Genomic DNA, 56,214 nt, shown 5'->3' with positions numbered 1-56,214 from the left:
CCGCCCTGTTCAACTGGGCCTTCGCCCGGCACAACCAGGGCACCATGGTCTTCCGTATCGAGGACACCGACGCGGCCCGCGACTCCGAGGAGTCGTACAACCAGCTGCTCGACTCGCTGCGCTGGCTCGGTCTGGACTGGGACGAGGGCCCCGAGGTCGGCGGTCCGCACCCGCCGTACCGGCAGTCCCAGCGGATGGACATCTACAAGGACGTGGCCGAGAAGCTGCTCGCCGGCGGCTACGCGTACCACTGCTACTGCACCGCCACCGAGCTGGACGAGCGCCGCGAGGCCGCCCGCGCCGCCGGCCGCCCCTCCGGCTACGACGGCCACTGCCGCGACCTGACCGCCGAGCAGATCGCCCAGTACAAGGCCGAGGGCCGCGAGGCCATCGTCCGCTTCCGGATGCCGGACGAGACGATCACCTTCACCGACCTCGTCCGCGGCGAGCTCACCTTCACCCCGGAGAACGTCCCGGACTACGGCATCGTGCGCGCCAACGGCGCCCCGCTGTACACCCTGGTCAACCCGGTCGACGACGCCCTGATGGAGATCACCCACGTCCTGCGCGGCGAGGACCTGCTCTCCTCCACCCCGCGCCAGATCGCGCTGTACAAGGCGCTGATGGAGCTGGGCGTCGCCAAGGAGATCCCGGCCTTCGGTCACCTCCCGTACGTCATGGGCGAGGGCAACAAGAAGCTCTCCAAGCGCGACCCGCAGTCCGCCCTCAACCTCTACCGGGAGCGCGGCTTCCTCCCCGAGGGCCTGCTCAACTACCTGTCGCTGCTCGGCTGGTCCTTCTCCGCCGACCGCGACCTCTTCACCCTCGCCGAGATGGTGGAGAAGTTCGACATCGCGGACGTCAACGCCAACCCGGCCCGCTTCGACCTCAAGAAGGCCGAGTCCATCAACGCGGACCACATCCGCATGCTGGACGTGAAGGACTTCGCCGCGGCCTGCGAGCCCTGGCTGCGGGCCCCGCACGCCCCCTGGGCGCCGGAGGACTTCGATCAGGCCGCCTGGGAGGCCATCGCGCCGTACGCCCAGACCCGGCTCACCGTCCTGTCGGAGATCACGGCCAACGTCGACTTCCTGTTCCTCGCGGAGCCGGTCTTCGACCAGGCCTCGTGGGACAAGGCGATGAAGGGCGAGCCCGCCGCGCTCCTCACCACCGCGCGCGAGAAGCTCGCGGCGGCCGACTGGAACGACGCCGAGGCGCTGAAGAACGCCGTCCTGGCCGCCGGCGAGGCCCACGGCCTCAAGCTCGGCAAGGCCCAGGCCCCGGTCCGTGTCGCCGTCACCGGCCGCACGGTCGGTCTGCCGCTCTTCGAGTCGCTGCAGATCCTGGGCCAGGACAAGGCCCTGGCGCGCATCGACGCGGCCCTGGCCAAGCTCGCCGCGTAAGCGGCCCCGCTTTCCGCCCTCGGGGGCGGCACCCGGAACACCCCGGGTGCCGCCCCCGAGGCGTTGCCGTCCCGGCCCCCCCGCGATGACTGTTCCCCGGCCTGATCGCCGCCCCCGGGGTACCGTCGATGCCATGGCCATCCGCGCGGTGCTCTGGGACATCGACGACACGCTCTTCGACTACGCGCGCGCCGACCGCGCCGGGATGCGCGCGCATCTCACGGCCGAGGGGCTGGCCGGCGGGTACGCGTCCGTGGAGCAGGCGCTCGGGCGCTGGAAGGAACTCACGGTGCTGCACTGGCGGCGCTTCGAGGCCGGCGGGGTGGACTTCCTGGAGCAGCGCCGCGAGCGGGTGCGGGACTTCCTGGAGGAGCCCGGGATGACCCGGGAGGCGGCCGACGGCTGGTTCGAGCGGTACGTGGCCCACTACGAGGCCGCGTGGGAGCTGTTCCCGGACGCCGTCCCCGCCCTCGACGTGCTGGCCGGCGACTACCGGCACGGGGTCCTGTCGAACTCCAGCATCCTCAACCAGGACCACAAGCTGCGCGCCCTGGGCGTACGGGACCGGTTCGAGGCCGTCCTCTGCGCGGCCGAGCTGGGCGTGGCCAAGCCGGCCGCCGAGGCCTTCCACGCGGCCTGCACGGCCCTGGGGCTCGCGCCGGGGGAGGTGGCGTACGTCGGTGACCAGCCCGACATCGACGCCCGCGGCGCGACCGAGGCGGGGCTGCTCGGCATCTGGCTGGATCGCGCCGGCGGCGGCGGGCGGCCCGAGCTGCACCGGATCACCGGCCTCGGCCAGCTCCCCGGGGTGCTGCGGGGGGATACCCGTTTTGGAGCACCGGGAACCATCGGGTAATGTTCTTCTTGTCGCCGAGGGGGACAGGGCCGAAAGGCCGAAAGCCCCTGAAGCGGAAGCCGAGCAAGGCCCCTTCTCGAAGGGATCAAGTTCCGGTGGCCTATGGTGTAATTGGCAGCACGACTGATTCTGGTTCAGTTAGTCTTGGTTCGAGTCCAGGTAGGCCAGCTCGCAGAGCTCATCTGCAACCGTGGATGGCATCCACAAAGCCCCCGTTGTGTAGCGGCCTAGCACGCCGCCCTCTCAAGGCGGTAGCGCCGGTTCGAATCCGGTCGGGGGTACAGATCCTTCCCGCAGGGTCACTTGGGTAGCTCCCGGTGATACTGATGCAGGATCGCTAGGGCCCCCGTTGTGTAGCGGCCTAGCACGCCGCCCTCTCAAGGCGGTAGCGCCGGTTCGAATCCGGTCGGGGGTACCAACTGGTCTTCTCCACCAGTGGCCTATGGTGTAATTGGCAGCACGACTGATTCTGGTTCAGTTAGTCTTGGTTCGAGTCCAGGTAGGCCAGCGCAGTAAACATCATGCGACTCTGTCACGTGATCATAGTTCTTGCCCCCGTTGTGTAGCGGCCTAGCACGCCGCCCTCTCAAGGCGGTAGCGCCGGTTCGAATCCGGTCGGGGGTACGAGCAAGGAAGCCCTTCCCTTCGGGGGAGGGCTTCCTTCGTTGTGTTCTGCCGACTGCCGACTGCCGACTGTTGTGCGGGACCGCGCGAACAACTCCGGCCCACCGCTGCGGCGTTGGAGCGGTGGGCCGGATACGTACGAGGTCGGAGGGACGGGGGAGAGGGTCCGCGTCAGCCGTTGCGGCGCAGGGCCTCGGTGAGGCGCGCGGCGGCGTCGATGACCGCCTGGGCGTGCATCCGGCCCGGGTGGCGGGTCAGGCGCTCGATCGGGCCCGACACCGACACGGCGGCCACCACGCGGTTCGAGGGGCCGCGTACGGGCGCGGAGACGGACGCGACGCCCGGCTCGCGCTCGCCGATCGACTGGGCCCAGCCGCGGCGCCGGACGCCCGACAGGGCCGTCGCCGTGAAGCGCGCCCCCTGCAGACCCCGGTGCAGCCGCTCCGGCTCCTCCCAGGCCATCAGGATCTGCGCCGACGAACCGGCCTTCATCGTCAGCGTGGAGCCGACCGGGACGGTGTCCCGAAGACCGGACAGCCGCTCGGCGGCCGCCACACAGATCCGCATGTCGCCCTGGCGCCGGTAGAGCTGAGCGCTCTCGCCGGTCACGTCGCGCAGATGCGTCAGCACCGGTCCGGCGGTCGCGAGCAGCCGGTCCTCGCCGGCCGCCGCGGCCAGCTCCGCGAGCCGCGGGCCGAGGATGAACCGGCCCTGCATGTCGCGGGCGACCATCCGGTGGTGTTCCAGTGCCACGGCCAGTCGGTGTGCCGTGGGTCGTGCGAGTCCCGTCGCCGCGACCAGACCTGCGAGGGTGGCCGGACCGGACTCCAGGGCGCTCAGGACAAGGGCTGCCTTGTCGAGAACGCCTACGCCGCTAGAGTTGTCCATGAAACGATACTCTCGTCTCACTCTGTGAAACGCAAGTTCAATTTTCCCCGAGACCCGTCACTCTGGTGAAGCGGTCGCACGACGGACCGCGCAACGGGTCTCTAGTGCTGCCGGCGTGACCGCCGGCCGGAGGGAAAGCGATGGGTAGGACACTCGCGGAGAAGGTCTGGGACGACCATGTCGTCCGGCGCGCCGAAGGCGAGCCCGATCTCCTCTTCATCGATCTTCACCTGCTGCACGAGGTGACCAGCCCCCAGGCGTTCGACGGGCTGCGGCTCGGCGGCCGACAGGTGCGCAGGCTCGACCTGACCCTGGCCACCGAGGACCACAACACCCCCACCCTCGACATCGACAAGCCGATCGCCGACCCGGTCTCCCGCGCCCAGTTGGAGACCCTGCGCAAGAACTGCGCCGAGTTCGGCGTCCGGCTGCACCCGCTCGGCGACATCGAGCAGGGCGTCGTCCACGTGGTGGGACCGCAGCTGGGGCTGACCCAGCCGGGCACCACGGTGGTCTGCGGCGACTCGCACACCTCCACCCACGGCGCCTTCGGCGCGCTGGCGTTCGGCATCGGCACCAGCCAGGTCGAGCACGTCCTCGCCACCCAGACGCTGCCGCTGGCCCGGCCCCGGACCATGGCCATCACGGTCGACGGCGAACTGCCGGCGGACGTCACCGCCAAGGACCTGATCCTGGCGGTCATCGCGAAGATCGGCACCGGCGGCGGCCAGGGGTACGTCCTGGAATACCGCGGCTCCGCCATCGAGAAACTCTCGATGGAGTCCCGGATGACCATCTGCAACATGTCCATCGAGGCCGGCGCCCGCGCGGGCATGATCGCCCCCGACGAGACCACCTTCGCCTACCTCAAGGGCCGCGCCCACGCTCCCGAGGGCGAGGACTGGGACGCCGCCGTCGCGTACTGGAAGACCCTGCGCACCGACGAGGACGCGGTCTTCGACGCCGAGGTCGTCATCGACGCCGCCGAGCTGGCACCGTTCGTCACCTGGGGCACCAACCCCGGCCAGGGCGCCCCGCTTTCGGCGCACGTCCCCGACCCGGCTTCGTACGAAGACGCATCGGAGCGCCTCGCCGCCGAAAAGGCCCTGGAATACATGGGGTTGACCGCCGGGCAGCCGCTGCGCGCCATCGAGGTCGACACCGTCTTCGTAGGCTCCTGCACCAACGGCCGCATCGAGGACCTGCGCAACGCCGCCGAGCTCCTCAAGGGCCGCAAGGTCGCCGACGGCGTCCGCATGCTGGTGGTCCCCGGCTCCGTCCGGGTCGCCCTGCAGGCCGTCGAGGAGGGCCTGGACCGGGTCTTCAAGGAGGCCGGCGCCGAATGGCGGCACGCGGGCTGCTCGATGTGCCTGGGCATGAACCCCGACCAACTGGCCCCCGGCGAGCGCTCCGCGTCCACCTCCAACCGCAACTTCGAGGGCCGGCAGGGCAAGGGCGGCCGCACCCACCTGGTCTCCCCCCAGGTCGCCGCCGCCACCGCCGTCCTCGGTCACCTGGCCTCCCCGGCCGACCTGTCCGACGTCGTCACTCCCGCGGGGGTCTGAGGAGTCATGGAAGCTTTCACCACGCACACCGGCCGCGCCGTCCCGCTGCGCCGCGGCAACGTCGACACCGACCAGATCATCCCCGCGCACTGGCTCAAGAAGGTCACCCGCGACGGCTTCGAGGACGGCCTCTTCGAGGCCTGGCGCAAGGACCCGGAGTTCGTCCTGAACCGCCCCGAGCGGGAGGGTGCCACCGTCCTGGTGGCCGGACCCGACTTCGGCACCGGCTCCTCCCGTGAGCACGCCGTCTGGGCGCTGCAGAACTACGGCTTCAAGACCGTGATCTCCGCCCGGTTCGCCGACATCTTCCGCGGCAACTCGCTGAAGAACGGCCTGCTCACCGTGGTCCTGCCGCAGTCCGTCGTGGACGCCCTGTGGGAGCTGACCGAGGCCGACCCGGCCGCCGAGATCACCGTCGACCTGCAGGCCCGCAAGGTCCTCGCCGCCGGGATCGACGCCGACTTCGAGCTCGACGAGAACGCCCGCTGGCGGCTCCTGAACGGCCTCGACGACATCAGCCTCACCCTTCAGAACGAAGCGGACATCGCCGCCTACGAGGCCTCCAGGCCGGCCTTCAAGCCCCGTACAATTACGGTCTGAGCAGCGCGTTTCCGGTACTGCGCCCTCCACCACCCGGTGGGGGGCGCAGTCGCTTGTTGAGCCCCAGTCGGGCGACAACTCGCCCCAGATGGCACAATCGGTGCATGGAACGCGACAGCCAACTCGAGCTCTACGAGGCCGTCGCCGCCCGATTGAAGGAAGCGCACACAAGAGTGCGCGCACTGCAAGTCCCGGAGGGCGTAAGGATGGCGCTGTCCCGGAAGCTGCTGGTCGTCACGGCCGCGGCGAAGCACGATCTCGCGGACGCGGCAACGCGTCTGGACCGGTTGATGAAGGACCTCGACGAGGGCCGATTCCCTGAAGGCGACTGACACCCGGAACTCCGCAACGGAACTTCCGCGTTGCGGCACTAGGGTGATTAGACCGTTTCGTGTTTGATTTGCGGTATATACATGCCTAACGTGCGAAAAAGCTTGAACACTTTCGTTCGGGCAGAGTCTCCGAAGGGGAAGACGTGAACAAGGCGCAGCTCGTAGAAGCGATTGCCGACAAGTTGGGCGGTCGCCAGCAGGCCGCCGAAGCCGTCGACCACGTGCTCGACGCCATCGTGCGCGCCGTGGTCTCCGGCGACCGCGTGTCGGTCACCGGGTTCGGGTCGTTCGAGAAGGTCGACCGTCCCGCCCGCTACGCCCGCAACCCGCAGACGGGTGAGCGCGTCCGGGTCAAGAAGACCTCCGTGCCCCGCTTCCGCGCGGGTCAGGGCTTCAAGGACCTGGTCAGCGGCTCGAAGAAGCTCCCCAAGGGCGGCGAGGTCTCCGTCAAGAAGGCCCCCAAGGGCAGCCTGACCGGTGGCGCCTCCGCCACCGTGAAGAAGGCCGCCGCGAAGAAGGCCAGCGCCAAGAAGGCCGCCGCGAAGAAGACCACGGCCGCCAAGAAGACGACCGCGGTCAAGAAGACCACGGCCGCCAAGAAGACCACGGCGGTCAAGAAGACCACCGCCGCGGCGAAGAAGGCCACCACGGCCGCCAAGAAGGCGACCCCGGCCAAGAAGGCCACCACGGCCGCGAAGAAGGCCACCGCCGCCAAGAAGACGGCCCCGGCCAAGAAGGCCACCGCGAAGAAGGCGCCCGCCAAGAAGACGACGGCGCGCAAGACCACCGCGAAGAAGGCCGCCGCGAAGAAGTAAGCCGCGACGGCGAGAGCGCTCACACGCCGGGCCGGGCTCCCTGACCAGGAGCCCGGCCCGCGGTGCGTCCCAGGCCCCCCGGGAGCCCGGGATCAGAACGTCTGCAGCGTCACCAGCGTGATCCGCGCCGACGGGCCCTCGCCCGCCGTCTCGATCCGCACCCGCTGCCCGGGCCGCAGCAGCCGCAGGCCGCCCGCCTCGAACGCCTCCGCCCCGAACTCCACCGGGGTGCCGTCGTCGAGCAGCACACTGCCGCTGCGGGTCTCGGGATCGTACGTGTACGCGGTCGCCTGCATGCCCGGCAGCCTATCCGGCCGCCCGCACCCACCGGGCCGCCGTGCGCGGGCCCACCCCCAGTGCCAGGGCCGCCGCCAGGTCCCGGCCGGTGTCCACGTCCCGGCGTACGGAATCCACCCCCGCCAGCCGGATTTCCACCGCCCCCGACGACAAATGGCGCCGCCGCGAAGCGCCCCCGAAAGCCGGTTCCAATTCCGTACCCGGACTCGCCGAGAGGAAAGTCGTGCCGATTTCGGCGGCGTCCGCGAGAAATGCCCGCGGGAATTGCCCCGCGACCGCCAGGACCCTGGCCAGCTCGGCGGGCCGCAGCGCCGGGAGATCCGCGTTCAGGGCCGCCACCCGCGCCCCCGGCCGCCCGGCCCGTACCGTACGGGCGCCGTGCGCCAGCGCGTCGTTGAGCCCGCCGCCCGGCGGATCGGGCACGATCCGCGCGCCCAGCGCCGCGAGCGACACGGCCGCGTCGGGATCGTCCGTGACGACCACCACATCCCGTACCCGGCCACAGGCCAGCGCCGCCGCCACCGTGTCCTCGGCGAAGGCCAGCGCCAACCGCCCCCGCAGCGGGCCCCCCACGGCCGCCGCCAGCCGGCTCTTGGCCCGTGCCAGCGGCTTCAGCGGGACGACCAGGGACCAGGAACGTTCCTCCGCACCGCCGAAGTGACCACCCGACCGGTCGTCCGCGTAGGTCTTCATCCCACCCATTCTGTATTCTTCCCGCTCGCGAAACGCCAAGGCCCCGGGGCGTACGGTGTCCTAGGCCAGCAGCGGGGAGGCCCCTGACCCCCGCGCGTCCGTCCGGAGAAAGGTGTCCGAGTGTCCCGCCGCAGAATCGGCTTCTGGTACCGCCTGGCGGCGGTCATCGCCAAACCCCCGCTGGTGGTGTTCTTCAAGCGGGACTGGCGGGGTATGGAACACATCCCGGCCGACGGCGGCTTCATCACCGCGGTGAACCACAACTCGTACCTGGATCCGCTGTCCTACGCGCACTACCAGTACAACACCGGCCGGGTGCCCCGTTTCCTGGCCAAGGCCGGCCTCTTCAAGGGCTCGTTCGTCGGCGCGATCCTGCGCGGCACCGGCCAGATCCCGGTCTACCGCGAGACCACCGACGCCCTGGACGCGTTCCGTTCCGCCGTCGACGCCATCGAACGCGGCGAGTGCGTCGCGTTCTACCCCGAGGGCACCCTGACCCGCGACCCCGAGATGTGGCCGATGGCCGGCAAGACCGGCGCCGCCCGGGTCGCGCTGCTCACCAAGGCGCCCGTCATCCCGGTCGCCCAGTGGGGCGCCAACCTCGCGATGCCGCCGTACGCCAAGGAGAACAAGCTCCGGCTGTGGCCCCGCAAGACCCTGATCGTGCAGGCCGGTCCGCCGGTCGACCTGTCCCGCTTCCACGACCTCGAACCGACGCCCGAGGTGCTCCGCCAGGTCACCGAGGAGATCATGGCGGCCATCACCCGGATCCTCGAGGAGGTCCGCGGCGAGAAGGCCCCCGCCGAGGTGTACGACCACCGCAAGGCGCGGCAGGAACAGCGCCGCAAGGCCGCAGAGGAAGGCAAGAAGTGACCAAGGCAGCCGTCTTCGGCAACGGATCCTGGGGTACCGCCTTCGCGATGGTGCTCGCCGACGCGGGCTGCGAGGTGAGCCTCTGGGGCCGCCGTCCCGCCCTCGCCGAGACCATCAACACCACCGGGACCAACCCCGACTACCTGCCCGGGATCGAACTCCCCAAGGGCATCACGGCCACCGCCGACCCGGCCGAGGCCGCCCGCGACGCCGACTTCACCGTCCTCGTCGTGCCCTCCCAGACGCTGCGCGAGAACCTCGCCGCCTGGACCCCGCTGCTCGCCCCCGGCACCGTCCTCGTCTCCCTGATGAAGGGCATCGAACTCGGCACCGCCAAGCGGATGAGCGAGGTCATCCGCGAGGTCGCCGGCGTCCCGGAGGAGCGCGTCGCCGTCCTCACCGGCCCCAACCTGGCCCTGGAGGTCGCCGCCCGGCAGCCCGCCGCCGCCGTCGCCGCCTGCGCCGACGAGGACGTCGCCCGGCGCCTCCAGGCCGCCTGCATGACCCCGTACTTCCGCCCGTACACCAACACCGACGTCGTCGGCTGCGAACTCGGCGGCGCCGTCAAGAACGTCATCGGGCTCGCCGTCGGCATCGCCGACGGCATGGGCCTCGGCGACAACTCCAAGGCCACGCTCATCACCCGCGGCCTCGCCGAGACCACCCGCCTCGGCCTCGCCATGGGCGCCGACCCGCTGACCTTCTCCGGACTCGCGGGCCTCGGCGACCTGGTGGCCACCTGCTCCTCGCCGCTCTCCCGGAACCACACCTTCGGCACCAACCTCGGCCGCGGGATGACCCTCCAGGAGACCATCGCGGCCACCAAGCAGACCGCGGAGGGCGTCAAGTCCTGCGAATCCGTGCTCGATCTGGGCCGCCGGCACGGCGTCGACATGCCCATCACCGAGACGGTCGTGTCGATCGTGCACGAGGGCAAGCCGCCGGTCGTGGCGCTTCAGGAACTGATGTCGCGCAGCGCCAAGCCGGAACGCCGCTGACACGAAGCCGCGGAGCCGTTCCGGTGCCGCCGAATCGAATCGGCGGCACCGGAACGGCTCCGGCGTGCCACGTCCCACCAGGTCCGGCCCACTGCGCCGTACGAGCGCGACGGCCAGCGGGGCGCTCAGGAGTTCGGACACCGCAAGGTACGCTCGACGCGATATGAGCGAGAACACCCAGAGCCCCCGCAAGCCGCGCGTCGCCGTCGTCTTCGGCGGACGCAGCTCCGAGCACGCCATCTCCGTCCTCACCGCCGGCGCCGTCCTGCGCGCCATCGACCGGGACGTCTACGACGTGCTGCCCATCGGCATCACGCAGGAGGGGCGCTGGGCGCTGACCGCCGACGCTCCCGAGCGGATGGCCATCGACGGCCGCACCCTGCCGGACGTCGACGCCCTCGCCGAGTCCGGGACCGGCGGCGTGGTCCTGCCCGTCGACCCGGCCAGCCGCGAGGTCGTCCTGCACGAGCCCGGCAGCCTGCCGCAGGTCCTCGGCGAGGTCGACGTCGTCTTCCCCGTGCTGCACGGCCCGTACGGCGAGGACGGCACCCTCCAGGGCCTCCTGGAGCTCTCCGGCATCCCCTACGTCGGCGCGGGCGTCCTCGCCTCCGCCGTCGGCCAGGACAAGGAGTACATGAAGCGCGTCTTCACCTCCTTCGGCCTGCGCGTCGGCCCGTACGTCACGGTCCGCCCGCGCGAGTGGGACCAGAACCCGAACGCCGCCCGCAAGAAGATCGTGGAGTTCGCCGCCGACCACGGCTGGCCGCTTTTCGTGAAGCCGGCCCGCGGCGGTTCGTCCGTCGGCATCACCAAGGTCGACGACCTCTCCGGCCTCGACGAGGCCGTCGAGGAGGCCCGCCGGCACGACCCGAAGATCATCGTCGAGGCGCTGGTGCGCGGCCGCGAGATCGAGTGCGGCGTCCTGGAGTTCGAGGACGGCCCGCGCGCGAGCCTGCCCGCCGAGATCCCGCCGGTCACCGACCACGACTTCTACGACTTCGAGGCCAAGTACATCGACTCGGCCTCCGGCATCGTGCCCGCGCCGATCGGCGACAAGGCCATCGCCGAGGTCCAGCGGCTCGCCGTCGAGGCCTACGAGGCCGTGTCCTGCGAGGGCCTGGTGCGCGCCGACTTCTTCCTCACGGAGGAAGGCGACTTCGTCATCAACGAGATCAACACCATGCCCGGCTTCACGCCCATCTCCATGTACCCGCGCATGTGGCAGGAGAGCGGCGTCAGCTACCCGGAGCTCGTCAGCCGCCTCGTCCAGGCCGCGCTGAACCGTTCCACCGGCCTGCGCTAGAACGCCGGAAGCGTTCCGACGGCTCGCGGCCGTCCGGTCTGTCTCACAGACTGGACGGCACGGCCTTCTTCACCGGGGCGGCGAGATCCACGAGCGGACCCACGTCGTGCGCGTACCGCTCGTCCAGCGACACCTCCACGTACGCCTTGCGGTACGTGGTGGTGAACCGGGGACCGTCCCCCTCGCGCGGCTCGTACATCCAGTTCACGCCGTCCGCCTCGACGGCCCGCGCCTGCGGATCGCTCATCTTTTCGGGCCGGACGACCCCGCAGCGCAGTACGATCGCCCCGTCCCCCCACGCGGCGGTCAGCTCGGACTCGGGTTCGGTCCCGGTCCGGCCCAGCCCCGCCACGGTGTCGGGCAGCTCCTTCGCCAGGGCGCGGCAGACGGCCGCCTCGGCCGGCGGCGGAGCGGGAACCGCGACCGAACCCGAGTCCGACGCGGAACAGCCCGCGACCGTGAGCAGCAGGACGGCGCCCGCCACGGAAGCGGCGGCGCGGACGGGCAGGCCGAAAGGCCGGTGAGAAGACATCACCGGCCAAGGGTAGACGGGGGCTAGATATGCACGACCGGGCAGGTGAGGGTGCGCGTGATGCCTTCCACTTGCTGGACCTTGGCGACCACCATGCGGCCCAGCTCGTCGACGGTGTCGGCCTGTGCGCGGACGATCACGTCGTACGGTCCGGTCACGTCCTCTGCCTGGATCACCCCCGACATCTTGCCGATGACCTCGGCGACGGACTGGGCCTTGCCCACTTCGGTCTGAATAAGGATGTACGCCTGTACCACGGAACCTCCACGGCGGCCTTGAGGATCTTGTGGGAGAAAGAGACGCCACGGTACCGCGTCGTCGCGGAACGAGGGGAGACCTCCGGGTCCGGAGGCGCCCCGGGTGTGGCGTACACACATGACAAGTTGACGGTCTACTTGAAGGTATCCAACACGGTGACGGCCCGCGACCCGCACGGCGAGAAGCGGCACGGCGCGGCGGCGGCCGGCACGACGACACGAGGTGAATCGCGGTGAAGGGCACAGTCGGAGAGCTGGGCGAGTTCGGGCTCATCAGGGAACTCACCTCCCGGCTCACCACCACCCCCGCGGTGCGGATCGGACCCGGCGACGACGCCGCCGTGGTCTCCGCCCCCGACCGGAGAGTGGTCGCCAGCACGGACATCCTGCTCGAAGGACGCCACTTCCGCCGCGACTGGTCGACGGCGTACGACGTGGGCCGCAAGGCCGCGGCGCAGAACCTCGCCGACATCGCCGCCATGGGCGCGGTGCCCACCGCGCTGCTGCTCGGCCTGGTCGTCCCCGCCGAACTCCCCGTCACCTGGCCCGCCGAACTCATGGACGGACTGCGCGACGAATGTCAGGTCGCGGGCGCCGCCGTGGTCGGCGGCGACGTGGTCCGCGGCGACACGATCACCGTCTCCATCACCGCCCTCGGCGACCTGCGCAACCACGAACCCGTCACCCGTGACGGCGCCCGGGCCGGCGACGTCGTCGCCTACACCGGCTGGCTCGGCTGGTCCGCCGCCGGATACGCGGTCCTCTCCCGCGGTTTCCGCTCCCCGCGCGCCTTCGTCGAGGCCCACCGCCGCCCCGAACCCCCGTACCACGCGGGCCCCGCGGCCGCCGGACTCGGCGCCACCGCCATGTGCGACGTCAGCGACGGGCTGATCGCCGACCTCGGGCACATCGCCGAGGCCAGCAAGGTCCGCATCGACCTGCGCTCCGGCCTCATCGACATCCCCAGCCAGATGCACGACATCGGCCAGGCCGTCGGCGTCGACCCGCTCCAGTGGGTGCTCACCGGGGGAGAGGACCACGCGATCGTGGCGACCTTCCCGCCCGAGGTGAAGCTGCCCGCCCGCTGGAAGGTCATCGGCTCGGTCCTCGGCCCCTCCCCGCTGCCGCACGTCACCGTGGACGGCGCGCCCTGGCACAGCACGGGCGGCTGGGACCACTTCGGCGGTACGGAGTGACCTCCGGCCCCGCCGCGACATCCGGTCCCGCCGCCCCGGCCCCGCCGCGGGTGCTCACCGTCGCCGGATCCGACTCCGGCGGCGGCGCCGGCATCCAGGCCGACCTCAAGACCATGCTCGCCCTCGGCGTCCACGGCATGAGCGTCGTGACCGCCGTCACCGCGCAGAACTCCACCGGCGTCCACGGCGCCTGGGAACTGCCCGAGGCGGCGGTGCGGGCCCAGTACCGGGCCGTCGTCGACGACATCGGCGTCCAGGCGGTCAAGACCGGGATGCTGGCGAGCGCGACGCTGGTCGAGACCGTCGCCGAACTGCTGGCCACGACCGCCGCCCCGGCGGTCGTCGACCCGGTCGGCGTCTCCAAACACGGCGACGCGCTGCTCGCCGCGACCGCCCTGGACGCCGTCCGTACCCGCCTGTTGCCCGCCGCCACCGTCGTCACCCCCAACCTGGACGAGGTGGCGCAGCTCACGGGCCTGACCGTCGAGAACGAGGACGGGATGCGGCGGGCGGCCGGCGCGATCCTCGCGTACGGACCCCGCTGGGCCCTGGTCAAGGGCGGCCATCTCGCCGCCCACGGCGGCCGGGCCGCCGATTTGCTCACCGACGGCACCGAGGAACACTGGCTGCGCGCCCCGCGGTACGGAAACCGGCACACTCACGGCACCGGCTGCACGCTCGCCTCGGCCCTGGCCTGCGGCCTCGCCCAAGGGCTCACGGTGCCGGACGCGGCGCGGGCGGCGAAGGCGTATGTGACGGGGGCCATCGCCGCCGGATTCGCGCTGGGCGCGGGCATCGGCCCGGTCGACCACGGCTGGCGTACGCGCGCGTAAGGCGGGGAACACGCTCCGCGACCGTGTCCGGGCAAGGCAAAAGGCCGGTTCACCAAGGTGAACCGGCCTCTCAAGGCAACCGCAGGGGCTGCGCTACGACACGAACGTCGCGGTTAGCGCGAGACCTTGCCGGCCTTGATGCACGAGGTGCAGACGTTGAGCCGCTTCGGCGTCCGACCGACCACGGCACGCACACGCTGGATGTTCGGGTTCCAGCGACGAGACGTACGGCGGTGCGAGTGCGAAATGTTGTTGCCGAAGCCCGGCCCCTTGCCGCAGACGTCGCAGTTGGCAGCCACGGGTCACTCCAAAGACTTCAGATTTACAGTGAAACCGGCGCACCGGAATCGGATCAGTGATCTGAAGTGGTTTGCCGGGGAATGGCCCGGACGATGCCGGGCAACCGAAGCAGCATACAACGACTGCTTCCGTGGAACGAAACTACCATGTCCGGCGCAGCCCCCGCCCCCGGCCCCGCGTGAGCGCCGGACTACCCTGCGGTGAACCCCCACCGCAGAGCACAGGAGGACCACGCGTTGCCCGGAGTCCCGCAGACCCTCGACGCCGAAGCGGTCCGATCCTGGTGTGCGGGGGCGCTGGCGGCGCTCGGCCGGGAACGCGCGGACATCGACGCCATCAACGTCTACCCCGTCGCGGACGGGGACACCGGCACCAACCTGTACCTGACGGTCGAGTGCGCCGCCCGCGCCGTGGACGCCGTCCCCGCCGGAGCCGGTGTGGCCGAGGTCATACGCGCCATGGCGCACGGCGCGCTGATCGGCGCCCGCGGCAACTCCGGCACCATCCTCGCCCAGCTACTGCGCGGCATGGCCGCCGTCCTCGCCGACGGGACCGGCGACGGCGACCACCTGGCCCGCGCCCTGGCCGACGCCGCCGACGCCGCCCACGCGGCCGTCGCCCACCCCGTCGAGGGCACCGTCCTCACCGTCGCCCGCGCCGCCGCCGACGCCTGCGACGGGGGAGGACACCTCACGGAGGTGGCCACACGCGCGTACGCCGGGGCACGGACGGCCCTGGACGCCACCCCCGGACAACTGGCCGCACTGCGCCGCGCCGGGGTCGTGGACGCCGGCGGACGCGGTCTGGTGACGGTCCTCGGCGCGCTCGTCGAGACCCTCACCGGCCAGGCCCCCAGCCGCCCCGCCGCCCCCGCCCACCCGCCCGTCCTGCCCGCCGACGGCTGCGTGGCGGGCGACGGCCCCGCGTACGAGGTCGTCTACCTGCTGGACGCCGACGACCGCGCCGTGGACCGGCTCCGGGCCCGGCTCGACGAGCTGGGGGAGTCCCTGGTCGTCGTCGGCGGCGACGGGCTGTGGAACGTGCACGTCCACGTCGACGACGCCGGCGCGGCCGTCGAAGCCGGTGTGGAGGCGGGACGCCCGCACCGCATCCGCGTCACCCACTTCGACACCCAGGCCGCCCCGGCCGAGCCCGCCCCGCCCGCCGGCCGCGCCGTCGTCGCCGTCGTCCCCGGCGAGGGCCTCGCCGGACTGTGCGCCGAGGCCGGCGCGACGACCCTGCTCGCCCGCCCCGGCGAGCCGCCCACCGGCGACGAACTGGCCGAGGCCATCCGCCGGACGCACGCCCACGAGGTCGTCCTGCTGCCCAACGACACCGAACTGCGCGCCGCCGCCGCGGCCGCCGCCGGCGCGGCCCGCGCGGAAGGCATCCGGGTCGCCCTCATCCCCACCCGCGCCGCCGTCCAGGGCATCGCCGCCCTCGCCGTCCACGAACCGGACCGCGACTTCGACGAGGACGTCGTCGCCATGACCGCCGCCGCCGGCGCCACCCGCTACGCCGAACTCGCCGTCGCCGAACGGCAGTCCTTCACCTCCGCCGGCGTCTGCCAGGCCGGCGACGTCCTCGGCCTCATCGAGGGCGACGTCGCCGTCATCGGCCACGACCTCACCGACACCGCCCGCACCGTCCTCGACCGCATGCTCTCGGCCGGCGGCGAACTCGTCACCCTGGTCGTCGCCGCCGACACCCCCGAGACCCTCACCCCCACCCTCGAACAGCACGTCCGCGCCGCCTACTTGGCCGTCGACACCGTCGTCTACCCGGCGGGCGAGGGCGCGCCGCCGCTGCTCATCGGAGTGGAATAGCCGCCCCCGGACCCATGGCGGTCCATGACGACTGTCAGCCGCGTGGTGTGCAATGGAGTACGTGCCCGCCCTCGACGAACCCCTGAAGAAGCTGCTCGGCGCCGCCACCGCCAAGGTGATGGCCGAGCACATGGATCTGCACACGGTCGGCGACCTGCTGCACCACTACCCACGGCGGTACGCGGAGCGCGGCGAGCTGACCACGCTCGCCGACCTGCCGCTCGACGAACACGTCACCGTCGTCGCCCAGGTCGCCGACGCGCGCGTGCACACCTTCAACCGGGGCGGGCGCGGCACCGGCCAGCGCCTGGAAGTCACCGTCACCGACGGCAGCGGCCGGATGCAGCTCGTGTTCTTCGGCCGCACCGTCCACTTCCACCAGAAGGAACTCCTGCCCGGCCGGCGCGCCATGTTCGCCGGCAAGGTCGGCGTCTTCAACCGCCGCCTCCAGCTCGCCCACCCCGAGTACAAGCTCCTCGACGCCGACAGCGGCACCGACGCCGTACGGGCCTTCGCGAGCGAACTGCTGCCGCTCTACCCGGCCTGCAAGCAGCTGGAGTCCTGGACCATCGAGCAGTCCGTCGCCATCGCCCTCGACTCCATGGCGGCCACCGAGTGGGCCGGGCTCACCGACCCGCTGCCGCCCGCCCTGCGCGAGGGCCGCGGGCTCACCGACCTGCCCGACGCCCTCGTCAAGATCCACCGCCCGCGCACCAAGGCCGACATCGCCGATGCCCGCGACCGGCTCAAGTGGGACGAGGCGTTCGTCCTCCAGGTCGCCCTCGCCCGCCGCCGGCACGCCGACACCCAGCTCCCGGCCGTCGCCCGCCGCCCCGCCCCCGACGGCCTGCTCACCGCCTTCGACGCGAAACTGCCGTTCACCCTCACCGAGGGCCAGCGCAAGGTGTCGGCCGAGATCTTCGACGACCTCGCCACCGAACACCCCATGCACCGCCTCCTCCAGGGCGAGGTCGGCTCCGGAAAGACCCTCGTCGCGCTGCGCGCCATGCTCGCCGTCGTGGACGCCGGGGGACAGGCCGCGATGCTCGCCCCCACCGAGGTCCTCGCCCAGCAGCACCACCGCTCGATCACCGAGATGATGGGCGAACTCGCCCAAGGAGGCATGCTCGGCGGCGCCGAACACGCCACCAAGGTCGTGCTCCTCACCGGCTCCATGGGCGCCGCCGCCCGCCGCCACGCCCTGCTCGACCTGGTCACCGGCGAGGCCGGCCTCGTCATCGGCACCCACGCCCTGATCGAGGACAAGGTGCAGTTCCACGACCTCGGCCTGGTCGTCGTCGACGAACAGCACCGCTTCGGCGTCGAACAGCGCGACGCGCTCCGGGGCAAGGGCAAGCAGCCCCCGCACCTGCTCGTCATGACCGCCACCCCCATCCCGCGGACCGTCGCCATGACCGTCTTCGGCGACCTGGAGACCTCCGTCCTCGACCAGCTGCCCGCCGGCCGCTCGCCCATCGCCAGCCATGTCGTCCCCGCGGCCGACAAGCCGCACTTCCTCGATCGCGCCTGGGAACGAGTCCGCGAGGAGGTCCAGGCCGGACACCAGGCGTACGTGGTGTGCCCCCGGATCGGCGACGAGGAGGACCAGAAGGGCGAGAAGGCCGGCAAGGGAGGCGGCGCCAAGAAGAAGGCGAGCCCCGAGGACGAGGCCGAGAAGCGCCCGCCGCTCGCCGTCCTCGAGGTCGCCGACCGGCTGCGCGCCGGCCCGCTCGCCGGACTCCGCGTCGAGGTCCTGCACGGCCGGATGCACCCCGACGACAAGGACGCCGTCATGCGCCGCTTCGCCGCCGGCGACGTCGACGTCCTGGTCGCCACCACCGTCATCGAGGTCGGCGTCAACGTCCCCAACGCCACCGCCATGGTGATCATGGACGCGGACCGCTTCGGCGTCTCCCAGCTCCACCAGCTCCGCGGCCGCGTCGGCCGAGGCTCGGCCCCCGGCCTGTGCCTGCTCGTCACCGAGATGCCCGAGGCGAGCCCCGCCCGGCAGCGCCTCGGCGCCGTCGCCTCCACCCTCGACGGCTTCGAGCTCTCCCGTATCGACCTCGAACAGCGCCGCGAGGGCGACGTCCTCGGCCAGGCCCAGTCCGGCGCCCGCTCCTCGCTGCGGATGCTCGCCGTCATCGACGACGAGGAGGTCATCACCGCCGCCCGCGAGGAGGCCACCGCCCTCGTCCTCGCCGACCCCGCGCTCACCGGACACCCCGAGCTGCGCACCGCGCTCGACGCGCTCGTCGACAAGGACCGGGAGGAGTACCTGGAGAAGGGCTGACCGGTGTACGCGCGCCTCTCAGCCGTCGCGGGAAGTCATAACCTATGGCGAACGCAATAGGTTATGAATCATGAAGAACGAGGACCCCAGATGACCCGCGTGATCGCCGGCACCGCCGGCGGACGACGGCTCGCCGTGCCGCCCGGCACCGGCACCCGGCCCACCTCCGACCGCGCGCGTGAGGGCCTGTTCTCCACCTGGGAGTCGTTCCACGGCGTCGACGGCGCCCGCGTCGCCGACCTGTACGCGGGCTCCGGCGCCGTCGGCCTGGAGGCGCTGTCCCGCGGCGCCTCCCACGCGCTGCTCGTCGAGGCGGACCCGCGGGCCGCCCGGACCGTACGGGACAACATCCGCTCCCTCGGCCTGCCCGGCGCCGAACTGCGCACCGGCAAGGCCGAGCAGATCGTCGCCGGACCGGCCCCGGCCGAGCCGTACGACCTGGTCTTCCTCGACCCGCCGTACGCCGTCACGGACGACGCGCTGCGCGAGATCCTGCTCACACTCCGCTCGGGGGGCTGGATCGCCGAGGACGCGCTCGTCACCGTGGAGCGCAGCACCCGGGGCGGGGAATTCGGCTGGCCGGACGGTTTCGAGCCTCTGCGGGCCCGTCGTTACGGCGAGGGAACGTTTTGGTACGGTCGCGCCGCCTCCCCGTGCGAAGCCGCACGATGACCGGATTGAAGAGCGAGGAATCCACGTTGCGCCGCGCCGTATGTCCCGGGTCGTTCGACCCCATCACCAACGGACACCTCGACATCATCGCCCGCGCCTCCAAGCTGTACGACGTGGTGCACGTCGCGGTGATGATCAACCAGTCGAAGAAGGGCCTGTTCACGGTCGACGAGCGGATCGAGCTGATCCGCGAGGTCACCGCCGACCTCGGCAACGTCGTGGTGGAGTCCTTCCACGGCCTGCTCGTGGACTTCTGCAAGCAGCGCGACATTCCCGCCATCGTCAAGGGGCTGCGGGCCGTCAGCGACTTCGACTACGAGCTGCAGATGGCCCAGATGAACAACGGGCTCTCCGGCGTCGAGACGCTGTTCGTGCCCACCAACCCCACCTACAGCTTCCTGTCGTCCTCTCTGGTCAAGGAAGTCGCGGCATGGGGCGGCGACGTCTCCCACCTGGTGCCCCCGCAGGTGCTCGGCCGGCTCGGCGAACGACTGCGCGAACGCTGACCCGAGGCCACCGCGGCTGACGCCCCGGCACCCGGTGCCGGGCACGGTCCGACTGGGCTTACAGTCGGACCGTCCGTCTCCAATCAGCTGTAGAGAGTGGCGAGCCCCGGTGGACGTGCAGAAGAAGCTCGACGACATCGTCGCGACGGTCCGAAACGCCCGCTCCATGCCGATGTCGGCATCGTGCGTGGTCAACCGGGCCGACCTGCTGGCGCTGCTCGAAGAGGTCCGCGAGGCCCTGCCCGGCTCCCTCGCCCAGGCGCAGGAGCTGATCGGCGGGCGCGAGCGGATGGTCGAGGACGCCCGTCGTGAGGCCGAGCGGATCATCGAGGCCGCCCACGCCGAGCGCGGCTCGATCGTCTCCGACTCCCAGGTCGCCCGGCAGTCCCAGGACGAGGCCGACCGCATCCTCGGCGACGCCCGCCGGGAGGCCGAGGAGGTCCGCGCGGAGGCCGACGACTACGTCGACTCCAAGCTGGCCAACTTCGAGGTCGTCCTCAACAAGACCATCGCCGCCGTCGACCGCGGCCGCGAGAAGCTCCTCGGCCGCGGCCCCGGGCTCGACGCGGACGGCTACCCCGACACGGACGCCCCCGAGTACAGCTCCGACCCGCAGACCCTGATCCAGCGCGCCGACGGCTACGTGGACACCAAGCTGGGCGCCTTCGAGGCCGTGCTCTCCACGACCCTGGAGGCCGTCGGCCGGGGCCGCCAGAAGCTCCTGGGCCGGATCGCCAGCGACGACCTCGGCGAGCACATGGCCGCCCAGGACGCGGCCGGCAACCCGCTGCACACCAGCGACGCCGACTACCTGGCCGGCCTCGCGGAGCTGGCGACCCCCGAGCCCGTGCAGATCCCGGCGCGGCAGACCGCCCCGCAGCCGGCCGCGCCGGCCCCGGCCGACCCGTACGGGTACCCGCAGCAGCCCGCCCAGGACCCGTACGGCTATCCGCAGCAGCCCACGCAGGACCCGTACGGGTACCAGCCGCAGCAGGGCGACCCGTACGCGTACCAGCAGACGGCCGATCCGTACGGCTACCAGCAACAGGCCGCCGGCCCGCAGACCGGCCAGGTCCACGGCGGGCAGGTCCCGGGCCAGGGGCAGCCGGGGACAGGCTCGCTCGACGAGACCAGCTTCTTCGACACGAGCATGATCGACCTGGAGCAGCTGCGCCGCTACGAGCAGGGCCACGACCAGGGACGCTGACCCGGGGCGGGTCCGGTCCGGGCCCGGAGCCGACCCGCTCCGGGTCCGGACAGGCTTCGGGACCACACCCGGATTGGGCTCTGAGCGAAGCGTCCAGTATTCTGGCTGTTCGGTCGCGCGTATTCCGCGATCCGTGCTGCCCACGTCTGGCAGTCCCCTCACGTCGTCGTGAACGATCCGAAAGCAGGAAGAGCCCTGAGCACGCGCCTCGACCACCGCAATCCCCTCGTGTTCGATACGCACGAGCTGGGACGGCGTCCTGGTGCCCTGCAGCGGCTTTCCCGCACGGTCGACGCCCCCAGGGACCTGGGGATCGAGGGAGTCATCGGAGTGCCCGAGGGTACGCCGGTGGAGATCGAGCTCCGTCTCGAGTCGGTCATGGACGGGGTGCTTGTCACAGGCACCGCCCGTGCGACCGCCGAGGGGGAGTGCGTAAGGTGTCTGGAGCCCGTCGAGTTCGACCTCGACGCGGACTTCCAGGAAATGTTCTCGTACCCCGACTCCGACGACCGGGGCCGCTCCAAGGCGGCCGCGGACGACGAAGACGAGGAAGGCGAGGACATGACCCCCCTCGAGGACGGCTTGTTCGACCTCGAGCCGGTGCTGCGTGATGCGGTGGTGCTCGCACTGCCGATGCAGCCGGTGTGCCGGGAGGACTGTGCGGGTCTGTGCTCCGACTGTGGAGCCAACCTGAACGAGAACCCGGACCACCACCATGACGTCGCCGACATCCGTTGGGCGGCGCTGCAGGGACTCGCCGGTTCGCTGGGAACCGATGAGAAGGACAACATGAGCGACGCCGCATCCGGTGTCGACGAGAAGCAGGAGAAGTAGCCGTGGCTGTTCCGAAGCGGAAGATGTCGCGCAGCAACACGCGCCACCGCCGGTCGCAGTGGAAGGCTGCGGTCACCCCCCTGGTTTCGTGCGAGCGTTGCCAGGAGCCGAAGCAGCAGCACATCGCGTGCCCGAGCTGCGGCACCTACAACAAGCGCCAGGTCCTCTCGGTCTGAGAGGCTGGTGAGAGGCACGATGTCTGACCACGTCAACTCAGCCTCGTCCCACACGCTTCTGGAAGGGCGGCTCGGGTATCAGCTCGAGTCCGCCCTTCTGGTGCGTGCGCTCACCCACCGTTCGTACGCCTACGAGAACGGCGGTCTGCCCACCAACGAGCGACTGGAGTTCCTCGGGGACTCCGTGCTCGGCCTGGTGGTCACGGACACGCTGTACCGCGGCCATCCCGATCTCCCGGAAGGCCAGCTGGCCAAACTCCGGGCCGCGGTGGTCAACTCGCGGGCGCTGGCGGAGGTGAGCCGCGGCCTCGACCTTGGCTCCTTCATCCGGCTCGGCCGGGGTGAAGAGGGCACGGGCGGCCGGGACAAGGCCTCCATTCTGGCCGACACCCTTGAAGCGGTGATCGGCGCGGTCTATCTCGACCAGGGTCTCGACGCGGCGTCCGAGCTGGTGCACCGGCTCTTCGACCCGCTGATCGAGAAGTCCTCGAACCTCGGTGCCGGCCTGGACTGGAAGACCAGTCTCCAGGAGCTGACCGCGTCCGAGGGGCTGGGGGTTCCGGAGTACCTCGTCAGTGAAGAGGGTCCGGACCACGAGAAGATCTTCACGGCTGCCGCCCGCGTCGGTGGTGTCTCGTACGGCACCGGCACCGGCCGCAGCAAGAAGGAAGCGGAGCAGCAGGCGGCGGAGTCCGCCTGGCGCGCGATTCGCGCGGCCGCGGACGAGCGTGAGGCGGCGGCCAAGGCCGTGGCCGAGGGCACCGCGACGAGCACGAACACGGGCGATGCGGGAGAGGCCGCCGACACCTCTTCCCCGAAGGGCCGGGCCTCGGCCTGATCTTTCGTTTCCTTCCTTCCTCGCACGAGGCGATGCCCCCGCTTCCGGCTCCGGCCGGGACGGGGGCATCGTGCTGCCGTCGGCGGCCGGGGCCGTGGTTCGTGCGCCGGGCCGGGCTGTCGGAGAGCGGCGGTAGGCTGCCAGGAGTACGTGAGACGCGTGACGCGGGCGACGCGAGTGGCCCGTGTGACGCACGCGAGGCGAGTTCCGAGGAGTCCCGTTGCCCGAGTTGCCCGAGGTCGAGGTCGTCCGGCGCGGTCTTGAGCGCTGGGTCGCCGGGCGCACGGTCGCCGAGGTCGAGGTCCTGCACCCGCGGGCCGTACGGCGTCATGTGGCGGGCGGGGCCGACTTCGCGGCGCGGCTCGCGGGACAGCGCTTCGGGGTGGCGCGGCGGCGCGGCAAGTATCTGTGGCTGCCGCTCGCCGAGGGCGACGCGTCGGTGCTCGGACACCTGGGCATGAGCGGTCAGCTCCTGGTCCAGCCCGAGGACACGGCGGACGAGAAGCACCTGCGGATACGCGTACGGTTCGACGACGCGGCCGGCACCGAGCTGCGCTTCGTCGATCAGCGCACCTTCGGCGGCCTGTCGCTGCACGACACCGCCCCGGACAGCACGGACGGCCTGCCCGACGTCATCGCGCACATCGCCCGCGATCCGCTCGACCCGGAGTTCGACGACGAGGCCTTCCAGCGCGCGCTGCGGCTGCGCCGTACGACGGTCAAGCGGGCGCTGCTCGACCAGTCGCTGATCAGCGGAGTCGGCAACATCTACGCCGACGAGGCGCTGTGGCGCAGCAGGCTGCACTACGACCGGCCGACCGCGACCATGACCCGGCCGCGCTCGGCGGAGCTGCTCGGGCACGTCCGGGACGTGATGAACGCGGCGCTCGCGGCCGGCGGCACCAGTTTCGACGCGCTGTACGTCAACGTGAACGGGGAGTCCGGCTACTTCGACCGCTCGCTCGACGCCTACGGGCGGGAGGGCGAGCCGTGCCACCGCTGCGGTACGCCGATGCGCCGCCGCCCGTGGATGAACCGGTCCAGCTACTTCTGCCCGCGCTGCCAGCGCCCGCCGCGCGCCGGCGCGTGACCGGGGCGCCCGCGGTGTCGTGGGCGGCAGGGGCCTTCGAGACCTTCGGGGCTCAGGCCTGGGCGTCGGTTTCGGCGCGCCGGGTGTCGTAGGCGTCCCGGGCTTCGAGTACCTCGGGCATCCGGCCCTCGACCAGCTCGATCAGACCGATCAGCCGCCCGGCGACCTCCCGGCCCAGCGGCGTCAGCCGGTAGTCGACCCGCGGCGGATTGGTGAGCTGCGCCTCGCGGTGGACGAGTCCGTCCCGCTCCAGGGCGTGCAGCGTCTGCGACAGCATCTTCTCGCTCACCCCGTCGACCCGCCGCCGCAGCTCGTTGAAGCGGAACGTGCCGTCGTACAGCGCGCCCAGGGTGAGGCTGCCCCAGCGGCCCGTCACGTGCTCCAGCGTGCCGCGCGACGGGCACGCGCGCGCGAACACGTCGAAGGCGAGGTCGTCGGCGTCGGTCATGTCCCCACCGTACTCCAGCACAGCGCTTCCGGCCCCGAAAGCGCTAACCAAAAGTTTGTGCTTTCTGAAAGTTAGTGTTCTACTCCTTGGTGTTCGTCCCCCACGCCTTCTTCCAGGGAGTACCCGTGCCCACGTCTGTCGTCGTCTCCATCGCCTACCACTCCGGCTACGGCCACACCGCCGTCCTGGCCGAGGCCGTCCGGGCCGGCGCCGCGGACACCGGCGCCACCGTCCACCTGATCAAGGTCGACGAGATCACCGACGCCGAGTGGGAGCTGCTCGACGCCTCCGACGCGATCGTCTTCGGCTCCCCGACCTACATGGGCACCGCCTCCGGCGCCTTCCACCAGTTCGCCGAGGCCACCTCGAAGCGCTGGGCCACCGACGCCTGGCTGGACAAGCTCGCCGCCGGCTTCACCAACTCCGGCTCGAAGAGCGGCGACAAGCCGCACACCCTGCAGTTCTTCCAGACCCTGGCCGGCCAGCACGGCATGACCTGGGTCAACCTGGGCCTCAAGCCCGGCTGGAACGCCACCGACGCCTCCGAGAACGACCTCAACCGCCTCGGCATCTTCGCGGGCGCCGGCGCCCAGACCCCCGTCGACGCCGGACCGGAGGCCGTCCACAAGTCGGACCTCGCCACCGCCGAGCACCTCGGCCGCCGCGTCGCGACCATCGCCCGCTCCTTCGCCCTCGGCAAGGCCGCGGCCACGGCCGCCTGACCGAAGCCGTCGGCAGACGTACGCGCGCGTACGCGAAGGGCTCCGTCACCGGGCAGGTGACGGAGCCCTTCACACGTTCTCGCGTCGGTCACGCGCGGGACTCCCGGCTCAGAGGCCGAAGTCCTGCGTCCACCACGGGCCGCCGGAGCCGAAGTGCACGCCGACGCCGAGCGAGGTGTACGTGCAGTTCAGGATGTTCGCGCGGTGGCCGTCGCTGGCCATCCACGACGCCATCACCGCGGCGGCGTCCACCTGGCCGCGGGCGATGTTCTCCGCACCCAGGCCCTTGACGCCGGCCTTCGCGGCGCGCGCCCAGGGGGTGGCGCCGTCGGGGTCGGTGTGGTCGAAGAAGTTGCGGGCCGCCATGTCGGCGCTGAGCGCGCCGGCCAGCGAGGCGAGGTCCGTGTTCGAGCGGACGGCGGAGCAGCCCACCTTGGCGCGCTCGACGTTCACCAGACGGACCACCTCGGCCTCGGCGGCCGCCTCGCGCACGCTGAGCGGGCGCGTGCTCGCGGTCGGCGCCGGGGCCACCGGCTTCGGGGCGGGCTGGGACGGCTGGGACGGCTGGGACGTCTTGGTCGGCTTGGGCGCCGGCTTGGGCGCGGGCTTCAGTGCCGGGGCCACCGGCTTCGGGGCCGCGGGCGTCCGGGCCGGCGCGGCGGCCGGAGCCTTGGGCGCGCTGGTCTTCGGCGCGGCGGTCTTCGGCGCTACGGGCTTGGGCGTGGGCGTCGGCTTCGGCGCGGCCGTCGTGGGGGAGGGCTTCGCGGGCGCGGGCTTCGCCGGCGCGGCCGGGGCCTTCGGCGCCGGGGGAGCCGCGGGGGTGGCCGTCCCGCTCGTGACGGGCCCGTCGGTGCGCTGCCCGGCCGGGCTCTCCGTGTTCGCCGAGGCGCCGCCCTGCGTCGTCAGCCGCGGCGCCTGCTCGGCCCGGGCCTGACGCCCGTCCGCGCTCGTCTCGCCGAAGGTGAACACGTCGCCGCCGGGCAGGAGCCCCGTGGCGACGGCGATCGCACCGGCCGCGACCGCCACGGAGACACCGAGCAGCCCGGTCTTCACGGGTGCGCCGCGTCGTATGCCGCGATGGCGTCCCATCTGCTCAGCCTCCCTGACTGGACGGTGATCTCGCTGGACGGTGAGCTCGGCCGGCGCTCCGCCGGCTCCGCGCCGGTCCTCGCCGATCTTTGCTTCTGTGGATCCGGTCAAGACGGACACGGCCGAACGGGTGAGCCCCGTTCCGTCGGTACCGTACGTCATGACATGAGGGGGCTGACGTGCTCGTTCCGTGATCCGACCGCTAGCGTGCAGCCATGGATGACGAGGTACGGATGACCGCCTGGGTGCGCGGCCGGGTACAGGGAGTGGGCTTCCGCTGGTTCACCAGGGCAAACGCGCTGGAGATCGGTGGGCTCGTCGGCTTCGCCCTGAACCTCGACGACGGCCGGGTCCAGGTCGTGGCCGAGGGCCCGCGTGAGAATTGCCACCGCCTGCTCGACTGGCTGCGGTCCGACGACACGCCCGGCCGGGTCGACGGCGTGACTGAGATCTGGGACACGCCGCGCGGCATCTACGACACCTTCGCGGTCCGCTGAAGGCCGCTCCCGATCATGCTCCCGGACCCCGCCCGAGACCCCGGAACGGCCTCGGGCGGACCACCGACAGCCGGTGACGGAGAGTGAAAACTTCCTGGTGACTGCCGAGGCGGGGTTGCCGCACCCCACCACGCGGGTAAGGATGATCCGGTACGCCCCTCGGGCACCGAGACGCGAGGCACCGCCGCTTCCGACGCGGCCGCGAGCCCCCCGGTGGCCCCTTGGCCCCGGGCGTGATCGTGTTGACCGTCAAACTTTTTGGTGAGACTCTGGAAGCCCCGCGCACCTTAGCTGTTCGACCGTGAGAACCGGCACGACAAGAGCACGGCCGAGCACCGCGGGTGCGAATCCCTCACGACCCACACCGCTTCGGTCGGTCACTCAGTGTGGAGGACCATCCATCATGGCAAAGGCGCTTCTCGGTTACGTCGGCGGCTCCGACCCGCGACTCCTCGCCGAGATGCGACGGCTTCAGCAGCGTGTCCAGGACCTCGAGTCCGAGCTGGTTCGGATCCAGTCCGAGAACGACACGCTGACCGCTGCCGCCGCCCAGCACCAGGGAGACTCGCTGCTGGACAGCATCGAACTCGACGTCACCAAGGCGGAGCCCGCGCTCACCTGAGGTGTTCCCGCCCCATCGGGCCGGATGAGGAACCCCTCCCCGCCGGCTCACGGTACGACTGGACTCGCGTACAGCCGGACACGTACCGGACCTGCAAGGGGCGCTTCGGCGTCCCTTCTCTCTTGTGTCCCTCTCGCGCCACCCCCGCGCGTCCTCCCCGTACCCGCTGTGCGCACACCCCCACCCCTGGGCGGATCATCACGGTCCTTGGGGGAGGGTGTGCCCTGTGCGTTCCCGGGTGAAACCCGAGACCCCCGGTAGAGTCCGCAGGCGTGCACCTCAAGGCCTTGACGCTCCGCGGATTCAAGTCGTTCGCCTCCGCCACCACGCTGCGGTTCGAACCCGGGATCACCTGCGTCGTCGGCCCCAACGGCTCCGGCAAGTCCAACGTCGTGGACGCCCTGTCCTGGGTCATGGGCGAACAGGGTGCCAAGTCACTGCGTGGCGGCAAGATGGAAGACGTCATCTTCGCCGGCACCACCGGCCGCCCCCCGCTCGGCCGCGCCGAGGTCTCCCTGACCATCGACAACTCCGACGGCGCGCTGCCCATCGACTACGCCGAGGTCACGATCACCCGGATCATGTTCCGCGGCGGCAGCAGCGAGTACCAGATCAACGGCGACACCTGCCGGCTCCTCGACATCCAGGACCTCCTCTCCGACTCCGGCATCGGCCGCGAGATGCACGTCATCGTCGGCCAGGGACAGCTCGACTCCGTCCTGCACGCCGACCCCATGGGCCGCCGCGCCTTCATCGAGGAAGCCGCCGGCGTTCTCAAACACCGCAAGCGCAAGGAGAAGGCGCTGCGGAAACTCGACGCGATGCGCGCCAACCTCGCCCGCGTCCAGGACCTCGCCGACGAACTCCGCCGCCAGCTCAAACCCCTCGGCCGGCAGGCCGCCGTCGCCCGCCGCGCCGCCGTCATCCAGGCCGATCTGCGCGACGCCCGGCTGCGCCTGCTCGCCGACGACCTCGTACGCCTCCGGCAGGCACTCCAGGCCGAGATCGCGGACGAGGCCGCCCTGCTCGCCCGCAAGGAGAGCACCGAGACCGCGCTGAAAGCGGCCCTCGCCCGCGAGGCCGAACTGGAGGACGCCACCCGCCGTCTCACGCCCCGGCTCCAGCGCGCCCAGCAGACCTGGTACGAGCTGTCGCAGCTCGCCGAACGCGTCCGAGGCACCGTCTCCCTCGCCGACGCGCGCGTCACCAGCGCCGCCGCCCAGCCCCCCGAGGAACGGCGCGGCCGCGACCCCGAGGACCTCGAACGCGAGGCCGCCCGCGTCCGCGAACAGGAAGCCGAACTCGAAGCAGCGCTGGAAGCCGCCGCCCGCGCCCTCGATGACACCGTCGCCCACCGCGCCGAACTGGAAGCGGCCCTCGCCGCCGAGGAACGCCGCCTGAAGGACCGGGCCCGCGCCCTCGCCGACCGCCGCGAAGGACTCGCCCGGCTGCGCGGACAAGTGGGCGCCGCCCGCTCGCGCGCCGCCTCCGCCCAGGCCGAGATCGGCCGGCTCGCCGACGCCCGCGACGAGGCCCGGGACCGGGCCACCCACGCCCAGGAGGAGTACGAGCGGCTGCAGGCCGAAGTCGACGGCCAGGGCGCCGGGGAGACCGAACTCGGCGAACGCCACGAGGCCGCCCGCCGCGCCCTCGCCGCCGCCGAGACCGCGCTCACCGCCGCCCGCGAGACCGCCGCCGACACCGACCGGGCCCGCGCCGCCACCCGCGCCCGCCACGACGCCCTCGCCCCCGGACTGCGCCGCAAGGACGGCACCGGCACCCTCCTCGCCGCCGGCCTCACCGGCCTGATCGGCCCCGCCGCCACCCTCCTCACGGTCACCCCCGGCCACGAGCTCCCGCTCGCCACCGCCCTCGGCGCCGCCGCCGACGCGCTCGCCGTCACCGACCCGGCCACCGCCGCCGACGCCCTGCGCCTGCTCCGTAAGCAGGACGCGGGCCGTGCCTCCCTGCTCCTGGCCGCCGCGGACCCCGGACCGGATCTCCCCGCGGAGACCGCGCCCGTCAGCATCGGCTCCGTCAGCGCGCTGCCCGCCGCCGGACTCGTCACCGGCCCCGCCGAACTCATGGGCACCGTACGGGCTCTGCTCCGCGACATCGTCGTGGTCGACGGCCTCGACGAAGCCGTCACCGTCGTGCGGACCCGCCCCACGCTGACCGCGGTCACCGCCGAGGGCGACCTGCTCGGCGCCCACCTCGCCCACGGCGGCTCCGCCGGAGCGCCCAGCCTCCTCGAAGTCCAGGCCTCCGTGGACGAGGCCGCCGCGGAACTCGCCGCGCTCGACGTCCAGTGCGCCGAATCCGCCGCCGCCCGCGAGGCGGCGACCGCGCACCGGGACGAAGCGGCCCGCCTCCTCGACGAACTCGCCGAACGGCGCCGCGCCACCGACCGCGAACGGTCCGCCGTGGCCCAGCAGCTCGGCCGGCTCGCCGGACAGGCCCGCGGCGCGGCGGGGGAGGCGGAACGGACCGCCGCGGCCGCCGGCCGTGCCGAGGAAGCACTCGAACGCGCCCTCGCCGAAGCCGAGGAACTCGCCGAACGGCTCCTCGCCGCCGAGGACACCCCAGCCGAGGAGGAACCCGACACCGCCGACCGCGACCGGCTCGCGATCGACGGATCCAACGCGCGCCAGACCGAGATGGAGGCCCGCCTCCAGGTCCGTACCCACGAGGAACGCGTCAAGGGCCTGGCCGGCCGCGCCGGCTCCCTCGACCGCGCGGCCCGCGCCGAACGCGAGGCCCGCGCCCGCGCCGAGCGGCGCCGCGCCCGGCTGCGCCACGAGACTCAGGTGGCCGGCGCCGTCTCCGCAGGCGCCCGCCAGCTGCTCGCCCACATCGACGTGTCCCTCACCCGCGCCGAAGAGGAACGCACCCGCGCCGACGCCGCCAAGACCGCCCGCGAGCAGGACCTCACCGCCGCCCGCGCCCAGGGCCGCGACCTCAAGTCCGCCCTCGACAAGCTCACCGACTCGGTGCACCGCGGCGAGGTCCTCGGCGCCGAGAAACGGCTGCGGATCGAACAGCTGGAGACCCGCGCCCTGGAGGAGCTGGGCGTCGAGGCGGCCGTCCTCGTCGAGGAGTACGGCCCCGACCAGCCCGTACCGCCGTCACCGCCCGCCGACGGCACGGGGCCGGAGCCGGAGACGGAGGCGGACGACCGGCCGCGTCCCTTCGTCCGTACGGAGCAGGAGAAGCGACTGAAGGCCGCCGAACGGGCGTACCAGCAGCTCGGGAAGGTGAATCCGCTCGCCCTGGAGGAGTTCGCCGCCCTGGAGGAACGGCACAAGTTCCTCTCCGAACAACTGGACGACCTGAAGAAGACCCGCGCCGACCTCCTCCAGGTCGTCAAGGAAGTGGACCAGCGCGTCGAACAGGTCTTCACCGAGGCCTACCGGGACACCGCCCGCGAGTTCGAAGGCGTCTTCGCCCGGCTCTTCCCCGGCGGTGAGGGCCGGCTCCTGCTCACCGACCCGGACGACATGCTCGCCACTGGCATCGAGGTCGAGGCCCGCCCGCCCGGCAAGAAGGTCAAGCGGCTGTCGCTGCTGTCCGGCGGCGAACGCTCGCTGACCGCCGTCGCCCTGCTCGTCTCCATCTTCAAGGCCCGGCCCAGCCCCTTCTACGTGATGGACGAGGTCGAGGCGGCGCTCGACGACACCAACCTCCAGCGGCTGATCCGCATCATGCGGGAACTCCAGGAGTCCTCCCAGCTGATCGTGATCACCCATCAGAAGCGGACGATGGAGGTGGCCGACGCGCTGTACGGCGTGTCGATGCAGGGCGACGGCGTCTCGAAGGTCATCAGCCAGCGACTGCGCTGAGCGCGGCGACCGTACGGGTGGAGCGGGGGGCCTTGGGCACGGGGCCTTCGAGTGGTAGGCGGCGGGAAGTTGTGCGCCACTGGAAGGGCTCGCCCCGCCCGCACCGGCCACGCCGCCGCCGGAGCTCCGAGGAGACCCGTGACCAGCACCGCCGAGGCCCCGCCTCCGCCGTCCCCCGAAGGCCGGTCGGCCCACCCCGACCACATCGGGCACGTCATCTTCATCACGGCGTCCGCGGCCATGGGCGGCTTCCTCTTCGGCTACGACAGCGCCGTCATCAACGGCGCCGTCGAAGCGATCCGCGACCGCTACAACATCGGCTCCGCCACGCTCGCCCAGGTCATCGCCATCGCCCTGATCGGCTGCGCCATCGGCGCCGCCACCGCGGGCCGGATCGCCGACCGCATCGGCCGCATCCGGTGCATGCGGATCGCCTCCGTCCTCTTCACCATCAGCGCCGTCGGCTCGGCGCTCCCCTTCGCCCTCTGGGACCTCGCCTTCTGGCGGATCGTCGGCGGCTTCGCCATCGGCATGGCGTCGGTGATCGGCCCCGCCTACATCGCCGAGGTCGCCCCCGCCGCGTACCGCGGCCGCCTCGGGTCCTTCCAGCAGGCCGCCATCGTCATCGGCATCGCCATCTCCCAGCTCGTCAACTTCGGCATCCTCCAGATCGCCGGCGGCGAGCAGCGCGGCAAGATCGGCGGCCTCGAGGCATGGCAGTGGATGCTCGGCGTGATGGTCGTACCGGCCCTGCTCTACGGGATGCTCTCCTTCGCCATCCCCGAGTCCCCCCGCTACCTCATCGCCTCCGGCCGGCCCGACAAGGCCAAGAAGGTGCTCGCCGAAGTCGAGGGCCACGGCGTCGACCTGGACCGCCGCGTCGCCGAGATCGACCAGGCCATGCGCAGCGAACACAAGTCCACGTTCGGGGACCTGTTCACCCCCGGCAGCAAGATCAAATTCCTGCCCATCGTCTGGGTCGGCATCGGACTGTCCGTCTTCCAGCAGCTCGTCGGCATCAACGTCGCCTTCTACTACTCCGCGACCCTCTGGCAGTCCGTCGGCATCGACCCGTCAGGCTCCTTCTTCTACTCGTTCACCACATCGATCATCAACATCATCGGCACGGTCATCGCCATGGTCCTCGTCGACCGCATCGGCCGCCGCCCGCTCGCCCTCATCGGATCCACCGGCATGGCCACCGCCCTGGGCGTCGAAGCCTGGGCCTTCTCCGCCGAACTCGTCCACGGCAAGCTCCCCAGCCCCCAAGGCGCGATCGCCCTCGTCGCCGCCCACGTCTTCGTACTCTTCTTCGCCCTGTCGTGGGGCGTGGTCGTCTGGGTCTTCCTCGGCGAGATGTTCCCCAACCGCATCCGCGCGGCCGCCATCGGCGTCGCCGCCTCCGCCCAGTGGATCGCCAACTGGGCCATCACCGCCAGCTTCCCGTCCCTCGCCGGCTGGAACCTGTCCGGCACCTATGTCATCTACGCGTCCTTCGCGGTCCTCTCGATCCCGTTCGTGCTCCTGTTCGTGAAGGAGACGAAGGGCAAGACGCTGGAGGAGATGGGGTAGGCGGGTACGCCTTCGGGCGCGGAGGTACGGGGGAGGGGGCGGCCCGCACGGGTAGGCGCCGAGAGCGAACCCCGCACGCGACCGTGCCCGGGGTAGGCCCTTCCCGTACGCGTCGGTGGCACCGGCAAGGAGTGCCCCGCATGGCATCGCGCCCCGGGCGGGACCGGCATTCCGGCCTCGCCCCACCCGTCCCGGGAGTCGCCGTCGGGCGCCGAATGTCACGCATACTGGACGGACCATGGAACTCATCCTTGCTGTAGTCATCGCTGTCGTCGTCGCGGTCGCCGTGACCGGCGGGCTCGTGATCAGCGGTCGCAAGAAGAAGCAGCTGCCGCCGGCCGAGCCGCCGTCCACCGCGCCGACCATCACCGCGCCCCCCGCCGAGCCGCATGTCGGCGACGAGGCGGAGGCGCCGCGGGAAGAAACACGCCGGACCGTCGAGGAGGTCGGACTCCCGGAGACGGAGACGGAGACGGAGACGGCCGAGGCGACCGCGGAGCCCGAGGCTCCCGTCGTCACCGAGCCGGAGGCCCCGGCGGCGCCCGCCGTCGAGGTGCCCGAGCCGACCGCCGGCCGCCTGGTGCGGCTGCGGGCGCGGCTCTCCCGCTCCCAGAACTCGCTCGGCAAGGGACTGCTCACGCTGCTGTCCCGCGAGCACCTCGACGAGGACACCTGGGAGGAGATCGAGGAGACCCTCCTCACCGCCGACGTCGGTGTCGCGCCCACCCAGGAGCTGGTCGAGCGGCTGCGTGACCGGGTCAAGGTGCTCGGCACCCGTACCCCCGAGGAGCTGCGCGGCCTGCTGCGCGAGGAGCTCGTCGCCCTGCTCGGCCCGGACCTCGACCGCGCCGTGAAGACCGAGAGCCCCGAGGACGTCCCGGGCGTCGTCATGGTCGTCGGCGTCAACGGCACCGGCAAGACCACCACCACCGGCAAGCTGGCCCGCGTCCTCGTCGCCGACGGCAAGTCCGTCGTCCTCGGCGCCGCCGACACCTTCCGCGCCGCCGCCGCCGACCAGCTCCAGACCTGGGGCGACCGGGTCGGCGCCCGTACCGTGCGCGGCCCCGAGGGCGGCGACCCGGCCTCGATCGCGTACGACGCGGTCAAGGAAGGCATCGCGGAGAAGGCCGACGTCGTCCTCATCGACACGGCCGGCCGGCTGCACACCAAGACCGGCCTCATGGACGAGCTGGGCAAGGTCAAGCGCGTCGTCGAGAAGCACGGCCCGCTCGACGAGGTGCTCCTCGTCCTCGACGCCACCACCGGCCAGAACGGTCTCATCCAGGCCCGTGTCTTCGCCGAGGTCGTCGCCATCACCGGCATCGTGCTGACCAAGCTCGACGGCACCGCGAAGGGCGGCATCGTCATCGCCGTCCAGCGTGAGCTGGGTGTCCCGGTGAAGCTGATCGGCCTGGGCGAGGGCCCGGACGACCTGGCGCCGTTCGAGCCGGGCGCGTTCGTCGACGCGCTCATCGGCGACCCGTCCTGATCCACCGGTACCCCCGTGGGTACACACGACCGAGGCCCCGCCGATGACGGCGGGGCCTCGGTCGTGTCCGGGCCGGAGACCCGGACTCAGATACCGGCGCGGTGGGTGCGGTGGCAGATGTACGCCAGGGTGCCGAGCAGCAGCCTGGCCTCGGGCGGGGCGCCCGCCGTGTCCAGGGTCGGCGGGCGCAGCCAGCGCACCGGGCCGAGACCGCCGAGGTCCGAGGGCGGCGCGGTGACATGGGAGCCCGGACCCAGACACTGCAGATCCAGATCGGCGTCGTCCCAGCCCATCCGGTAGAGCAGCCGCGGCAGCCCCGCCGACGCGCCCGGCGCCACGAAGAACCGCGCCCGGCCGGTCGGCGTCACACACACCGGCCCCAGCGGCAGCCCCATGCGCTCCAGCCGGATCAGCGCCCGGCGGCCCGCCGCCTCCGCCACGTCCAGCACGTCGAAGGCCCGGCCCACCGGCAGCAGCATCGCCGCCCCCGGATGGCGCGACCAGACCCTGGCCGCCTCGTCGAGACCCGCGCCGGCCGGGACCGGCTCGGCGAAGGACAGCGGATGCGCCCCCGGCGACGTACAGGCGGGATCTCCGCACGAGCAGTGCCCGGCCGGATCCGCCCGCGCCCCCGGGACCACGTCCCAGCCCCACAGTCCGGTGTACTCGGCCACCGCCGTGCACTCCATGGTGCGTACGCGGCGACGTGAGCCGGACCGCATCTCACGAATGCCGCCGATCGTGAAACCCATGCCCCCTCCAACGGGTCGGACGCGCCGGTGGTTACGGACTGAATGTCCGTGCTCGCGCTTTGTCACGCTCCGCCACGCCCAGGGATGGGATTTCTTGGGGTGTACGGATGCACGGTGGGTGGTGCGGAGCGTCGCGCGCGCCTCCTTGCGCTGCGATGCGCCGCCCACGGTCCGTCGCATGTCAAGTGAATCGCGTCCGGCGCGCCGCGCGTTCCAACGAAGGGGTGGCGAATGGTGGCGTTTCCCTAAACGCCATGTCCGGAGGGGTGATCGTAGGATTACCTTCGGTACGCGAACCCCCGCCGTCGAGGACGAAAGACAGTCCGCCAGAGCTAATCCGGCTTCTGTTCGAAGGAGGGCAAACGCCGGACGGGGCCCGGAAGACAGGGCATCCTGGCAGGGGATTCCGAGGGCGACATCAGGCAGATGGGGGCGTTCCAGTGAGCGGCAACGGCGCGGACGGTACGGCTGCCGGAAAGCGCCCGAACGAGCAGCTGGGTTCCTGGTTCGTGCGCAGCGGCTGGTCCAAGGGCGAGCTGGCCCGCCAGGTGAACCGCCGGGCGCGGCAGATGGGCGCCCACCACATCTCCACCGACACCTCCCGGGTGCGCCGCTGGCTCGACGGCGAACAGCCCCGCGAACCCATCCCGCGGATCCTCTCCGAGCTGTTCTCCGAACGCTTCGGCTCCGTCGTCGCCATCGAGGACCTCGGTTTGCGCACCGCCCACCAGACCCCGTCGGTCTCCGGCGTCGACCTGCCCTGGGCCGGCCCGCAGACCGTCGCCCTGCTCAGTGAGTTCTCCCGCAGCGACCTCATGCTCGCCCGCCGCGGCTTCCTCGGCTCCTCGCTCCAGATCGCCGCCGGGCCCGCCCTCATCGAACCCATGCAGCGCTGGCTGGTGCCCACCCCGGCCGCCGACGTCCCGGCCCCGCTCGCCGAGGAGCGGCGCGGCCACCGGCTCTCCCCGCTCGAACTCGACCTGCTGGAGTCGACCACGGCGATGTTCCGCCAGTGGGACGCCCAGTGCGGCGGCGGACTGCGCCGCAAGGCCGTCGTCGGCCAGCTCCACGAGGTCACCGACCTCCTCCAGGAGTCCCAGCGGCCCGAACTCGCCGAGCGCCTCTTCCGCTGCGCCGCCGAGCTCGCCGAACTGGCCGGCTGGATGAGCTACGACGTCGGCCTCCAGCCCACCGCCCAGAAATACTTCGTGCTCGCCCTGCACGCCGCCAAGGAGGCCGGTGACAAGCCCCTCGGCTCGTACATCCTCTCCTCCATGAGCCGGCAGATGATCCACCTCGGACGGCCCGACGACGCCCTCGAACTCATCCACCTCGCCCAGTACGGCAGCCGCGACTGCGCCACCCCGCGCACCCAGTCCATGCTCTACGCGCTGGAGGCCCGCGCCTACGCCAACATGGGCCAGCCCGCCAAGTGCCGGCGCGCCGTGCGGATGGCCGAGGACACCTTCGCCGACGCCGGACTCGACGGCGAGCCCGATCCCGACTGGATCCGTTTCTTCTCCGAGGCCGAGCTCAACGGCGAGAACTCCCACTCCTACCGCGACCTCGCCTATGTCGCCGGACGCTCCCCGACGTACGCCTCGCTCGCCGAACCCGTCATGGAGCGGGCCGTCGAACTGTTCGCGAAGGACACGGAGCGCCAGCGTTCCTACGCCCTCAACCTCGTCGGCATGGCGACCGTCCACCTCCTCAAGCGCGAGCCCGAGCAGTCCGTCGTCCTCGCCGAGCAGGCCCTCGGCATCGCCCGCAAGGTCCGCTCCGAGCGGCTCAACAACCGGCTGCGCAAGACCGTCGACACCGCGGCCCGCGACTTCGGCCACGTTGCCGAGGTCGTCCAGCTCACCGACCGGCTGACCGCCCTGCTCCCCGAGACGGCGGAAGCCGTCTGAGACCGCGGCGCGCCGCGCCGCCCCCGACACCGGCCGCGCCGGCCGTCCCGTAAGCCCGACTCGGCTCCCCCGCCGCACAGGACACACGGACGACCGACGCGGCCGGTCCTCGTGCGCCCGGTGCCGTACCGGGAGGACTCCCCGCCCGACTTCTCGGGCGGCGGGAGTCCGGGCTATGCCGGATCGCGCCCCCGGCGGGCACGCATATGCCCGGCCGTTCACGGTCGCGTAACACGCCCGCCGCCCCCGTCACCACGGCGAAACACCGCGCGGCACCGCCGGAAACCGGCCCGCGTCACGCTCGGGCGCAGTACCCCACCGTCCTCTGGCCCCGCCGTCCCGCCCGACGGGCACGGCCGCCGTCGACGTCGAGACGAGGAGACGCCGATGACCGCAGCCCTCACCCCCCTGGCCGCCGCGGACCCGCCCGCCCTGTCCGCCGCCAACACCGGCTTCATGCTCCTCTGCACCGCCCTGGTCATGCTGATGACCCCGGCCCTCGCCTTCTTCTACGGAGGCATGGTCCGCGCGAAGTCCACCGTCAACATGCTGATGATGAGCTTCGTCAGCCTCGGCATCGTCACCGTCCTGTGGGTGCTCTACGGCTTCAGCGTCGCCTTCGGCACCGACACCGCCTCCCTCGTCGGCTGGTCCTCCGACTACGCGGGCCTCGGCGGCATCGGCCTCACCGAGCTGTGGCACGGCTCCACCGTCCCCGTGTACGTGTTCGCCGTCTTCCAGCTGATGTTCGCCGTCCTCACCCCCGCCCTCATCAGCGGCGCCCTCGCCGACCGCGTCAAGTTCACGGCCTGGGCGCTCTTCGTCGCCCTGTGGGTCACCGCCGTCTACTTCCCCGTCGCCCACTGGGTCTGGGGCAGCGGCGGCTGGCTGTACGAACTCGGCGTCATCGACTTCGCCGGCGGCACCGCCGTCCACATCAACGCCGGCGCCGCCGCCCTCGGCGTCATCCTCGTCATCGGCAAGCGGACCGGCTTCCCCCACCGGCCGGCGCGCCCCCACAACCTCCCGCTCGTCATGCTCGGCGCCGGACTGCTCTGGTTCGGCTGGTTCGGCTTCAACGCCGGATCGTGGCTCGGCAACGACGACGGCGTCGGCGCCGTCATGTTCCTCAACACCCAGGTCGCCACCGCCGCCGCCATGCTCGCCTGGCTCGGCTACGAGAAGCTCCGCCACGGCGCCTTCACCAGCCTCGGCGCCGCCTCCGGCGCCGTCGCCGGACTCGTCGCCATCACCCCCTCCGGCGGCTCCTGCTCCCCGCTCGGCGCCCTCGCGATCGGCGCGGTCGCCGGCGTGCTGTGCGCCATGGCCGTCGGCCTCAAGCACCGCTTCGGATACGACGACTCCCTCGACGTCGTCGGCGTCCACCTCGTCGGCGGGGTCGCCGGCTCCCTCCTCGTCGGCCTGTTCGCCACCGGCGGCGTCCAGTCCGACGCCCGCGGCCTCCTCTACGGCGGCGGCCTCGGCCTGCTCGGCATCCAGGCCCTCGGTGTCTTCGCCGTCCTCGGCTACTCGCTCCTCGTCTCCGCGCTCCTCGCCCTCGTCCTGCACCGGACGATCGGGATGCGGGTCGCCGAGGACGCCGAGATCACCGGCATCGACCGGGCCGAGCACGCCGAGGCCGCGTACGACCTCGCCGCAGACGACCTCGCCGCAGACGACCTCGCCGAGGCCGACCGGGACGGCGGAGCCGGCGGGACGGACGGCGGCCATCCCGTACGCCCCGTCCTCGCTCCCGTCCCCGCGACCGTGGACACGACGGCCCTGGACACGACCCTGGACACGACGGCCCCCGCGACGGCGGAGAAAAAGGAGAAAGTAGACGCCTGAGGCCCGCGCCCGCCGCCCCGGAACCCGGTCCCGGACAGCCGGAGCACACCGGATCCGGCGGGCGCGGACACGGACATCGAGCGGCCGGATACCCTGGAGGGCAGTCCGTACGCCCGCCCACGACACCGAGGATCCGCGACCGCCGTGTTCGATACCCTCTCCGACCGCCTTGCAGCGACCTTCAAGAACCTCCGCGGCAAGGGTCGCCTGTCCGAGGCGGACATCGACGCCACCGCGCGTGAGATCCGTATCGCCCTGCTCGAAGCCGACGTGGCGCTGCCGGTCGTCCGGGCCTTCATCAAGAGCATCAAGGAGCGGGCGCTCGGCGCCGAGGTCTCCAAGGCGCTCAACCCCGCCCAGCAGATCATCAAGATCGTCAACGAGGAACTGGTCTCCATCCTCGGTGGCGAGACCCGCCGGCTCCGGTTCGCCAAGACCGCGCCGACCGTGATCATGCTCGCCGGTCTCCAGGGCGCCGGTAAGACCACCCTCGCCGGAAAGCTCGGCGTCTGGCTCAAGGGCCAGGGCCACACCCCGCTGCTCGTCGCCTGTGACCTCCAGCGCCCCAACGCCGTCAACCAGCTGTCGGTCGTCGCCGACCGCGCGGGCGTCGGCTTCTACGGCCCGCAGCCGGGCAACGGCGTCGGCGACCCGGTCCAGGTCGCCAAGGACTCCATCGAGTACGCCCGGTCGAAGATGCACGACGTCGTCATCGTCGACACCGCCGGCCGCCTCGGCATCGACCAGGAACTGATGCAGCAGGCCGCGGACATCCGCGACGCCGTGTCGCCCGACGAGGTCCTCTTCGTCGTCGACGCCATGATCGGTCAGGACGCGGTCAACACCGCCGAGGCCTTCCGTGACGGCGTCGGCTTCGACGGCGTGGTGCTGTCCAAGCTCGACGGCGACGCCCGCGGTGGTGCCGCGCTGTCCATCGCGCACGTCACCGGCAAGCAGATCATGTTCGCCTCCAACGGCGAGAAGCTGGACGACTTCGACGCGTTCCACCCGGACCGCATGGCGTCCCGCATCCTCGGCATGGGCGACATCATGTCGCTCATCGAGAAGGCCGAGCAGACCTTCAGCCAGGAGGAGGCCGCCAAGGTCGCCTCGAAGCTGGCCTCCAAGAAGGGCCAGGACTTCACCCTCGACGACTTCCTGGCCCAGATGGAGCAGGTCCGCAAGATGGGCTCCATCTCCAAGCTCCTCGGCATGCTGCCCGGCATGGCGCAGATGAAGGAGCAGATCAACAACATCGACGAGCGCGACGTCGACCGCACCGCCGCCATCATCAAGTCGATGACCCCGGCCGAGCGCCAGGACCCGACGATCATCAACGGCTCGCGCCGCGCCCGTATCGCCAAGGGTTCCGGCGTCGAGGTCAGCGCCGTCAAGGGCCTGGTCGAGCGCTTCTTCGAGGCCCGCAAGATGATGTCGCGCATGGCACAGGGCGGCGGCATGCCGGGCATGCCCGGGATGCCAGGCATGGGCGGCGGCCCCGGCCGGCAGAAGAAGCAGCTCAAGCAGGCCAAGGGCAAGCGCAAGAGCGGCAACCCGATGAAGCGGAAGGCCGAGGAGCAGGCCGCCCAGGCCAAGCGCGAGCAGGCCCAGGCCGGCGGCGCCTTCGGGCTGCCGGGCGCGGGCCAGGACGGCGGCGACTTCGAGCTGCCGGACGAGTTCAAGAAGTTCATGGGCTGAGGCCCCCGGCGCCCCTGACGGGCGCGCGCCTCACCGGCTTCCCGCGAAGGGGCCCGGAGCGGTACGAGACCGGACACGTCCGGTACGCCACCGCGCCGGGCCCCTTCGCCGTACGCCCGCGCCCGCGTCGCCGTTGCCGCCGTCCGCGCCGCGATCCCGGCGGAGGTCACCCGTATCGTCCCGCCATGCCGGAAACGCCCGGTTCCCCGATACTGGGGCCACTGCCGCCCCGAGGTTTCGAGGAGAACCCGTGGCCAACCCCGTACCCCCGCGCGACCGGACCGATCAGCCCTGGCGCTCGGAAGGGGCCCCGCCGCCCCCGCCGCCCCGGCGGAAGATGCCCGGCGGCTGGGGCGCGGTCATCCTCGTCGCCCTCGTCGTCTACCTCATCACCAACCTGGTCCTGTCCTTCTTCAACAAGGGTAACGAGGCGACCATCTCGTACACCGAGTTCAGCAAGCAGGTCGCCGCAGGCAACGTCTCCATGATCTATTCCAAGGGCGACGCCATCCAGGGCGAACTGAAGAAGGCGCAGCCCGTCCCCGACGACGGCAAGGGCGACTACACCAAGTTCCAGACCCAACGCCCCGCCTTCGCCGACGACAAGCTGTGGGAGGAGCTCACCCGGCAGCACGTCACCGTCACCGCCAAGCCGGTCGTCGAGGAGCGCAGCTTCCTCGCGAACCTGCTCCTCTCCCTCGCCCCGATGCTGCTCCTGGTCTTCCTGTGGGTGTTCATCGCCCGCCGGATGAGCGCCGGACTCGGCGGCGCGGGCGGCATGCTCGGCCGCAAGGCCCCGCCCAAACCCGTCGAACTCGAAGGCGGCAAACGCACCACCTTCGACGACGTCGCCGGCATCGACGAGGTCGAGGGCGAACTCAACGACGTCGTCGACTTCCTGAAGAACCCCGCCGCCTACCGCGCCATGGGCGCCAAGATGCCCCGCGGCGTCCTGCTCGCCGGACCGCCCGGAACCGGCAAGACCCTGCTCGCCCGCGCCGTCGCGGGGGAGGCGGGCGTGCCGTTCTTCTCCGCCTCCGCCTCCGAGTTCATCGAGATGATCGTCGGCGTCGGCGCCTCCCGCGTCCGCGAACTCTTCGCCGAGGCCCGCAAGGTCGCCCCCGCGATCATCTTCATCGACGAGATCGACACCATCGGCCGCGCCCGCGGCGGCGGCGCCGGCATGGGCGGTCACGACGAACGCGAACAGACCCTCAACCAGATCCTCACCGAGATGGACGGCTTCACCGGCTCCGAAGGCGTCATCGTGCTCGCCGCCACCAACCGCTCCGACGTCCTCGACCCCGCCCTCACCCGCCCCGGCCGCTTCGACCGCGTCGTGCACGTCAACCCGCCCGACCGCGGCGGCCGCGAGGCCATCCTGCGCATCCACACCCGCGAGATCCCGCTCGCCCGCGACGTCGACCTGGCCCACGTCGCCAAGACCACCCCCGGTATGACCGGCGCCGAACTCGCGAACCTCGCCAACGAGGCCGCCCTGCTCGCCGTCAAGCGCCGGCAGCAGCAGGTCACCCAGTCCGACCTCTCCGACGCCCTGGAGAAGGTCCAGCTCGGCGCCGAACGCCCGCTCGTCATGCCCGACGAGGAACGCCGCCGCACCGCGTACCACGAGAGCGGCCACGCGCTGCTCGGCATGCTCCAGCCCGGCGCCGACCCCGTCCGCAAGATCACCATCGTGCCGCGCGGCCGCGCCCTCGGCGTCACCCTGTCCACCCCGGAGGGCGACAAGTACGCCTACACCGAGGAGTACCTGCGCGGCCGGATCATCGGCGCCCTCGGCGGCATGGCCGCCGAACAGGTCGTCTTCGGCGTCGTCACGACCGGCGCCGAGAGCGACCTGGAGCAGGTCACGAGCATCGCGCGGGGCATGGCCGGCCGCTGGGGCATGAGCGAACACGTCGGCCGTCTCACCGCCATCCCCGCCGACGCGCAGCAGGCGTACGGGCTGTCCGCCGCGCCCGCCACCCTCGACCGGGTCGACGCCGAGATGCGCCGCATCGTCGACGAGTGCTACGAGAGCGCCGTACGCCAGCTGCGCGAGCACCGCGACAAACTCGACGCCCTCGCCGCCGCCCTGCTGGAGAACGAGACCCTGGAGGAGGCCGCGGCCTACCGGGCCGCCGGCATCCCGCGCCTCGCCAAGGACACCCCGGACACGGCCGCGGAGTAGCCCACGACCGTCGTCCGCGTCCGGAAACCGGACGCCCTGAGGTGGTATCCGGCCACCCTTTATGTGGAGACGGGGGGTGGTGCCCGAAGTCGGGCAAGGAAGCGGTACTGTCCCTTCCAGCTCTGCCCGGCGCGCGTGACATGCCCGCGCGCCAGGGCGTATGCGCCTGCCTATGTGCCGAACGCACCGGCCCTCACGCATCCGTACCGACTGACGGGTACGTGCAAAATATTTGAGTTGCCCCGGAATGGAACCCGTACGGCCTCCGGCTCGTTGTATCCGACGTGAGCACGACACCACCTGTTCTCGCCGCAGAGCTGGCGCAGGCGTGGTCCGAGATTCAGCGGAACCACCCCGAGCTGCCGGACCTTGCCGCGCCCGAGTCCCTGATCGGAGAGTCGTCGTCCGCCTGCGGCGCCGAGCTCTCCTTCGAGCGACTGCTTCATGAAGCAGTCCACGGCATCGCCGCCGCCCGAGGTGTCCGCGACACCTCCCGCGCCGGCCGCTACCACAACCGCAGATTCCTCGCGATCGCCGAGGAGCTGGGTCTCGACCACCCCGAGGAGCCACACGCCAGCAGCGGCTTCTCCCTGGTCACGCTCAACGCCGAGGCCCGGCGTCGCTACCGGCCGACCATCGAGCGGCTCCAGCGCGCCCTGAAGGCGCACACGGTCGCGACCGCCGCCGACACCAAGCGCTCCTTCCGCGGACCGGCCGCCCGGCACGGTTCCTCGGGCGGCGGCGTGCGGGTCAAGGCCGTCTGCGACTGCGGGCGCAACGTGCGCGTGGTGCCGTCCGTACTCGCCCAGGCGCCGATCGTCTGCGGCGGCTGCGGCAAGCCCTTCCGGATCCCGGAGACCGTGGGCGCCGCGAGCTGACCTCGTCACGTATGGCACAATGGCTAGCTGTACTCGACAGTCGCATAGGACCCCTCTCTCCTCCGGCTGACGCGTCCATCGGGCACTCGGGTACCACAACCCCACGTGGCATTCCGTTCGGTGCCCTACCACGTCAAGACCAGGAGACACCACTCCAGTGGCAGTCAAGATCAAGCTCAAGCGCCTCGGCAAGATTCGCCAGCCGCACTACCGCATCGTCGTCGCCGACTCGCGCACCCGTCGTGACGGTCGCGCGATCGAGGAGATCGGCCTCTACCACCCGACGTACAACCCGTCGCGTATCGAGGTCGACTCCGAGCGTGCGCAGTACTGGCTGTCCGTCGGCGCCCAGCCGACCGAGCCGGTTCTCGCCATCCTGAAGCTCACCGGCGACTGGCAGAAGGCCAAGGGCCTCCCCGCCCCGGAGAAGGCGCTGCTCGTCCCGGCGACCAAGGAAGCCAAGCGCGCCTCGTTCGACGAGTTCGCGAAGGCTCTCGAGGGCGACGAGGCCAAGGGTGAGGCCATCACCCCGAAGGCCAAGAAGGCTGACAAGAAGGCGGACGAGGCCGAGGCCGAGTCCACCGAGTCGACCGAGGCCTGATCATGCTCGAGGAGGCTCTCGAGCACCTCGTGAAGGGCATCGTCGAAAACCCCGACGACGTGCAGGTCGCCTCGCGCAACCTGCGTCGCGGCCGCGTTCTCGAGGTCCGGGTCCACCCCGACGACCTCGGCAAGGTGATCGGCCGCAACGGCCGCACCGCGCGTGCGCTGCGTACCGTCGTGGGTGCCATCGGCGGCCGTGGTATCCGGGTCGACCTCGTCGACGTGGACCAGGTCCGCTGAAGCTTTGACACCGGCACGGGCCGGGGAGGGCATGCCGCCCGCCCCGGCCCGTTGTCGTACGACAGGAGAGTTCACCAGTGCAGTTGGTAGTCGCGCGGATCGGCCGTGCCCATGGCATCAAGGGCGAGGTCACCGTCGAGGTGCGGACCGACGAGCCCGAGCTGCGGCTCGGACCCGGCGCCGTCCTGCACACGGACCCGGCCTCCACCGGGCCGCTCACCATCGAGACCGGCCGGGTGCACAGCGGCCGGCTGCTGCTCCGCTTCGCGGGCGTGACCGACCGCACCGCGGCCGAGGCCCTGCGCAACACCCTCCTCATCGCCGACGTCGATCCCGACGAGCTGCCCGAGGAGGAGGACGAGTACTACGACCACCAGCTGATGGACCTCGACGTCGTCCTCGTCGACGGCACCGAGATCGGCGTGATCACCGAGATCTCCCACCTGCCGTCGCAGGACCTGTTCATCGTCGAGCGGCCCGACGGTTCCGAGGTGATGATCCCGTTCGTCTCGGAGATCGTCACCGAGATCGACCTGGAGAACCAGCGCGCCGTCATCGCCCCGCCGCCCGGCCTCATCGACGAGTCCGAGGCCGTCGTCGCCTCCTCGCGCGACACGGAGGACGAGGGCGAGACGGAGGACGAGGCCGAGGACGAGGCGCAGGCCGCGGAGGGCGACTCGACCCGTACGACCGGCAGGGACGCCTCCTGATGCGCCTCGACGTCGTCACGATCTTCCCCGAGTACCTCGAACCGCTGAACGTCTCGCTCGTCGGCAAGGCCCGTGCCCGCGGCCAGCTCGATGTCCACGTCCACGACCTGCGCGACTGGACGTACGACCGGCACAACACCGTCGACGACACCCCGTACGGCGGCGGCCCCGGCATGGTCATGAAGACCGGCCCCTGGGGCGACGCCCTCGACCAGGCCCTCGCCGACGGCTACGAGTCCGGCGCCCACGGCCCGGTCCTCGTCGTCCCCACCCCCAGCGGCCGGCCCTTCACCCAGGAACTGGCCGTCGAACTCTCCGAGCGGCCCTGGCTGATCTTCACGCCCGCCCGCTACGAGGGCATCGACCGCCGGGTCATGGACGAGTACGCCACCCGCATCCCGGTCTACGAGGTCTCCATCGGCGACTACGTGCTGGCCGGCGGCGAGGCCGCCGTCCTGGTCGTCACCGAGGCCGTCGCCCGGCTGCTGCCCGGCGTCCTCGGCAACGCCGAGTCGCACCAGGACGACTCGTTCGCCCCCGGCGCCATGGCCAACCTGCTGGAAGGCCCCGTCTACACCAAGCCCCCGGAGTGGCGCGGCCGCGGCATCCCCGACGTCCTGCTCAGCGGGCACCACGGGAAGATCGCGCGCTGGCGCCGCGACGAGGCGTTCCGGCGCACCGCGGCCAACCGCCCGGACCTCATCGAGCGCTGCGACCCCGCCGCGTTCGACAAGAAGGACCGCGAGCTCCTGTCCATCCTCGGCTGGGCCCCCGAGCCCGGCGGCCGATTTTGGCGCAGGCCCCAGGCCGTGGAAGAATAGGCCGCTGTCGTACGTCCGGCGCGCGCCCCTGCCACAGGGGGAACGACGCCCGTCAGGACCGCGGCATCTCCAAACCATTCGTACGTACCGCTGATGACCTGTGGCATCGGCGAGGAAAGAGACCTCCATGGCCTCCCTGCTCGACCAGCTCAACGCCGGTTCCCTGCGTTCCGACGTCCCGGCCTTCCGTCCGGGTGACACCGTGAACGTCCACGTTCGCGTCATCGAGGGCAGCCGCTCCCGTATCCAGCAGTTCAAGGGTGTCGTCATCCGCCGTCAGGGCTCGGGCGTCTCCGAGACCTTCACGGTCCGCAAGGTCTCCTTCTCCGTCGGCGTCGAGCGCACCTTCCCGGTGAACAGCCCGATCTTCGAGAAGATCGAGCTCGTCTCCCGCGGTGACGTCCGTCGCGCCAAGCTCTACTACCTCCGTGAGCTGCGCGGCAAGGCTGCCAAGATCAAGGAGAAGCGCGACAACTGAGCTCGGTTCCACAGGGTGGCGGGATAAGCTCTGCCCCCGATGGACACCGCAGCACAGCACACGGAGCGCGATCGCTCCTCCGACGAGGAGGGGCGATCGCGCTCCGCGCGCGTTTCAGGGCCGGAACCGGCAGATCGGACCGGTCGGGCCGGTCAGGCAGATCAGGCAGATCAGGCAGAGTACGTCGAGGGCACCGACCGTGCCGTACGGGACGGCAGCGCCGCGTCCGGCGCGGACCCCGAGGACGGCGACGGTACGGAGGAGCGCGACGACACCGCGCCGTCCGGCGTGATGACATGGCGGCGTACGGGACTCATCGGCATCGCCTGCATGGTCTTCCTGCTGCTGTTCAGCCACTTCGTCCTGCAGCCCTTCCTGGTGCCGAGCGGCTCGATGGAGCCCACGCTCCAGGTCGGCGACCGGATCCTGGTCAACAAGCTGGCGTACCGTTTCGGCGACGAGCCGCGCCGCGGCGACGTGGTCGTCTTCGACGGCACCGGATCCTTCGTCCAGGAAGAGCCCGCCGGAAACCCGGTCACGGGCGCCCTGCACGCCGCCGCCGCGGCCCTCGGCCTCGCCGAGCCGGACGAGACCGACTTCGTGAAGCGGGTCGTCGGCACCGGCGGCGACCGGGTGGTCTGCTGCGACAAGGACGGCCGGATCAGCGTCAACGGCGTACCCGTCCAGGAGACGTACGTGATGTTCGGCGACCAGCCGTCCCGCGTCCCGTTCGACATCGTGGTCCCGGACGGCACCCTGTGGGTGATGGGCGACCACCGCAGCCAGTCCAGCGACTCCCGCGACCACCTGGGCCAGCCGGGCGGCGGGATGGTCCCGGTCGACATGGTCGTCGGGCGCGCCGACTGGATCGGCTGGCCGTTCGGCCGCTGGTCCACCGTGCCCCGTACGACCGCCTTCGACGCCGTACCGGCGTGGACCGCGAGCCGGCACGGGACCGCCGGCGCGGGGACCTCCGGCACCGGCGGCGGGCCCGGGCATGGGTAGCCGCGGCCGGGGCCGCGTGGCCGACGGGACCGACGGCGACCCCCGTACGTCACCGGGTCGGGCCGAACGCCGCCGCGTCGCCCGCAAGGTCAAGCGCCGCCGGCAGCGCTCCGCCGTCCGCGAGATCCCGGTCCTCGTCGGCGTCGCCGTGCTCATCGCCCTCGTCCTGAAGACCTTCCTGGTGCAGGCGTTCGTGATCCCGTCCGGCTCCATGGAGCAGACGATCCGGATCAGCGACCGTGTCCTCGTCGACAAACTGACACCGTGGTTCGGCTCGAAGCCGCAGCGCGGCGATGTCGTCGTGTTCAAGGACCCCGGCAACTGGCTCGGCCAGGAGGCCGCGCCGGCCGAGGACCCGGTGGGCCTCAAGCAGATCAAGCAGGCCCTGACCTTCATCGGCGTGATGCCGTCCGCCGACGAACGCGACCTGATCAAGCGGGTGATCGCGGTCGGCGGCGACACCGTGAAGTGCTGCGGCGCGGACGGCCGCATCACGGTCAACGGCGTCCCGCTCGACGAACCGTATCTGCACCCGGGTAACGCGCCCTCCAAGATCCCCTTCGAGGTGAAGGTCCCCCCGGGCCGGATCTTCGTGATGGGCGACCACCGCGGCGACTCCGCCGACTCCCGCTACCACCTCGACGAGCCGGAACACGGCACCGTCTCCGAGGAACAGGTCGTCGGCCGCGCCGTCGTCATCGCCTGGCCGATCGGCCACTGGCGGCGCCTGGAGCAGCCGCCCACCTTCGCGTCCGTACCGCGGCCGGCGACCGACGAGGCGAAGGCGGCAGCGGCGGTATCGCCCCAGGTGTCGCATAGTGTGTCCCCGCGACATACCAACGGAATACCCCGGCTCCCGACCCCGGCGGAACTTCTGCTCGTTATGGGAGTGGTGGGCCTGTCCCTGTCCAGGGCCGGGCGAGCGCACGGACTGAGGAGTGGAATGTGGGGGATGTGGCCGTCGGCGCACGACCCGGAAACGGCGAGCCCGAGGACAGGCCAGGACGGCCCGATCCGGCGGTGGCGGCCATGACCTCCGACTCCACGGGGACGCCGGACCCCGGCGGCGAGGACGACGGCGGCGGCGAGAGCGAGGGCCGCCGCGCGGACCGTGACCGGGACCGGAGCCAGACCCGCTCGTTCTGGAAGGAACTGCCGCTGCTCATCGGCATCGCGCTCGTCCTCGCGCTGCTGATCAAGACTTTCCTGGTGCAGGCGTTCTCCATCCCCTCCGACTCGATGATGAACACCCTCCAGCGCGGCGACCGGGTCCTCGTCGACAAGCTCACGCCGTGGTTCGGCTCCAAGCCCGAACGCGGTGAGGTCGTCGTCTTCCACGACCCGGGCGGCTGGCTGGAAGACGGCAACACCCCCGAGCCCAACGTCGTCCAGAAGGTCCTCAGCTTCATCGGACTCATGCCGTCCGCCGAAGAGAAGGACCTGATCAAGCGGGTGATCGCGGTCGGCGGCGATACCGTCTCCTGCAAGGAGGGCGGCAAGGTCGTCGTCAACGGCAAGGAACTCGACGAGAGCTCCTACCTGCGCCCCGGCACCGTGCCCTGCGACCCCGCCTTCGGCCCGGTCAAGGTCCCCAAGGACCGCATCTGGGTCATGGGCGACAACCGGCAGAACTCCCTCGACTCCCGCTTCCACATGGAACTCCCCGGTGGCGGCACCGTCTCCGACGACGAGGTCGTCGGCCGCGCCGTGGTCATCGCCTGGCCCGTGAACCGCTGGTCGACCCTGCCCGTCCCGTCCACCTTCGACCAGCCCGGCCTCGGCAAGGCCCTGGCCGTCGCCCCGGGCGCCATGGGCGTCGCCGGTGCGCTGCCTCTGGTGCTGTGGCGGCGCAAGAAGCGCGCCGCTCGCCATATCGCGGAGGAGTGACCCGCGGGTAGGGTGCCGTCCCGGACCGTCGCACGGACGGTCCGGCGGACCACCCGAGGTGCCATGCCCATGAGCGACACACCGCGTACGAGCGCCGCGCCGCGCACCGTCGCCCCGGCGCGCGCGAGCGCCCCACCGCGTACGAAGAACGGCCCCGGCCGCCTCGGCAACGTGCTGTCGGGGCTGGTCGTGGCCGTCGGCTGTGTCCTCTTCCTCGGCGGCTTCGCCCTCGCGGCCGTCCTCTACCGGCCGTACTCCGTGCCCACCGACTCCATGACCCCGACCCTCGACGTCGGCTCCAAGATCCTCGCCCAGCGCGTCGACGGCACCGACCTCCGGCGCGGGGACGTCGTCGTCTTCGACGACCCGCTGTGGGGCGACGCCACCATGGTCAAGCGGATCGTCGCGATCGGCGGCGACACCGTCGCCTGCTGCGGCACGGACGGGCGCCTCACCATCAACGGCACACCGGTCGACGAGCCGTACCTGGCGGCCGGCACCCCCGCCGCCGGGCAGCCGTTCTCCGTGACCGTCCCCGCCGGGAAACTCTTCCTCCTCGGCGACGACCGGCGCACCTCCCTGGACTCCCGCGCCCACCTCGAAGAGGCGGGCCGCGGCACCGTGTCGGCGTCCTCCGTCACCGCGCGCGTCGACGCCGTCGTCTGGCCCGCCAAGGGCCTCCTGGCCTCGCCCACCGGCTTCGCCGCGCTGCCCGGCGGCACCTCCCGGCCCGGCCCCGTCATGCCGCTCTTCTACGCGGTCGTCGCGGGGTGTGTCCTGATCCTGGCCGGAGCGGCGTACGGGCCACTGGCCCGGTTCCTCGGCCCGAAGAAGACGGCGGGCCAGGGGCGCACGACGGAGCGGCCCGGCAAGGACGCGGTGAGGACATGACGGAGCCGGCGGCGGACGCCCCGCTCCCGGACGATTCCGGCGGCGGTACGGGTGCGAACAAGGGGCCGCGTACGGGGCCGGAGCCGGGGTCGGAGTCGGGGGCCGGGGTCCGGAAGGTCGCCCGGGTCATCCTGCTCGACCCCGCCGACCGCATTCTGCTCCTGCACGGCCACGAGCCCGCCGACCCCACCCTGACCTGGTGGTTCACCCCGGGCGGCGGCGTGGAAGGCGACGAGAGCCGCGAAGAGGCCGCCCTGCGCGAACTCGCCGAGGAGACCGGCATCACCGATGTCCGGCTCGGCCCCGTGCTCTGGCGCCGGTACTGCTCCTTCTCCTTCGACGGCCGCCGCTGGAACCAGGACGAGTGGTACTACCTGGCCCGCACCACCCAGACCGCCGCCGCCTTCACCGCCCTCACCGAACTGGAGGCGCGCAGCGTCGACGGCCTGCGCTGGTGGACCTCCGCCGAACTGTCGGCGGCCCATGAGACGGTGTACCCCAACAGACTCGCGGAGCTGCTGCACCGGCTGCTCGACGAAGGACCCCCGAGTACACCGCTCGACCTCGCCCCGGAAATCGTTTAGGGGCCAGGGAGACTGGCGCACAATAGGGGGACGCACGGCTGAAGGGGAACATGCCATGAGTGCCGAGGACCTCGAGAAGTACGAGACCGAGATGGAGCTCAAGCTCTACCGGGAGTACCGCGACGTCGTCGGACTGTTCACCTACGTGATCGAGACCGAGCGTCGTTTCTACCTCACCAACGACTACGAGATGCAGGTGCACTCCGTCCAGGGCGAGGTGTTCTTCGAGGTCTCCATGGCCGACGCCTGGGTCTGGGACATGTACCGGCCGGCCCGCTTCGTGAAGCAGGTACGCGTCCTGACCTTCAAGGACGTGAACATCGAGGAGCTCAACAAGAGCGACCTCGAACTCCCCGGCAGCTGAGGACCGGTGGCCGGGGCCGGCCGCCGAGAATCACCCGTGTGAGTGACCAGGTTTTCCACAACTGGTCACTCCTCCACAGGCCCGCACACGCAGCGCCACGACGCGTCACAGTCGGTACCGGAGGTGGTACCGCATGAACGCGACCCAAGCACTCGGGCGTTACGGGGAAGAACTCGCCGCCCGCACCCTCATCGCGACCGGCCTGCACGTCCTCGCCAGGAACTGGCGCTGCGGCCGCGAAGGGGAGATCGACATCGTCGCCCGCGACGGGGACACCCTCGTCGTCTGCGAGGTCAAGACCCGCCGCGAAGGCCCTTTCGAACATCCCATGGCCGCCGTCACGCCACGCAAGGCGGAACGGCTGCGGCACCTCGCCGCCTGCTGGCTCCACCGGTACGGGGCGCCGCCCGGCACTCCGCCCGGCGCGCCACCGGACGGGCGGCCCTCTGTCGGCTCCGTCCGCATCGACCTCGTCGGCATCGTCCTGCCCCGCCGGGGCGCACCCGTCGTCACCCACGCCCGGGGGATCGCCTGATGGGATTCGCCCGCACCTGCTCCGTCGCCCTCGTCGGCGTCGAAGGCGTCGTCGTCGAAGTCCAGGCCGACCTCGAACCCGGCGTCGCCGCCTTCACCCTCGTCGGACTCCCCGACAAGAGCCTCACCGAGAGCCGCGACCGCGTTCGCGCCGCCATCGTCAACTCCCAGGCCGAATGGCCCCAGAAGAAGATCACCGTGGGCCTCAGCCCCGCCTCCGTCCCGAAAGGCGGCTCGGGTTTCGATCTCGCCGTAGCGGCGGCCTTGCTTGCCGCCGCCGAACGCATCAACCCCACGGCCATCGCCGACCTCGTCCTCATCGGCGAACTCGGCCTCGACGGCCGCGTCCGCCCCGTCCGCGGCATCCTGCCCGCCGTCCTCGCCGCCGCCGACGCCGGCTACCACCAGGTCGTCGTCCCCGAACAGACCGCCGGCGAAGCCGCCCTGGTCCCCGGGGTCTCCGTCCTCGGCGTCCGCACCCTGCGCCAGCTCATCGCGATCCTCACCGGCGAACCCGTCCCCCAGGAGCCACCCCACGAGGACGGCCGGCCCGACCCGATGCTCGCCGGACTCCTCCTCCCCGGGGCGGGAGCCGGCACCGGCCTCGCCGCCGGGCCCGCCGGACAACCCGCCGACACCCTGCCCGACCTCGCCGACGTCGCGGGGCAGCACACCGCCCGCCGCGCCCTCGAAATCGCCGCCGCCGGCGGCCACCACCTGTTTCTCACCGGACCGCCCGGCGCCGGGAAGACCATGCTCGCCGAACGACTCCCCGGCATCCTGCCGCCCCTCACCCGTCAGGAATCCCTCGAAGCCACCGCCGTCCACTCCGTCGCCGGCATCCTCCCGCCCGGCGAACCCCTCGTCCGCCACGCGCCCTACTGCGCGCCCCACCACTCCGCGACCATGCAGTCCCTGGTCGGCGGCGGCAACGGACTGCCCCGCCCCGGAGCCGTCTCCCTCGCTCATCGAGGTGTGCTTTTTCTGGATGAATCACCAGAATTCAGCGCCAAAGCGCTCGACGCCCTGCGCCAGCCCCTCGAATCCGGGCACGTCATCGTCGCCCGCGCCGCCGGCGTCGTCCGGCTCCCCGCCCGCTTCCTGCTCGTCCTCGCGGCCAACCCCTGCCCCTGCGGCCGCCACACCCTCCACGGCACCGGCTGCGAGTGCCCCTCCGCCGTCATCCGCCGCTACCAGGCCCGCCTGTCCGGCCCCCTCCTCGACCGCGTCGACCTCCGCGTCGAAGCCCGCCCCGTCACCCGCTCCGACCTCCTCGGCCACGGCCCCCGCGGCGAACCCAGCAGCACCGTCGCCGCCCGCGTCCGCGAAGCCCGCGACCGCGCCGCCACCCGCCTCGCCGACACCCCCTGGACCGTCAACAGCGCCATCCCCGGCCACGCGCTGCGCACTCGCTTCCCCGCCGCGCCCGGCGCCCTCGCCGCCGTCGAACACGACCTCGAACGCGGCCTGCTCACCGCCCGCGGCCTCGACCGCGTCCTCCGCGTCGCCTGGACCGTCGCCGACCTCGCCGGACACGACCGGCCCACCGCCGACGACCTCGCCCTCGCCCTCGAACTCCGCACCGGCATCGCCCGAGGCATCCCCGCCACCCAGGGGGAGTGGACATGACCGAAGCGGACATGACCGCCGGCCGACACCCCCACGAGACCGAACGCCTCGCCCGCGCCGCCCTCACCCACATCGTCGAACCCGGCGACGAACACGCCGGCCGGGCCCTGCGCCACCTCGGCCCCACCGGCCTCCTGCGGCTCCTCGCCGAACCCGGTGACCAGCCGCCGCTGCCCGGTACCGGCCCCGATCCGGCCGCTGAACCAGACCTTGAGCGGGCCCTCCCCGACACCGGCCCCCAGCGCCTCGCGAGCTGGCGCCGCCGCGCCCGTACCGTGACACCCGAACACGACCTCGACCGGATCGCCCGCCTCGGCGGACGCTTCCTCATCCCCGGCGACCCCGAATGGCCCAGCCAGCTCGACGACCTCGGCGACACCCGCCCCCTCGGCCTCTGGGTCCGCGGCCCCGCCGACCTGCGCACCTGGGCCCTCCGCTCCGTCGCCGTCGTCGGCGCCCGCGCCTGCACCCCGTACGGCGCCCACGCCGCCGCCACCCTCGCCGCGGGACTCGCCGAACGCGGCTGGGTCGTCGTCTCCGGAGCCGCGTACGGCGTCGACGCCGCCGCCCACCGGGGCGCCCTCGGCTCCGGCGGCGCCACCGTCGCCGTCCTCGCCTGCGGAGTCGACGTCCCCTACCCCCGCGGCCACGCCCAGCTCCTCGCCCGCGTCGCCGAACAAGGCCTCGTCATCGGCGAACTCCCACCCGGCGGCCACCCCACCCGCAGCCGCTTTGTCCTGCGCAACCGCGTCATCGCCGCCCTCACCCGCGGCACCGTCGTCGTCGAAGCCCCCTACCGCAGCGGCTCCCTCGTCACCGCCCGCGCCGCCGCCCGCCTCGGCCGCCACACCATGGGCATCCCCGGCCCCGTGACCAGCGGACTCTCCGCAGGGGTCCACGAACTCCTGCGCGGCGAAGCCACCCTCGTCACCGACGCCGCCGATGTCATCGAACTCGTCGGCGACATCGGTGAACTCGCCCCGCTCCGCCGCGGTCCCGTCCTGTCCCGCGACCTCCTCGCCCCCGACACCGCCCGCGTCCTCGAAGCCCTCCCCGGCCGGGACGCCGCACCCGTCGCCGACATCGCCACCCGGGCCGGCACCCACCCCGACCACGCCCTCGCCAAACTGTACGAACTCCACTCCCTCGGGTTCGTCGAACGACGGCAGGACGAATGGCAGTTGACGAACAGGAGAACCGAACCCTCGAACGCCCGGCATGGCGGTACTTGACCCGGAGCATTCGGGTGAAATGGTGAAGCCGATGAGCAAGCGAGTTCTCTCGGTCATCCCCAAGGGGCCGACCCGCGCCACGGCCCCCTCTCGAAGACATGGACGACGACGGCACCCCGGACCGGCGCCATCCACCGCTGTTCGCGCACCGCGACCGCACACTCACGCTACGCTCACGAAGTTCCCCCGCCCGCTCCCCGTACCGTCACCTCCGCACCCGACAGCAGAACGGCTCAAGGCAACGCATGCCCCAGCACACCTCCGGGTCTGACCGCGCTGCGGTGCCCCCAGCAGCCCGGGGCACCGTGCGGCCACCCGCCCCCACCACGCTCGACGAGCTGTGGCGGTCGTACAAGGACACCGGCGACGAGCGGCTGCGGGAACAGCTGATCCTGCACTACTCACCCCTCGTCAAATACGTCGCCGGACGCGTCAGCGTCGGTCTCCCCTCCAATGTCGAGCAGGCCGACTTCGTCTCCTCCGGAGTCTTCGGACTCATCGACGCCATCGAGAAGTTCGACGTCGAGCGCTCCATCAAGTTCGAGACGTACGCCATCACGCGCATCCGCGGCGCGATGATCGACGAACTCCGCGCCCTCGACTGGATCCCGCGCTCCGTCCGCCAGAAGGCCCGCAACGTCGAGCGGGCCTACGCGACCCTCGAAGCGCAACTCCGGCGCACCCCCTCCGAAGCGGAAGTCGCCGACGAGATGGGAATCGCTCTGGAGGAACTGCACACTGTTTTCAGCCAGTTGTCGCTGGCCAACGTCGTCGCCCTCGAAGAGCTCCTGCACGTCGGCGGCGAGGGCGGCGACCGGCTGTCGCTCATGGACACCCTTGAGGACACCGCCGCCGACAATCCCGTCGAAGTCGCCGAGGACCGCGAACTGCGCCGGCTCCTGGCCCGCGCGATCAACACCCTTCCCGAGCGCGAGAAGACCGTCGTCACGCTCTACTACTACGAGGGCCTGACTCTGGCTGAGATCGGCCACGTCCTCGGCGTCACCGAGAGCCGGGTCAGCCAGATCCACACCAAGTCCGTTCTCCAGCTCCGCGCCAAACTGGCGGACGTGGGCCGCTGACTTTCGGCACCCCCGCCGCCGTACAGTGGATCCGTGCCCAGGATTCGAGCGGCCTCCGTGGCCGAGCACCGGACCATGCAGCGCGGCGCCCTCCTGGACGCCGCGCGCTCCCTGCTGTCCGAAGGCGGGACGGAGGCGCTGACCTTCCCCGCTCTCGCCGAGCGCACGGGCCTGGCCCGCTCCTCGGTCTACGAGTACTTCCGGTCCCGGGCGGCCGTCGTCGAGGAACTGTGCGCCGTCGACTTCCCCGTCTGGGCCGCCGAGGTCGAAGCCGCCATGGCCGGCGCCACGACCGCCGAGGGCAAGATCGAGGCGTACGTCCGGACCCAGCTGGACCTGGTGGGGGACCGGCGCCACCGCGCGGTCGTCGCGATCTCCGCGAGCGAACTCGACGACGGCGCCCGGGAGAAGATCCGCGCCGCCCACGGCGGCCTCGTCACCATGATCGTGGACGCGCTCTCCGCACTCGGCCGCCCCCGGCCCCGCCTGGAGGCCATGCTCCTCCAAGGCGTCGTCGACGCCGCCGTCCGCCGCCTCGAACTCGGCGCCGCCGAGGATCCGGCCACCATCGCGGACGCCGCGGTATCCATGGCCCTGGGCGGTATCCGCGGCGTTTGAGCCGTTCCTGGGGGTCATCGCGCCTCCTGCCCTTTCTCGTGCGCGGCCTCGCTGAGTGCTGTTGCCTGGGGCGACGTGGCGTGGGCGGCGTCGGCGTTTGTCGCACCAAGGGGGGGGCGCGCGGCGGCCCCCGGGGCCCCCGCGCGCCCCCACCCCGCGCCCCCCCCCCCCGCC

General features: G+C 71.8%; 55 protein-coding genes, 5 tRNA genes and 1 pseudogene (1 of these 61 only partly in view). 52 read left to right on the top strand and 9 right to left on the bottom strand.

Annotation, left to right across the window (positions count from 1 at the left end; all coding sequences use genetic code 11):
• The 7 genes from gltX to ABZ693_RS24035 all read left to right on the top strand — a co-directional run.
• Positions 1–1,403, top strand: the 3' portion of a protein-coding gene (gltX, locus tag ABZ693_RS24065) for a glutamate--tRNA ligase (protein ID WP_359880810.1). 73 nt of this gene lie to the left of the window's left edge; the window shows 1,403 of its 1,476 coding nt (coding positions 74–1,476); the start codon falls outside the window, past its left edge; the stop codon is at positions 1,401–1,403.
• Positions 1,404–1,536: 133 nt separating this feature from the next.
• Positions 1,537–2,259 (top strand): HAD family hydrolase, encoded by a 723-nt coding sequence (locus tag ABZ693_RS24060; RefSeq protein ID WP_359880807.1) that lies wholly within the window; start codon positions 1,537–1,539, stop codon positions 2,257–2,259.
• A 96-nt stretch (positions 2,260–2,355) separates the two neighbouring features.
• Positions 2,356–2,427: transfer RNA gene (locus ABZ693_RS24055), tRNA-Gln, on the top strand.
• Between the two features lie 40 nt (positions 2,428–2,467).
• A tRNA-Glu gene (locus ABZ693_RS24050) sits at positions 2,468–2,540 on the top strand.
• A 61-nt stretch (positions 2,541–2,601) separates the two neighbouring features.
• Positions 2,602–2,677: transfer RNA gene (locus tag ABZ693_RS24045), tRNA-Glu, on the top strand.
• An 18-nt stretch (positions 2,678–2,695) separates the two neighbouring features.
• Positions 2,696–2,767 (top strand) — tRNA-Gln (locus ABZ693_RS24040).
• Positions 2,768–2,810: 43 nt separating this feature from the next.
• Positions 2,811–2,883, top strand: a tRNA-Glu gene (locus ABZ693_RS24035).
• A gap of 171 nt (positions 2,884–3,054) precedes the next feature.
• On the opposite strand, the gene ndgR is transcribed toward ABZ693_RS24035, so the two are convergent.
• The gene (gene ndgR, locus ABZ693_RS24030) at positions 3,055–3,771 is read right to left on the bottom strand and encodes an IclR family transcriptional regulator NdgR (protein WP_128977462.1); all 717 of its coding nucleotides are present in this window, start codon (positions 3,769–3,771) and stop codon (positions 3,055–3,057) included.
• Positions 3,772–3,911: 140 nt separating this feature from the next.
• On the opposite strand from ndgR, the gene leuC reads away from it, so the two are divergent.
• The 4 genes from leuC (at position 3,912) to ABZ693_RS24010 (ending at position 7,083) form a co-directional block, all read left to right on the top strand.
• Positions 3,912–5,336, top strand: a complete 1,425-nt coding sequence (leuC, locus tag ABZ693_RS24025) for a 3-isopropylmalate dehydratase large subunit (protein ID WP_359880805.1) — start codon at positions 3,912–3,914, stop codon at positions 5,334–5,336.
• 6 nt (positions 5,337–5,342) lie between these two features.
• The gene (gene leuD / locus ABZ693_RS24020; protein ID WP_359880802.1) at positions 5,343–5,936 is read left to right on the top strand and encodes a 3-isopropylmalate dehydratase small subunit; all 594 of its coding nucleotides are present in this window, start codon (positions 5,343–5,345) and stop codon (positions 5,934–5,936) included.
• A gap of 104 nt (positions 5,937–6,040) precedes the next feature.
• Positions 6,041–6,268, top strand: a complete 228-nt coding sequence (locus tag ABZ693_RS24015) for an SCO5555 family protein (protein ID WP_359880799.1) — start codon at positions 6,041–6,043, stop codon at positions 6,266–6,268.
• Between the two features lie 143 nt (positions 6,269–6,411).
• Positions 6,412–7,083, top strand: coding sequence for an HU family DNA-binding protein (locus tag ABZ693_RS24010; RefSeq protein ID WP_359880795.1), 672 nt, complete (start codon positions 6,412–6,414; stop codon positions 7,081–7,083).
• 92 nt (positions 7,084–7,175) lie between these two features.
• On the opposite strand, the gene ABZ693_RS24005 is transcribed toward ABZ693_RS24010, so the two are convergent.
• Positions 7,176–7,379: a hypothetical protein gene (locus tag ABZ693_RS24005; RefSeq protein ID WP_359880792.1), complete on the bottom strand. Its 204-nt coding sequence runs from the start codon at positions 7,377–7,379 to the stop codon at positions 7,176–7,178.
• 10 nt (positions 7,380–7,389) lie between these two features.
• Positions 7,390–8,073 (bottom strand): 2-phospho-L-lactate guanylyltransferase, encoded by a 684-nt coding sequence (cofC, locus tag ABZ693_RS24000; RefSeq protein ID WP_359880789.1) that lies wholly within the window; start codon positions 8,071–8,073, stop codon positions 7,390–7,392.
• A gap of 120 nt (positions 8,074–8,193) precedes the next feature.
• On the opposite strand from cofC, the gene ABZ693_RS23995 reads away from it, so the two are divergent.
• The 3 genes from ABZ693_RS23995 to ABZ693_RS23985 all read left to right on the top strand — a co-directional run bounded on the left by ABZ693_RS23995 (position 8,194) and on the right by ABZ693_RS23985 (position 11,247).
• The gene (locus ABZ693_RS23995) at positions 8,194–8,946 is read left to right on the top strand and encodes a lysophospholipid acyltransferase family protein (RefSeq protein WP_359880786.1); all 753 of its coding nucleotides are present in this window, start codon (positions 8,194–8,196) and stop codon (positions 8,944–8,946) included.
• Positions 8,943–9,944, top strand: coding sequence for an NAD(P)H-dependent glycerol-3-phosphate dehydrogenase (locus tag ABZ693_RS23990; protein ID WP_359880785.1), 1,002 nt, complete (start codon positions 8,943–8,945; stop codon positions 9,942–9,944). Before ABZ693_RS23995 ends, ABZ693_RS23990 begins: the two co-directional genes overlap by 4 nt.
• 163 nt (positions 9,945–10,107) lie before the next feature.
• Positions 10,108–11,247 (top strand): D-alanine--D-alanine ligase family protein, encoded by a 1,140-nt coding sequence (locus ABZ693_RS23985; protein WP_359880782.1) that lies wholly within the window; start codon positions 10,108–10,110, stop codon positions 11,245–11,247.
• A gap of 43 nt (positions 11,248–11,290) precedes the next feature.
• Here the strand turns inward: ABZ693_RS23985 and ABZ693_RS23980 are convergent, their stop codons facing one another.
• Both ABZ693_RS23980 and ABZ693_RS23975 read right to left on the bottom strand, forming a co-directional pair.
• Entirely contained in the window at positions 11,291–11,779 is a 489-nt protein-coding gene (locus ABZ693_RS23980; RefSeq protein ID WP_359880842.1) for a DUF3515 domain-containing protein, read from the bottom strand.
• 23 nt (positions 11,780–11,802) lie between these two features.
• Positions 11,803–12,036: an Lrp/AsnC ligand binding domain-containing protein gene (locus ABZ693_RS23975; RefSeq protein WP_359880779.1), complete on the bottom strand. Its 234-nt coding sequence runs from the start codon at positions 12,034–12,036 to the stop codon at positions 11,803–11,805.
• A 233-nt stretch (positions 12,037–12,269) separates the two neighbouring features.
• On the opposite strand from ABZ693_RS23975, the gene ABZ693_RS23970 reads away from it, so the two are divergent.
• Positions 12,270–13,232 (top strand): thiamine-phosphate kinase, encoded by a 963-nt coding sequence (locus ABZ693_RS23970; RefSeq protein ID WP_359880776.1) that lies wholly within the window; start codon positions 12,270–12,272, stop codon positions 13,230–13,232.
• Complete coding sequence (thiD, locus tag ABZ693_RS23965) at positions 13,229–14,065, top strand: bifunctional hydroxymethylpyrimidine kinase/phosphomethylpyrimidine kinase (RefSeq protein WP_359880773.1); 837 nt, start codon at positions 13,229–13,231, stop codon at positions 14,063–14,065. Before ABZ693_RS23970 ends, thiD begins: the two co-directional genes overlap by 4 nt.
• Before the next feature lie 113 nt (positions 14,066–14,178).
• On the opposite strand, the gene rpmB is transcribed toward thiD, so the two are convergent.
• Positions 14,179–14,364, bottom strand: a complete 186-nt coding sequence (rpmB, locus tag ABZ693_RS23960) for a 50S ribosomal protein L28 (RefSeq protein WP_003957616.1) — start codon at positions 14,362–14,364, stop codon at positions 14,179–14,181.
• Between the two features lie 237 nt (positions 14,365–14,601).
• On the opposite strand from rpmB, the gene ABZ693_RS23955 reads away from it, so the two are divergent.
• From ABZ693_RS23955 to mutM, 9 genes are all read left to right on the top strand, one after another.
• Entirely contained in the window at positions 14,602–16,191 is a 1,590-nt protein-coding gene (locus ABZ693_RS23955; protein WP_359880770.1) for a DAK2 domain-containing protein, read from the top strand.
• Positions 16,192–16,243: 52 nt separating this feature from the next.
• Positions 16,244–18,484: an ATP-dependent DNA helicase RecG gene (gene recG / locus ABZ693_RS23950; protein ID WP_359880768.1), complete on the top strand. Its 2,241-nt coding sequence runs from the start codon at positions 16,244–16,246 to the stop codon at positions 18,482–18,484.
• 90 nt (positions 18,485–18,574) lie between these two features.
• Positions 18,575–19,156, top strand: a complete 582-nt coding sequence (rsmD, locus tag ABZ693_RS23945) for a 16S rRNA (guanine(966)-N(2))-methyltransferase RsmD (protein WP_359880765.1) — start codon at positions 18,575–18,577, stop codon at positions 19,154–19,156.
• Between the two features lie 26 nt (positions 19,157–19,182).
• Entirely contained in the window at positions 19,183–19,662 is a 480-nt protein-coding gene (gene coaD / locus ABZ693_RS23940; RefSeq protein ID WP_359880840.1) for a pantetheine-phosphate adenylyltransferase, read from the top strand.
• Between the two features lie 109 nt (positions 19,663–19,771).
• Positions 19,772–20,869, top strand: coding sequence for a cell division initiation protein (locus tag ABZ693_RS23935; RefSeq protein WP_359880762.1), 1,098 nt, complete (start codon positions 19,772–19,774; stop codon positions 20,867–20,869).
• A gap of 168 nt (positions 20,870–21,037) precedes the next feature.
• Complete coding sequence (locus ABZ693_RS23930; protein ID WP_359880759.1) at positions 21,038–21,703, top strand: YceD family protein; 666 nt, start codon at positions 21,038–21,040, stop codon at positions 21,701–21,703.
• Positions 21,704–21,705: 2 nt separating this feature from the next.
• Entirely contained in the window at positions 21,706–21,879 is a 174-nt protein-coding gene (rpmF, locus tag ABZ693_RS23925) for a 50S ribosomal protein L32 (RefSeq protein ID WP_030195083.1), read from the top strand.
• Positions 21,880–21,898: 19 nt separating this feature from the next.
• Positions 21,899–22,717 carry a ribonuclease III gene (rnc, locus tag ABZ693_RS23920; protein ID WP_359880757.1) on the top strand — a complete coding sequence of 273 codons (819 nt, stop codon included), beginning with the start codon at positions 21,899–21,901 and terminating at the stop codon, positions 22,715–22,717.
• Between the two features lie 220 nt (positions 22,718–22,937).
• Positions 22,938–23,807, top strand: a complete 870-nt coding sequence (gene mutM, locus ABZ693_RS23915) for a bifunctional DNA-formamidopyrimidine glycosylase/DNA-(apurinic or apyrimidinic site) lyase (RefSeq protein ID WP_359880754.1) — start codon at positions 22,938–22,940, stop codon at positions 23,805–23,807.
• Between the two features lie 52 nt (positions 23,808–23,859).
• Here mutM and ABZ693_RS23910 read toward each other — a convergent pair whose 3' ends face one another.
• Positions 23,860–24,255, bottom strand: coding sequence for a winged helix-turn-helix transcriptional regulator (locus ABZ693_RS23910; protein ID WP_359880751.1), 396 nt, complete (start codon positions 24,253–24,255; stop codon positions 23,860–23,862).
• 125 nt (positions 24,256–24,380) lie between these two features.
• On the opposite strand from ABZ693_RS23910, the gene ABZ693_RS23905 reads away from it, so the two are divergent.
• Positions 24,381–24,977, top strand: coding sequence for a flavodoxin family protein (locus ABZ693_RS23905; RefSeq protein WP_359880748.1), 597 nt, complete (start codon positions 24,381–24,383; stop codon positions 24,975–24,977).
• 108 nt (positions 24,978–25,085) lie between these two features.
• On the opposite strand, the gene ABZ693_RS23900 is transcribed toward ABZ693_RS23905, so the two are convergent.
• Entirely contained in the window at positions 25,086–26,066 is a 981-nt protein-coding gene (locus tag ABZ693_RS23900; RefSeq protein WP_359880745.1) for a CAP domain-containing protein, read from the bottom strand.
• 215 nt (positions 26,067–26,281) lie between these two features.
• Here ABZ693_RS23900 and ABZ693_RS23895 point away from each other — a divergent pair, with 215 nt between their 5' ends.
• The 5 genes from ABZ693_RS23895 to ftsY all read left to right on the top strand — a co-directional run bounded on the left by ABZ693_RS23895 (position 26,282) and on the right by ftsY (position 34,085).
• On the top strand, positions 26,282–26,563 hold the full coding sequence (locus ABZ693_RS23895; protein ID WP_359880743.1) for an acylphosphatase: 282 nt from the start codon (positions 26,282–26,284) through the stop codon (positions 26,561–26,563).
• 403 nt (positions 26,564–26,966) lie between these two features.
• On the top strand, positions 26,967–27,185 hold the full coding sequence (locus ABZ693_RS23890; RefSeq protein ID WP_359880741.1) for a hypothetical protein: 219 nt from the start codon (positions 26,967–26,969) through the stop codon (positions 27,183–27,185).
• A gap of 272 nt (positions 27,186–27,457) precedes the next feature.
• Positions 27,458–31,024 (top strand): chromosome segregation protein SMC, encoded by a 3,567-nt coding sequence (smc, locus tag ABZ693_RS23885; protein WP_359880738.1) that lies wholly within the window; start codon positions 27,458–27,460, stop codon positions 31,022–31,024.
• 138 nt (positions 31,025–31,162) lie between these two features.
• Positions 31,163–32,596 carry a sugar porter family MFS transporter gene (locus tag ABZ693_RS23880; protein ID WP_359880735.1) on the top strand — a complete coding sequence of 478 codons (1,434 nt, stop codon included), beginning with the start codon at positions 31,163–31,165 and terminating at the stop codon, positions 32,594–32,596.
• A gap of 238 nt (positions 32,597–32,834) precedes the next feature.
• Positions 32,835–34,085: a signal recognition particle-docking protein FtsY gene (gene ftsY, locus ABZ693_RS23875; RefSeq protein ID WP_359880732.1), complete on the top strand. Its 1,251-nt coding sequence runs from the start codon at positions 32,835–32,837 to the stop codon at positions 34,083–34,085.
• 86 nt (positions 34,086–34,171) lie between these two features.
• Here the strand turns inward: ftsY and ABZ693_RS23870 are convergent, their stop codons facing one another.
• Positions 34,172–34,837: a bifunctional DNA primase/polymerase gene (locus ABZ693_RS23870; RefSeq protein ID WP_359880730.1), complete on the bottom strand. Its 666-nt coding sequence runs from the start codon at positions 34,835–34,837 to the stop codon at positions 34,172–34,174.
• 440 nt (positions 34,838–35,277) lie between these two features.
• Here ABZ693_RS23870 and nsdA point away from each other — a divergent pair, with 440 nt between their 5' ends.
• The 21 genes and pseudogenes from nsdA (at position 35,278) to ABZ693_RS23765 (ending at position 56,040) form a co-directional block, all read left to right on the top strand.
• Positions 35,278–36,747, top strand: coding sequence for a transcriptional repressor NsdA (gene nsdA / locus ABZ693_RS23865; protein ID WP_359880727.1), 1,470 nt, complete (start codon positions 35,278–35,280; stop codon positions 36,745–36,747).
• A 387-nt stretch (positions 36,748–37,134) separates the two neighbouring features.
• The gene (locus ABZ693_RS23860) at positions 37,135–38,595 is read left to right on the top strand and encodes an ammonium transporter (RefSeq protein WP_359880726.1); all 1,461 of its coding nucleotides are present in this window, start codon (positions 37,135–37,137) and stop codon (positions 38,593–38,595) included.
• Between the two features lie 144 nt (positions 38,596–38,739).
• Positions 38,740–40,293 carry a signal recognition particle protein gene (gene ffh, locus ABZ693_RS23855; protein WP_359880723.1) on the top strand — a complete coding sequence of 518 codons (1,554 nt, stop codon included), beginning with the start codon at positions 38,740–38,742 and terminating at the stop codon, positions 40,291–40,293.
• A gap of 250 nt (positions 40,294–40,543) precedes the next feature.
• The gene (gene ftsH, locus ABZ693_RS23850) at positions 40,544–42,484 is read left to right on the top strand and encodes an ATP-dependent zinc metalloprotease FtsH (protein ID WP_359880721.1); all 1,941 of its coding nucleotides are present in this window, start codon (positions 40,544–40,546) and stop codon (positions 42,482–42,484) included.
• A 284-nt stretch (positions 42,485–42,768) separates the two neighbouring features.
• Complete coding sequence (locus ABZ693_RS23845; protein WP_359880718.1) at positions 42,769–43,362, top strand: hypothetical protein; 594 nt, start codon at positions 42,769–42,771, stop codon at positions 43,360–43,362.
• A 157-nt stretch (positions 43,363–43,519) separates the two neighbouring features.
• Positions 43,520–43,963: a 30S ribosomal protein S16 gene (gene rpsP, locus ABZ693_RS23840; RefSeq protein ID WP_359880717.1), complete on the top strand. Its 444-nt coding sequence runs from the start codon at positions 43,520–43,522 to the stop codon at positions 43,961–43,963.
• A gap of 2 nt (positions 43,964–43,965) precedes the next feature.
• Positions 43,966–44,205, top strand: a complete 240-nt coding sequence (locus tag ABZ693_RS23835; protein WP_056566048.1) for an RNA-binding protein — start codon at positions 43,966–43,968, stop codon at positions 44,203–44,205.
• A gap of 77 nt (positions 44,206–44,282) precedes the next feature.
• Complete coding sequence (gene rimM / locus ABZ693_RS23830) at positions 44,283–44,915, top strand: ribosome maturation factor RimM (RefSeq protein WP_359880714.1); 633 nt, start codon at positions 44,283–44,285, stop codon at positions 44,913–44,915.
• A complete protein-coding gene (gene trmD, locus ABZ693_RS23825; protein WP_359880712.1) occupies positions 44,915–45,736 on the top strand; it encodes a tRNA (guanosine(37)-N1)-methyltransferase TrmD in 822 nt (273 codons plus the stop codon). Before rimM ends, trmD begins: the two co-directional genes overlap by 1 nt.
• Positions 45,737–45,863: 127 nt before the next feature.
• On the top strand, positions 45,864–46,214 hold the full coding sequence (gene rplS, locus ABZ693_RS23820) for a 50S ribosomal protein L19 (RefSeq protein ID WP_359880710.1): 351 nt from the start codon (positions 45,864–45,866) through the stop codon (positions 46,212–46,214).
• Between the two features lie 39 nt (positions 46,215–46,253).
• Entirely contained in the window at positions 46,254–47,219 is a 966-nt protein-coding gene (gene lepB, locus ABZ693_RS23815; protein WP_359880707.1) for a signal peptidase I, read from the top strand.
• Positions 47,212–48,247, top strand: a pseudogene (gene lepB, locus ABZ693_RS23810) (signal peptidase I); the annotation flags it as partial. The gene lepB (ABZ693_RS23815) and the pseudogene lepB (ABZ693_RS23810), both read left to right, overlap by 8 nt.
• Positions 48,174–49,106, top strand: coding sequence for a signal peptidase I (gene lepB, locus ABZ693_RS23805; RefSeq protein WP_359880704.1), 933 nt, complete (start codon positions 48,174–48,176; stop codon positions 49,104–49,106). The pseudogene lepB (ABZ693_RS23810) and the gene lepB (ABZ693_RS23805), both read left to right, overlap by 74 nt.
• Before the next feature lie 69 nt (positions 49,107–49,175).
• Positions 49,176–49,997, top strand: coding sequence for a signal peptidase I (gene lepB, locus ABZ693_RS23800; protein WP_359880701.1), 822 nt, complete (start codon positions 49,176–49,178; stop codon positions 49,995–49,997).
• Positions 49,994–50,581: an NUDIX hydrolase gene (locus ABZ693_RS23795; protein ID WP_359880698.1), complete on the top strand. Its 588-nt coding sequence runs from the start codon at positions 49,994–49,996 to the stop codon at positions 50,579–50,581. Before lepB (ABZ693_RS23800) ends, ABZ693_RS23795 begins: the two co-directional genes overlap by 4 nt.
• A gap of 55 nt (positions 50,582–50,636) precedes the next feature.
• Positions 50,637–50,945: a DUF2469 domain-containing protein gene (locus ABZ693_RS23790; protein WP_359880697.1), complete on the top strand. Its 309-nt coding sequence runs from the start codon at positions 50,637–50,639 to the stop codon at positions 50,943–50,945.
• 133 nt (positions 50,946–51,078) lie between these two features.
• Complete coding sequence (locus ABZ693_RS23785; RefSeq protein ID WP_359880694.1) at positions 51,079–51,480, top strand: YraN family protein; 402 nt, start codon at positions 51,079–51,081, stop codon at positions 51,478–51,480.
• Entirely contained in the window at positions 51,480–53,108 is a 1,629-nt protein-coding gene (locus tag ABZ693_RS23780) for a YifB family Mg chelatase-like AAA ATPase (protein ID WP_359880691.1), read from the top strand. The genes ABZ693_RS23785 and ABZ693_RS23780 overlap by 1 nt, the downstream gene beginning before the upstream one ends.
• The gene (gene dprA, locus ABZ693_RS23775) at positions 53,105–54,340 is read left to right on the top strand and encodes a DNA-processing protein DprA (protein WP_435842519.1); all 1,236 of its coding nucleotides are present in this window, start codon (positions 53,105–53,107) and stop codon (positions 54,338–54,340) included. Before ABZ693_RS23780 ends, dprA begins: the two co-directional genes overlap by 4 nt.
• A gap of 245 nt (positions 54,341–54,585) precedes the next feature.
• Positions 54,586–55,422: an RNA polymerase sigma factor WhiG gene (gene whiG, locus ABZ693_RS23770; RefSeq protein ID WP_359880689.1), complete on the top strand. Its 837-nt coding sequence runs from the start codon at positions 54,586–54,588 to the stop codon at positions 55,420–55,422.
• Between the two features lie 57 nt (positions 55,423–55,479).
• The gene (locus ABZ693_RS23765) at positions 55,480–56,040 is read left to right on the top strand and encodes a TetR/AcrR family transcriptional regulator (RefSeq protein WP_359880835.1); all 561 of its coding nucleotides are present in this window, start codon (positions 55,480–55,482) and stop codon (positions 56,038–56,040) included.
• Positions 56,041–56,214: the final 174 nt, after the last annotated feature.

The sequence above is a fragment of the Streptomyces laurentii genome (assembly GCF_040635425.1).
Taxonomy (GTDB): Bacteria; Actinomycetota; Actinomycetes; order Streptomycetales; family Streptomycetaceae; genus Streptomyces; species Streptomyces laurentii.
This window is presented reverse-complemented; position numbering and strand designations above follow the sequence as displayed.

What these genes read in the sequence shown, in the direction of transcription:
- ABZ693_RS24060 (WP_359880807.1), top strand. Translation starts at nt 1,537, where the DNA reads ATGGCCATCCGCGCGGTGCTCTGGGACATCGACGACACGCTCTTCGAC.
- ndgR (WP_128977462.1), bottom strand. Translation starts at nt 3,771, where the DNA reads ATGGACAACTCTAGCGGCGTAGGCGTTCTCGACAAGGCAGCCCTTGTC.
- leuC (WP_359880805.1), top strand. Translation starts at nt 3,912, where the DNA reads ATGGGTAGGACACTCGCGGAGAAGGTCTGGGACGACCATGTCGTCCGG.
- leuD (WP_359880802.1), top strand. Translation starts at nt 5,343, where the DNA reads ATGGAAGCTTTCACCACGCACACCGGCCGCGCCGTCCCGCTGCGCCGC.
- ABZ693_RS24015 (WP_359880799.1), top strand. Translation starts at nt 6,041, where the DNA reads ATGGAACGCGACAGCCAACTCGAGCTCTACGAGGCCGTCGCCGCCCGA.
- ABZ693_RS24005 (WP_359880792.1), bottom strand. Translation starts at nt 7,379, where the DNA reads ATGCAGGCGACCGCGTACACGTACGATCCCGAGACCCGCAGCGGCAGT.
- cofC (WP_359880789.1), bottom strand. Translation starts at nt 8,073, where the DNA reads ATGAAGACCTACGCGGACGACCGGTCGGGTGGTCACTTCGGCGGTGCG.
- ABZ693_RS23985 (WP_359880782.1), top strand. Translation starts at nt 10,108, where the DNA reads ATGAGCGAGAACACCCAGAGCCCCCGCAAGCCGCGCGTCGCCGTCGTC.
- ABZ693_RS23980 (WP_359880842.1), bottom strand. Translation starts at nt 11,779, where the DNA reads ATGTCTTCTCACCGGCCTTTCGGCCTGCCCGTCCGCGCCGCCGCTTCC.
- recG (WP_359880768.1), top strand. Translation starts at nt 16,244, where the DNA reads ATGGAGTACGTGCCCGCCCTCGACGAACCCCTGAAGAAGCTGCTCGGC.
- rsmD (WP_359880765.1), top strand. Translation starts at nt 18,575, where the DNA reads ATGACCCGCGTGATCGCCGGCACCGCCGGCGGACGACGGCTCGCCGTG.
- rnc (WP_359880757.1), top strand. Translation starts at nt 21,899, where the DNA reads ATGTCTGACCACGTCAACTCAGCCTCGTCCCACACGCTTCTGGAAGGG.
- ABZ693_RS23910 (WP_359880751.1), bottom strand. Translation starts at nt 24,255, where the DNA reads ATGACCGACGCCGACGACCTCGCCTTCGACGTGTTCGCGCGCGCGTGC.
- ABZ693_RS23900 (WP_359880745.1), bottom strand. Translation starts at nt 26,066, where the DNA reads ATGGGACGCCATCGCGGCATACGACGCGGCGCACCCGTGAAGACCGGG.
- ABZ693_RS23895 (WP_359880743.1), top strand. Translation starts at nt 26,282, where the DNA reads ATGGATGACGAGGTACGGATGACCGCCTGGGTGCGCGGCCGGGTACAG.
- ABZ693_RS23890 (WP_359880741.1), top strand. Translation starts at nt 26,967, where the DNA reads ATGGCAAAGGCGCTTCTCGGTTACGTCGGCGGCTCCGACCCGCGACTC.
- ftsY (WP_359880732.1), top strand. Translation starts at nt 32,835, where the DNA reads ATGGAACTCATCCTTGCTGTAGTCATCGCTGTCGTCGTCGCGGTCGCC.
- ABZ693_RS23870 (WP_359880730.1), bottom strand. Translation starts at nt 34,837, where the DNA reads ATGGGTTTCACGATCGGCGGCATTCGTGAGATGCGGTCCGGCTCACGT.
- ABZ693_RS23860 (WP_359880726.1), top strand. Translation starts at nt 37,135, where the DNA reads ATGACCGCAGCCCTCACCCCCCTGGCCGCCGCGGACCCGCCCGCCCTG.
- ABZ693_RS23835 (WP_056566048.1), top strand. Translation starts at nt 43,966, where the DNA reads ATGCTCGAGGAGGCTCTCGAGCACCTCGTGAAGGGCATCGTCGAAAAC.
- trmD (WP_359880712.1), top strand. Translation starts at nt 44,915, where the DNA reads ATGCGCCTCGACGTCGTCACGATCTTCCCCGAGTACCTCGAACCGCTG.
- rplS (WP_359880710.1), top strand. Translation starts at nt 45,864, where the DNA reads ATGGCCTCCCTGCTCGACCAGCTCAACGCCGGTTCCCTGCGTTCCGAC.
- lepB (WP_359880707.1), top strand. Translation starts at nt 46,254, where the DNA reads ATGGACACCGCAGCACAGCACACGGAGCGCGATCGCTCCTCCGACGAG.
- lepB (WP_359880701.1), top strand. Translation starts at nt 49,176, where the DNA reads ATGAGCGACACACCGCGTACGAGCGCCGCGCCGCGCACCGTCGCCCCG.
- ABZ693_RS23795 (WP_359880698.1), top strand. Translation starts at nt 49,994, where the DNA reads ATGACGGAGCCGGCGGCGGACGCCCCGCTCCCGGACGATTCCGGCGGC.
- ABZ693_RS23790 (WP_359880697.1), top strand. Translation starts at nt 50,637, where the DNA reads ATGAGTGCCGAGGACCTCGAGAAGTACGAGACCGAGATGGAGCTCAAG.
- ABZ693_RS23785 (WP_359880694.1), top strand. Translation starts at nt 51,079, where the DNA reads ATGAACGCGACCCAAGCACTCGGGCGTTACGGGGAAGAACTCGCCGCC.
- ABZ693_RS23780 (WP_359880691.1), top strand. Translation starts at nt 51,480, where the DNA reads ATGGGATTCGCCCGCACCTGCTCCGTCGCCCTCGTCGGCGTCGAAGGC.
- dprA (WP_435842519.1), top strand. Translation starts at nt 53,105, where the DNA reads ATGACCGAAGCGGACATGACCGCCGGCCGACACCCCCACGAGACCGAA.
- whiG (WP_359880689.1), top strand. Translation starts at nt 54,586, where the DNA reads ATGCCCCAGCACACCTCCGGGTCTGACCGCGCTGCGGTGCCCCCAGCA.